General features: G+C 65.7%; 59 protein-coding genes and 2 pseudogenes (1 of these 61 running past the window's edge). 28 read left to right on the top strand and 33 right to left on the bottom strand.

Features of this window, described 5'->3' with window-relative positions; translation table 11 throughout:
* Together ABFX18_RS09775 and ABFX18_RS09770 are read right to left on the bottom strand one after the other, a co-directional pair.
* Positions 1-194, bottom strand: partial view of a hypothetical protein gene (locus tag ABFX18_RS09775; RefSeq protein WP_346058191.1) — the 5' portion only. 145 nt of this gene lie to the left of the window's left edge; the window shows 194 of its 339 coding nt (coding positions 1-194); it begins with the start codon at positions 192-194; its stop codon lies off the left edge, out of view.
* A 10-nt stretch (positions 195-204) separates the two neighbouring features.
* Positions 205-534: a DUF7882 family protein gene (locus ABFX18_RS09770; protein ID WP_090152662.1), complete on the bottom strand. Its 330-nt coding sequence runs from the start codon at positions 532-534 to the stop codon at positions 205-207.
* Positions 535-688: 154 nt separating this feature from the next.
* On the opposite strand from ABFX18_RS09770, the gene ABFX18_RS09765 reads away from it, so the two are divergent.
* Positions 689-1,048, top strand: coding sequence for a hypothetical protein (locus tag ABFX18_RS09765; protein ID WP_346058190.1), 360 nt, complete (start codon positions 689-691; stop codon positions 1,046-1,048).
* A 38-nt stretch (positions 1,049-1,086) separates the two neighbouring features.
* Here the strand turns inward: ABFX18_RS09765 and ABFX18_RS09760 are convergent, their stop codons facing one another.
* The 3 genes from ABFX18_RS09760 to ABFX18_RS09750 are packed head-to-tail and all read right to left on the bottom strand — an operon-like array spanning position 1,087 to position 4,716.
* Positions 1,087-1,965 carry an SMP-30/gluconolactonase/LRE family protein gene (locus ABFX18_RS09760; protein WP_346058189.1) on the bottom strand — a complete coding sequence of 293 codons (879 nt, stop codon included), beginning with the start codon at positions 1,963-1,965 and terminating at the stop codon, positions 1,087-1,089.
* Positions 1,965-2,861, bottom strand: coding sequence for an SDR family oxidoreductase (locus ABFX18_RS09755; RefSeq protein ID WP_090152673.1), 897 nt, complete (start codon positions 2,859-2,861; stop codon positions 1,965-1,967). The genes ABFX18_RS09760 and ABFX18_RS09755 overlap by 1 nt, the downstream gene beginning before the upstream one ends.
* A 55-nt stretch (positions 2,862-2,916) precedes the next feature.
* Positions 2,917-4,716, bottom strand: coding sequence for a glycoside hydrolase family 15 protein (locus tag ABFX18_RS09750; RefSeq protein WP_346058188.1), 1,800 nt, complete (start codon positions 4,714-4,716; stop codon positions 2,917-2,919).
* Between the two features lie 113 nt (positions 4,717-4,829).
* Here ABFX18_RS09750 and ABFX18_RS09745 point away from each other — a divergent pair, with 113 nt between their 5' ends.
* From ABFX18_RS09745 to ABFX18_RS09720, 6 genes are all read left to right on the top strand, one after another.
* Positions 4,830-5,336 (top strand): metallophosphoesterase family protein, encoded by a 507-nt coding sequence (locus tag ABFX18_RS09745; protein ID WP_346058187.1) that lies wholly within the window; start codon positions 4,830-4,832, stop codon positions 5,334-5,336.
* A gap of 125 nt (positions 5,337-5,461) precedes the next feature.
* A complete protein-coding gene (locus tag ABFX18_RS09740; RefSeq protein ID WP_176698413.1) occupies positions 5,462-6,313 on the top strand; it encodes a hypothetical protein in 852 nt (283 codons plus the stop codon).
* Positions 6,291-6,704 carry a phage holin family protein gene (locus tag ABFX18_RS09735; protein ID WP_346058186.1) on the top strand — a complete coding sequence of 138 codons (414 nt, stop codon included), beginning with the start codon at positions 6,291-6,293 and terminating at the stop codon, positions 6,702-6,704. The genes ABFX18_RS09740 and ABFX18_RS09735 overlap by 23 nt, the downstream gene beginning before the upstream one ends.
* A complete protein-coding gene (locus tag ABFX18_RS09730) occupies positions 6,701-7,276 on the top strand; it encodes a DUF3618 domain-containing protein (RefSeq protein ID WP_200332092.1) in 576 nt (191 codons plus the stop codon). Before ABFX18_RS09735 ends, ABFX18_RS09730 begins: the two co-directional genes overlap by 4 nt.
* Before the next feature lie 232 nt (positions 7,277-7,508).
* A complete protein-coding gene (locus ABFX18_RS09725) occupies positions 7,509-8,060 on the top strand; it encodes a tryptophan-rich sensory protein (RefSeq protein ID WP_090152696.1) in 552 nt (183 codons plus the stop codon).
* Between the two features lie 207 nt (positions 8,061-8,267).
* Positions 8,268-8,771: a CarD family transcriptional regulator gene (locus tag ABFX18_RS09720; protein ID WP_090152699.1), complete on the top strand. Its 504-nt coding sequence runs from the start codon at positions 8,268-8,270 to the stop codon at positions 8,769-8,771.
* Positions 8,772-8,907: 136 nt separating this feature from the next.
* On the opposite strand, the gene ABFX18_RS09715 is transcribed toward ABFX18_RS09720, so the two are convergent.
* Positions 8,908-9,777 (bottom strand): SDR family oxidoreductase, encoded by an 870-nt coding sequence (locus ABFX18_RS09715; protein WP_346058185.1) that lies wholly within the window; start codon positions 9,775-9,777, stop codon positions 8,908-8,910.
* 97 nt (positions 9,778-9,874) lie between these two features.
* Here ABFX18_RS09715 and ABFX18_RS09710 point away from each other — a divergent pair, with 97 nt between their 5' ends.
* Positions 9,875-10,255 (top strand): winged helix-turn-helix transcriptional regulator, encoded by a 381-nt coding sequence (locus tag ABFX18_RS09710; RefSeq protein WP_346058184.1) that lies wholly within the window; start codon positions 9,875-9,877, stop codon positions 10,253-10,255.
* Between the two features lie 38 nt (positions 10,256-10,293).
* Here the strand turns inward: ABFX18_RS09710 and ABFX18_RS09705 are convergent, their stop codons facing one another.
* The 4 genes from ABFX18_RS09705 to aztA all read right to left on the bottom strand — a co-directional run bounded on the left by ABFX18_RS09705 (position 10,294) and on the right by aztA (position 14,054).
* Positions 10,294-11,133 carry an aldo/keto reductase gene (locus ABFX18_RS09705; RefSeq protein WP_200332086.1) on the bottom strand — a complete coding sequence of 280 codons (840 nt, stop codon included), beginning with the start codon at positions 11,131-11,133 and terminating at the stop codon, positions 10,294-10,296.
* Positions 11,134-11,320: 187 nt separating this feature from the next.
* Positions 11,321-11,776 carry a DoxX family protein gene (locus ABFX18_RS09700; protein ID WP_346058183.1) on the bottom strand — a complete coding sequence of 152 codons (456 nt, stop codon included), beginning with the start codon at positions 11,774-11,776 and terminating at the stop codon, positions 11,321-11,323.
* Between the two features lie 397 nt (positions 11,777-12,173).
* A complete protein-coding gene (gene alr, locus ABFX18_RS09695; RefSeq protein WP_346058182.1) occupies positions 12,174-13,307 on the bottom strand; it encodes an alanine racemase in 1,134 nt (377 codons plus the stop codon).
* 87 nt (positions 13,308-13,394) lie between these two features.
* Entirely contained in the window at positions 13,395-14,054 is a 660-nt protein-coding gene (aztA, locus tag ABFX18_RS09690) for a zinc ABC transporter ATP-binding protein AztA (RefSeq protein WP_346058181.1), read from the bottom strand.
* A 55-nt stretch (positions 14,055-14,109) separates the two neighbouring features.
* Here aztA and aztB point away from each other — a divergent pair, with 55 nt between their 5' ends.
* The 4 genes from aztB to aztD are packed head-to-tail and all read left to right on the top strand — an operon-like array spanning position 14,110 to position 18,492.
* Entirely contained in the window at positions 14,110-14,964 is an 855-nt protein-coding gene (gene aztB / locus ABFX18_RS09685; RefSeq protein WP_336661886.1) for a zinc ABC transporter permease AztB, read from the top strand.
* An 8-nt stretch (positions 14,965-14,972) separates the two neighbouring features.
* Complete coding sequence (locus ABFX18_RS09680) at positions 14,973-16,250, top strand: ABC transporter (protein ID WP_346058180.1); 1,278 nt, start codon at positions 14,973-14,975, stop codon at positions 16,248-16,250.
* A complete protein-coding gene (gene aztC / locus ABFX18_RS09675; protein WP_428833659.1) occupies positions 16,247-17,236 on the top strand; it encodes a zinc ABC transporter substrate-binding protein AztC in 990 nt (329 codons plus the stop codon). Before ABFX18_RS09680 ends, aztC begins: the two co-directional genes overlap by 4 nt.
* Before the next feature lie 29 nt (positions 17,237-17,265).
* Positions 17,266-18,492: a zinc metallochaperone AztD gene (gene aztD / locus ABFX18_RS09670; protein ID WP_346058179.1), complete on the top strand. Its 1,227-nt coding sequence runs from the start codon at positions 17,266-17,268 to the stop codon at positions 18,490-18,492.
* A 76-nt stretch (positions 18,493-18,568) separates the two neighbouring features.
* On the opposite strand, the gene ABFX18_RS09665 is transcribed toward aztD, so the two are convergent.
* On the bottom strand, positions 18,569-19,207 hold the full coding sequence (locus ABFX18_RS09665; RefSeq protein WP_346058178.1) for a MarR family winged helix-turn-helix transcriptional regulator: 639 nt from the start codon (positions 19,205-19,207) through the stop codon (positions 18,569-18,571).
* 35 nt (positions 19,208-19,242) lie between these two features.
* Here ABFX18_RS09665 and ABFX18_RS09660 point away from each other — a divergent pair, with 35 nt between their 5' ends.
* The 8 genes from ABFX18_RS09660 to ABFX18_RS09625 all read left to right on the top strand — a co-directional run bounded on the left by ABFX18_RS09660 (position 19,243) and on the right by ABFX18_RS09625 (position 26,304).
* Positions 19,243-20,382 (top strand): polyprenyl synthetase family protein, encoded by a 1,140-nt coding sequence (locus tag ABFX18_RS09660; protein WP_346058177.1) that lies wholly within the window; start codon positions 19,243-19,245, stop codon positions 20,380-20,382.
* A gap of 38 nt (positions 20,383-20,420) precedes the next feature.
* On the top strand, positions 20,421-21,272 hold the full coding sequence (locus tag ABFX18_RS09655; RefSeq protein ID WP_090152821.1) for a phytoene/squalene synthase family protein: 852 nt from the start codon (positions 20,421-20,423) through the stop codon (positions 21,270-21,272).
* Positions 21,269-22,927, top strand: a complete 1,659-nt coding sequence (gene crtI, locus ABFX18_RS09650; RefSeq protein ID WP_346058176.1) for a phytoene desaturase family protein — start codon at positions 21,269-21,271, stop codon at positions 22,925-22,927. The genes ABFX18_RS09655 and crtI overlap by 4 nt, the downstream gene beginning before the upstream one ends.
* A 1-nt stretch (position 22,928) precedes the next feature.
* Positions 22,929-23,294 (top strand): lycopene cyclase domain-containing protein, encoded by a 366-nt coding sequence (locus ABFX18_RS09645; RefSeq protein ID WP_200332074.1) that lies wholly within the window; start codon positions 22,929-22,931, stop codon positions 23,292-23,294.
* Positions 23,291-23,635 (top strand): lycopene cyclase domain-containing protein, encoded by a 345-nt coding sequence (locus tag ABFX18_RS09640; RefSeq protein WP_090152735.1) that lies wholly within the window; start codon positions 23,291-23,293, stop codon positions 23,633-23,635. The genes ABFX18_RS09645 and ABFX18_RS09640 overlap by 4 nt, the downstream gene beginning before the upstream one ends.
* Positions 23,622-24,518, top strand: coding sequence for a prenyltransferase (locus ABFX18_RS09635; protein WP_346058175.1), 897 nt, complete (start codon positions 23,622-23,624; stop codon positions 24,516-24,518). Before ABFX18_RS09640 ends, ABFX18_RS09635 begins: the two co-directional genes overlap by 14 nt.
* 157 nt (positions 24,519-24,675) lie before the next feature.
* A complete protein-coding gene (locus ABFX18_RS09630) occupies positions 24,676-25,869 on the top strand; it encodes a carboxylate-amine ligase (RefSeq protein ID WP_346058174.1) in 1,194 nt (397 codons plus the stop codon).
* Positions 25,870-25,953: 84 nt separating this feature from the next.
* Entirely contained in the window at positions 25,954-26,304 is a 351-nt protein-coding gene (locus ABFX18_RS09625; RefSeq protein WP_200332068.1) for a hypothetical protein, read from the top strand.
* On the opposite strand, the gene ABFX18_RS09620 is transcribed toward ABFX18_RS09625, so the two are convergent.
* On the bottom strand, positions 26,269-26,940 hold the full coding sequence (locus ABFX18_RS09620; protein ID WP_346058173.1) for a GntR family transcriptional regulator: 672 nt from the start codon (positions 26,938-26,940) through the stop codon (positions 26,269-26,271). The genes ABFX18_RS09625 and ABFX18_RS09620 overlap by 36 nt on opposite strands.
* A gap of 57 nt (positions 26,941-26,997) precedes the next feature.
* Here ABFX18_RS09620 and ABFX18_RS09615 point away from each other — a divergent pair, with 57 nt between their 5' ends.
* The gene (locus tag ABFX18_RS09615) at positions 26,998-28,236 is read left to right on the top strand and encodes an MFS transporter (RefSeq protein ID WP_346058172.1); all 1,239 of its coding nucleotides are present in this window, start codon (positions 26,998-27,000) and stop codon (positions 28,234-28,236) included.
* A 138-nt stretch (positions 28,237-28,374) separates the two neighbouring features.
* A complete protein-coding gene (locus tag ABFX18_RS09610; RefSeq protein ID WP_346058171.1) occupies positions 28,375-28,710 on the top strand; it encodes a hypothetical protein in 336 nt (111 codons plus the stop codon).
* Here the strand turns inward: ABFX18_RS09610 and ABFX18_RS09605 are convergent, their stop codons facing one another.
* From ABFX18_RS09605 to ABFX18_RS09555, 11 genes and pseudogenes are all read right to left on the bottom strand, one after another.
* A complete protein-coding gene (locus tag ABFX18_RS09605; protein ID WP_346058170.1) occupies positions 28,711-29,220 on the bottom strand; it encodes a DUF6328 family protein in 510 nt (169 codons plus the stop codon).
* Positions 29,221-29,266: 46 nt separating this feature from the next.
* Positions 29,267-30,022: an alpha/beta fold hydrolase gene (locus ABFX18_RS09600; RefSeq protein ID WP_346058169.1), complete on the bottom strand. Its 756-nt coding sequence runs from the start codon at positions 30,020-30,022 to the stop codon at positions 29,267-29,269.
* The gene (locus ABFX18_RS09595; RefSeq protein WP_090152766.1) at positions 30,019-30,999 is read right to left on the bottom strand and encodes a diacylglycerol kinase family protein; all 981 of its coding nucleotides are present in this window, start codon (positions 30,997-30,999) and stop codon (positions 30,019-30,021) included. The genes ABFX18_RS09600 and ABFX18_RS09595 overlap by 4 nt, the downstream gene beginning before the upstream one ends.
* A 229-nt stretch (positions 31,000-31,228) precedes the next feature.
* A complete protein-coding gene (locus ABFX18_RS09590) occupies positions 31,229-31,882 on the bottom strand; it encodes a DUF2382 domain-containing protein (RefSeq protein WP_346058168.1) in 654 nt (217 codons plus the stop codon).
* A 45-nt stretch (positions 31,883-31,927) separates the two neighbouring features.
* A complete protein-coding gene (locus ABFX18_RS09585; protein WP_249290789.1) occupies positions 31,928-32,563 on the bottom strand; it encodes a hypothetical protein in 636 nt (211 codons plus the stop codon).
* Positions 32,564-32,773: 210 nt separating this feature from the next.
* Entirely contained in the window at positions 32,774-33,781 is a 1,008-nt protein-coding gene (locus tag ABFX18_RS09580; RefSeq protein WP_346058167.1) for a cation diffusion facilitator family transporter, read from the bottom strand.
* Positions 33,778-34,293, bottom strand: a complete 516-nt coding sequence (locus tag ABFX18_RS09575) for a hypothetical protein (RefSeq protein WP_346058166.1) — start codon at positions 34,291-34,293, stop codon at positions 33,778-33,780. Before ABFX18_RS09575 ends, ABFX18_RS09580 begins: the two co-directional genes overlap by 4 nt.
* A 96-nt stretch (positions 34,294-34,389) precedes the next feature.
* Positions 34,390-35,101: pseudogene (locus ABFX18_RS09570) on the bottom strand (SDR family NAD(P)-dependent oxidoreductase).
* Positions 35,102-35,138: 37 nt separating this feature from the next.
* The gene (locus ABFX18_RS09565) at positions 35,139-35,570 is read right to left on the bottom strand and encodes a GNAT family N-acetyltransferase (protein ID WP_346058165.1); all 432 of its coding nucleotides are present in this window, start codon (positions 35,568-35,570) and stop codon (positions 35,139-35,141) included.
* 80 nt (positions 35,571-35,650) lie between these two features.
* Entirely contained in the window at positions 35,651-36,349 is a 699-nt protein-coding gene (locus ABFX18_RS09560; RefSeq protein ID WP_346058164.1) for a hypothetical protein, read from the bottom strand.
* A 415-nt stretch (positions 36,350-36,764) separates the two neighbouring features.
* Complete coding sequence (locus tag ABFX18_RS09555) at positions 36,765-37,034, bottom strand: DUF7882 family protein (protein ID WP_487047056.1); 270 nt, start codon at positions 37,032-37,034, stop codon at positions 36,765-36,767.
* A gap of 144 nt (positions 37,035-37,178) precedes the next feature.
* Between ABFX18_RS09555 and ABFX18_RS09550 the strand changes: the two genes are divergently transcribed.
* The gene (locus ABFX18_RS09550; protein ID WP_346058162.1) at positions 37,179-40,892 is read left to right on the top strand and encodes a phosphodiester glycosidase family protein; all 3,714 of its coding nucleotides are present in this window, start codon (positions 37,179-37,181) and stop codon (positions 40,890-40,892) included.
* A gap of 130 nt (positions 40,893-41,022) precedes the next feature.
* On the opposite strand, the gene ABFX18_RS09545 is transcribed toward ABFX18_RS09550, so the two are convergent.
* The gene (locus tag ABFX18_RS09545) at positions 41,023-41,277 is read right to left on the bottom strand and encodes a hypothetical protein (protein ID WP_346058161.1); all 255 of its coding nucleotides are present in this window, start codon (positions 41,275-41,277) and stop codon (positions 41,023-41,025) included.
* Between the two features lie 122 nt (positions 41,278-41,399).
* Between ABFX18_RS09545 and ABFX18_RS09540 the strand changes: the two genes are divergently transcribed.
* Together ABFX18_RS09540 and ABFX18_RS09535 are read left to right on the top strand one after the other, a co-directional pair.
* A protein-coding gene (locus ABFX18_RS09540) for an IS3 family transposase (RefSeq protein ID WP_346058160.1) occupies positions 41,400-42,592 on the top strand; the annotation gives its coding sequence in 2 pieces (ribosomal slippage) (positions 41,400-41,684 and positions 41,687-42,592; 1,191 coding nt in all).
* 175 nt (positions 42,593-42,767) lie between these two features.
* Positions 42,768-43,247, top strand: coding sequence for a cupin domain-containing protein (locus ABFX18_RS09535; protein WP_346058159.1), 480 nt, complete (start codon positions 42,768-42,770; stop codon positions 43,245-43,247).
* A gap of 545 nt (positions 43,248-43,792) precedes the next feature.
* On the opposite strand, the gene ABFX18_RS09530 is transcribed toward ABFX18_RS09535, so the two are convergent.
* Together ABFX18_RS09530 and ABFX18_RS09525 are read right to left on the bottom strand one after the other, a co-directional pair.
* Complete coding sequence (locus tag ABFX18_RS09530; RefSeq protein WP_346058158.1) at positions 43,793-44,296, bottom strand: aminoacyl-tRNA deacylase; 504 nt, start codon at positions 44,294-44,296, stop codon at positions 43,793-43,795.
* A gap of 567 nt (positions 44,297-44,863) precedes the next feature.
* Positions 44,864-45,508, bottom strand: a complete 645-nt coding sequence (locus ABFX18_RS09525) for a DUF998 domain-containing protein (RefSeq protein WP_346058157.1) — start codon at positions 45,506-45,508, stop codon at positions 44,864-44,866.
* Between the two features lie 26 nt (positions 45,509-45,534).
* On the opposite strand from ABFX18_RS09525, the gene ABFX18_RS09520 reads away from it, so the two are divergent.
* Together ABFX18_RS09520 and ABFX18_RS09515 are read left to right on the top strand one after the other, a co-directional pair.
* Positions 45,535-46,164 (top strand): TetR/AcrR family transcriptional regulator, encoded by a 630-nt coding sequence (locus ABFX18_RS09520; RefSeq protein WP_346058156.1) that lies wholly within the window; start codon positions 45,535-45,537, stop codon positions 46,162-46,164.
* 142 nt (positions 46,165-46,306) lie between these two features.
* Positions 46,307-46,461, top strand: a pseudogene (locus ABFX18_RS09515) (isocitrate/isopropylmalate family dehydrogenase); the annotation flags it as partial.
* 521 nt (positions 46,462-46,982) lie between these two features.
* Here ABFX18_RS09515 and ABFX18_RS09510 read toward each other — a convergent pair.
* The 3 genes from ABFX18_RS09510 to ABFX18_RS09500 are packed head-to-tail and all read right to left on the bottom strand — an operon-like array spanning position 46,983 to position 49,737.
* Positions 46,983-47,594, bottom strand: a complete 612-nt coding sequence (locus ABFX18_RS09510; protein WP_346058155.1) for a response regulator — start codon at positions 47,592-47,594, stop codon at positions 46,983-46,985.
* A complete protein-coding gene (locus tag ABFX18_RS09505) occupies positions 47,591-48,493 on the bottom strand; it encodes an acetamidase/formamidase family protein (RefSeq protein ID WP_346058154.1) in 903 nt (300 codons plus the stop codon). Before ABFX18_RS09505 ends, ABFX18_RS09510 begins: the two co-directional genes overlap by 4 nt.
* Positions 48,493-49,737 carry an aromatic amino acid transport family protein gene (locus ABFX18_RS09500; RefSeq protein WP_346058153.1) on the bottom strand — a complete coding sequence of 415 codons (1,245 nt, stop codon included), beginning with the start codon at positions 49,735-49,737 and terminating at the stop codon, positions 48,493-48,495. Before ABFX18_RS09500 ends, ABFX18_RS09505 begins: the two co-directional genes overlap by 1 nt.
* A 238-nt stretch (positions 49,738-49,975) precedes the next feature.
* Here ABFX18_RS09500 and ABFX18_RS09495 point away from each other — a divergent pair, with 238 nt between their 5' ends.
* The gene (locus ABFX18_RS09495) at positions 49,976-51,331 is read left to right on the top strand and encodes a type III PLP-dependent enzyme domain-containing protein (protein ID WP_346058152.1); all 1,356 of its coding nucleotides are present in this window, start codon (positions 49,976-49,978) and stop codon (positions 51,329-51,331) included.
* 69 nt (positions 51,332-51,400) lie between these two features.
* Here the strand turns inward: ABFX18_RS09495 and ABFX18_RS09490 are convergent, their stop codons facing one another.
* The 4 genes from ABFX18_RS09490 to ABFX18_RS09475 all read right to left on the bottom strand — a co-directional run.
* On the bottom strand, positions 51,401-52,486 hold the full coding sequence (locus ABFX18_RS09490) for a P1 family peptidase (protein WP_346058151.1): 1,086 nt from the start codon (positions 52,484-52,486) through the stop codon (positions 51,401-51,403).
* Positions 52,483-53,247, bottom strand: coding sequence for an amino acid ABC transporter ATP-binding protein (locus ABFX18_RS09485; protein WP_346058150.1), 765 nt, complete (start codon positions 53,245-53,247; stop codon positions 52,483-52,485). Before ABFX18_RS09485 ends, ABFX18_RS09490 begins: the two co-directional genes overlap by 4 nt.
* Positions 53,244-54,221 (bottom strand): amino acid ABC transporter permease, encoded by a 978-nt coding sequence (locus ABFX18_RS09480; RefSeq protein ID WP_346058149.1) that lies wholly within the window; start codon positions 54,219-54,221, stop codon positions 53,244-53,246. Before ABFX18_RS09480 ends, ABFX18_RS09485 begins: the two co-directional genes overlap by 4 nt.
* Before the next feature lie 25 nt (positions 54,222-54,246).
* Positions 54,247-54,701, bottom strand: a 455-nt coding sequence (locus ABFX18_RS09475; protein ID WP_346058148.1) for a type 2 periplasmic-binding domain-containing protein, incomplete at its 5' end; no start/stop codon positions are given.

The raw sequence follows: 54,701 nt of genomic DNA, 5'->3' as shown, positions 1-54,701 counted from the left end.
AGAGCGGCGCCTCGAGCACCGTGCTCTGGGAACGACGTCGCCGCGGCGATCGCGGTGAGCGCGAGCGCGACGAGGAAGACGCGACCGTGCCATGAGCGCGGCACACGGCGGCCGCGCAGGCTCGCCGTGCCAATGCAGACGTTGCCGGAATACGCGAGACATGCGAGCAGCGTCCACGGCACCTCCGCAACCATCAGCGTGCGGTCACATCAGGTCGGGATTCTTCTTCGCGTAGGCCTCCGCCTCTTCCTCACTGATGACGATCAGCCCACGCGGGGTGTTGGAGAGCGCGTTCAGCGCCTTCAACCAGGTCATGTTGAGTTCGGGGCGCTTGCTGCCGGAGAAGCGGAAGGCGACCGTGACGTACGGCGAGAGCCACACCGATACGCGTCCGCTGCCCTGGTCCGGAGTGCGCGACCAACTGAGGAAGAAGCTCTCCTGCTTCACCAGTTTCTGCCCGATGACCGTCTTCAAATGCGTGAGGAGACGATCCTCGAACTCGTAATCATTGCCGCCATGAATCAGAAAACCCATGCAAGCAGCATGGCACATCCGGACGGATTCGGGCAGGCTCGATTTCGTTTTGCCCGCAGTGCTGCGGCCTCCGCTCGACTCCCGCGTATACCCGCCCCTCCCCCGAGAACACAACCGTCTAATCAACACCGCGAATGCATGCGAGAGTCTCACCATGAGAACGATCACCTACGCTGGAGAAACCGTCACCACCACTGACGACGTCGCCGAGGCGCTGGTCAAACTCACGGCCGCCGTCGCGAAGAACGGACGTGCCGAGGCGGTGAGGATCCCGATCGTGACCGACGATCACGATCGGGTGGGCACCGCCGACCTCGTCATCGGAGTCGGCAACGACGTGCTCTCGCTCCCCGCCAGGTGGGAGGGAGAGGAGCAGCCGGACTTCTCAGAGCACGCCGAAGAACTGCGCACGCATCCCAGCTTCCCGCAGCTGGTGACCGGAGGCCCGCTCCTCGATGAAGAGATGCGAGCCCCCGACTGGGATTACGAGTTCGACGGCTTCGATCGATCCTGACGCGCCGGTCACGCGGTGGGCTCTCCCCGCGAGAGCGCTTATACCGAGCCGAACGCGTGCACCGGCCTTCCATGCGCTCCCCCGTTGAACATGTAGATGGCTCCTGAACCCGGAGCGGCCCGCAACTGCGCTTCGGTGAGGTTCTCGCGCGCAGTGCCGACGAGGGCCCGACCGAGACCCGGTCCGGCGAAGGCGACCGAGGTGACATTCGGCACAGGAATCGCGACCTCCTCGATCAGTTCTCCCGCTTCCGACCACCGCGCCACCACGCCCTCGCCGTAGAGCGCATTCCAGAACGTTCCATCCGCGGCGAGCGCGAGGCCGTCGCTCGGACGGCCCGACACGAATGGCTCGAGCTCCCCGAGGAGGCCATCCGGGCCGTACGGGCCGCGGTAGACCGTCTGGGTCGAGGTATCCGTCACGTACATGGTGCGCCCGTCGTCCGACCATTCCATGCCGTTCGTGATGCCGAAACCGCCCCGGAGTACCGTGACCGCGCCATCCGGCGCGACAGACCAGAGATCCGCATCCGGGGTCTCACCGATGACGCTCATCCCGCCGACCACGAAACGTCCGAACGGATCGACCTTTCCCTCGTTCAGACGCATCCCGTCGCGGCGGTGCCGCAGCCGCGCCAACTCGCGAACCACTGCTCCGTCGGCGTCGAGCAGCACGACGGAGTCCCGGAGCGATGCGACATACCCCTCGTCGGGGCCGGGTTGCACCGCCGAGAGCGGTGGGGGCAGGTGGACCACGCGATCCTCACTGCCATCCACCGCCCCGTCGAGGCGTCCACGATGCAGCAGTCCAGCCACGATGTCGACCCACACGACCTCCTCGGTGCGGGCATCCCACCAGATGCTCTCGACGAGAATTCCGGGCGTCGAGCGGAACACCTGCATCTCGCGCTCGCTCATCACGGAGTCGGCATGCCGCCGTTGACGTTGAGCGTCTCCCCCGCGACATAGCTCGACTCCGCCGAAGCGAGGAAGACGTATGCGGGCGCGAGCTCTGCAGGCTGGCCCATCCTGCCGAACGGGGTCTCTGCGCCGAACTCCTCGATCTTCTCCTGCGGCTGGCCGTCGCTCGGCTGCAGCGGCGTCCAGATCGGCCCCGGCGCGACCGCGTTGACGCGAATGCCCTTGGGGGCGAGCTGAGCCGCGAGCCCCTTCGTGAATGCGTTGATCGTCGCCTTCGTCGACGCGTAGTCGACGAGGATCGCAGCCGGCGAGTACGCCTGGATCGACGTGGTGTTGATGATGGTCGACCCGGGAGCAAGGTGAGGCAGGGCCGCCTTCGTGATCCAGAACATCGCGTACACATTCGTCTTGAACGTGTCGTCGAACTGCTCATCGCTGAGGTCGGCGAGTGATTCCTGGAACACCTGCTTGCCGCCGTTGTTCACCAGGATGTCGAGCCCGCCGAGCTGGGACACCGCATCGGCGACGAGCGTGCGGCAGTACTCGGCATCGCGCAGGTCTCCGGGCAGCGTCGCCACTGTGACTCCGGCGTCGCGGAGGATGCCTGCGATGCGCTGCGCATCGGTCTCCTCCTCCGGCAAGTAGGAGATCGCGACGTCGGCGCCCTCGCGCGCGAAGGCGATGGCGGTCGCCGCACCGATTCCCGAATCACCACCGGTGATGAGGGCTTTGCGGCCCTGCAGGCGGCCGGTTCCGCGGTAGCTCTCCTCGCCGAGATCGGCCTTCGGGGTGAGGTCGGCGTCGAGGCCCGGTTCGGGCATGTGCTGCTTCTGCGGCTTGATATCCGCGTACAGTTCGGCAGGGTTGACGAAGGTGTACTGGTCACGTGACATGGTGTTTCCTTTCACTCGTGTTTCCTGTTGGGGGTGCGTGCGCCCGGTGCGACCGTCAGCGGCCGTCGAGCATGTCTGGTGGCACGACATCATGAATCGTCATCGCCGCTCCGAGAAAGGCGAGGTGGCTGAGCGCCTGCGGCGTATTGCCCCACGCGGCCCCCGTCTCGGCATCGATCATCTCTGCGTAAATGCCCACGTCGTTGGCATGCTCGACGAGGGCATCCATCAGCTCGAGGGCTTCGGCGTGGCGGCCGACGCAGGCGAGTGCCTCGACGCGCCAGAAGGCGCACGCCACGAACGTGTGCTCCTCGCGCTCGGCGCCGCTGTAGCGGTAGAGCAGTGGGCCGGCCCCGAGTTCGTCGGCCAACGCATCGATGGTCGACGACATGCGCTCGCCGCGGTCGAAGCCGGTCGGGGCGTGCAGCAGCACGGATGCATCCAATTCGTTCCCTCCCGCGTAGAAGAGATACGAGCCGCGCTCCTCAGACCAGCCGTGGGCATCGATCCAGGCGCGGATGCGGTCTCGCTCCGCCCGCCATCGGCTGGCGTTCCCCGGGATAGCCGCAGCCTCGACGAGCGCGACAGCGTCGTCGAGCGCCTTCCAGCAGCCCATCTTCGAGGAGATGTAGTGCCGCTCCACTGCGAGCTCCCACATTCCCGCATCCGGATTGCGCCACAGATCGCAGGTGCGGTCGGCGACGCCAGCGAGCATGCGAGCCGTCGCCACGTCGAGTACGTTCCCGGCATCGACGTAGGTTCGGCAGATCGCGATGAGGTCACCGTACACGCCGAGCTGCAGTTGCTCGCTGGCGGGATTGCCCGAGACGACCGGACCGATTCCTCGCCATCCGGCCACATGATGCTCCTGAGGGCCCGCCACGAGATCACCGTCGAGCGTGTACATCACCTGCAGCTCGGGGCCGTGCTTGCGAATGGTCTGCAGCATCCAGGAGAGCGCAGCCTGGGTCTCCTCTCGAAGCCCGAACCGCACCAGCGAGTGGGCCGTGTACGCGAGATCTCGCACCCAGGCGAAGCGATAGTCCCAGTTCTTGCCACCCTCGGGGTTCTCGGGCAGCGATGTCGTCGCTGCCGCAGCGATGGCTCCTGTCGGACTGTAGATCAGGAGTTTCAGCGCAAGCGCGTTCCGCTGCATCAGCTCGGCGTAGGGGCCGTCGTAGGAGAACACGTGCGACCAATGCCGCCAGTTCTCGATGGTCCGATCGATCCCAGCGTCGACATTCTCAGGTTTCGGAAAGTGCAACGGCTCGTCATGCGTCGCGGCGATCGCGATGAGATGCCGCGACCCCGCCCGTGCGGTGAACCCGCCTTCGAGCTCCGGCCCCCGAGCACCGTCGGAGTCGGGCTCGCCCGGGCCATGCTCGAGACCGACGACGGTGAAGGCGGTCGCGCCGCTGCGCACCACATGCCCATGAGCGGTCGCCTCGATCCACGGCGCCGCGGTCTGCAACGACGTGCCAGGGTGCACGGCCCAGCGCACGGGCACTTCTCCCTCGATACCCGTCACCCGACGCGCGAGCTCCGCCCACGGGAGACGGCCCGAGACGCCGACGAGCAGGGCATCGGTGACGCGCACGCTTCCCGACTCGGCGACGAACGTCGTCTCGAGCACGTTGGTGCCGGGCACGTATCGACGCTCGGTCCGGTACTCCGTCTCGGGGAGGTCTGGCGCAACCTCGAAGTACCCGCCCGTGTCGGCGTCGAGAAGGTGCGCGAACACCGGAACATTCGTGAGGTTCGGCAGGGGAAGCCAGTCGATCCGCCCGTTCGAGCCGACCAGGGCGACCGTGCGGCCGTCGCCGATCGGTGCATATGACTCAATCGGGCGCGCCATGTGAGCCCGCCGAGGCGATCGCGATCCGGAATGCCATGCGCCCATCGTCGAATGCGGTGCGGGATCACGGCAGAGCCTTGCGTCCGGCCCGTCTCCCGCGATAAGAGTGTGGCATGCCCACCCGTCTGCTCATCATCGCCGATACCCACCTGCCGAAACGGGCGAAGCGAATGCCAGGGGCGGTGCTCGCGGCTGCGGCGACGGCCGACCTTGTGCTGCACGCGGGCGACTGGGTGGATGCCGCGACCCTCGACCTGCTGCAGGCCTCCTCTCGTTCGCTCGTCGGCGTATGGGGCAACAACGACGGCCCGGAGTTGCGCGCGCGGCTTCCCGAGGTCGCGCACATCCGCGTCGAAGAGCTCGACATCGCAATGGTGCACGAGACCGGTGCCGCAGCGGGGCGCGAGCAACGGGCGGACACCGCATTCCCCGACGCCGACGTGCTGGTCTTCGGCCATTCGCACATTCCTTGGGACACGGTCTCACCCGGCGGCATGCGCCTGCTCAACCCGGGTTCCCCGACCGATCGTCGCCGCCAGCCGCAGTGCACCATGATGCTCGCCGACGTCGACGGCGCGGATCTCTCCGTCGAGCTCATCCCCGTGGATCGCGACGCCTGACTCACTCCCCCTGATTACGCGCGGATGGCACATGATCGGCACTCGTGCAAGGCCCGTCCCCTCTCGAATACCTTCGACTACAAACGGTGTCACACCGGCAACGATCCGGCGTGGAAGGAGAGAACATGTCCCATGAGAATGAGCTCCTCGGGAGCGGAAACGCGAATCCGAATCGCACACCATCATCCGGCACGGTCGACACCGCGAAGGAGGAGGCCGGCGAACTCGCCCACACGGTGCAGGAGGGTGCGAGCAACGTCGCCCACACCGCGAAGGACGAAATCGGCAACGTCGCTGAGGAAGCATCGATGCAGTTGCACGAGCTCGTCGCGCAGACGACTCGCGAGCTGAACGACGAAGCCTCCAAGCAGCAGTCGCGGCTCGCCTCCGGCCTGCAGCGCGCCGGCGACGATCTCGAAGCAATGGCTTCGAGCGCTTCGGGCGGTGGTGTCGCACCCGATCTCGTGCGCCAGACCTCTGAGAAGGTCGCGCGCATCGGCGACTGGCTCGACAGCCACGAACCGCGCGAAGTCGTCAGCGAGGTCAAGGCGTTCGCGCGTCGGCGGCCGGGCGCCTTCATCGGTATCGCCGCGGTCGCAGGCGTCGTCGCGGGGCGCCTCACCCGCGCTCTCGCTGCGAATGCGCACGAGCAGTCCTCGTCCGAGTCGAGCGCTCCCGCGGGCGGGACGACCCCGGCGCGCCCCGTAACCAGTCCCAGCACCAGCACGTCCGCTCCGGGTTCGAGCCCGGCTGCACCCGTATCGCGCCCCGTCGCTCCCGCTGCACCTCCGGCAGCGCCCCCGGCCCCGGTCGCGCCGGCATCTGGTCAGCCGGCACCCCCTGCTCCGGTCGCGCCGGAATCTCCCCTTCCAGGAGTGGGCCCAGGCGCCCCGGGAACCGCGCCCGGTGCGCCGGGAGCCTCGCGCCACGGCGACATCACGGGAGGAGGCGCAGATGGTCGACCCAACCCCCTCTGAAGAACAGGCAGCGAACGAATCGCTCGGTGACCTGCTGAGCGAGGTGACCGGAGACCTCTCGACGCTCATGCGCCAGGAGCTCGCCCTCGCGAAAGCCGAGCTCCGCGAATCGGCGAAGAACACCGGCCGCGGAGCAGGCATGCTGGGCGGCGCGGCGTACGCCGGGAGCATGGTGGTGCTCTTCCTCTCGATCGCGCTCTGGGCAGCGCTCGCGACCCTGGTCGGCGGCGGGTGGTCGGGCGTCATCGTGGCCGCGATCTGGGCGGTGATCGCCGCCGTACTGTTCGTCATCGGCAAGGCGCAGCTCAAGAAGGTCAAGGGCGCGCCGCAGACGATGGAAACCCTGCAGGAATTCATTCCGACACTCAAGAGAAATGAGGAGAACTTATGAACGAGTCACCGGATGCCATCCGAGCCGATATCGAGCGCACGCGCCGTTCCCTGGGCCAAGACACCGACGCGCTGGTCGACAAGGTCACTCCCGGCAAGATCGTGGACCGCCAGAAGGACAAGGTGCGCACGAAATTCGGATCCATCAAGGAGCGCGTGATGGGCGCCGCGGACGATGCGAGCGGCACCGCATCGGGAGTCGCAGGGCGAGCCGGGGATGCCGCGCACGACGCCGCGCACACGGTCAAGGCGAAGGCCGAGGGGAACCCTCTCGCCGTCGGGCTCATCGCCTTCGGCGTCGGGCTGGTCGCGGCGTCGCTGATCCCGAGCACTGACAAGGAGAAGGAACTATCGCAGACGCTCCGCGAAGAGGCGCAGCCCCTCGTCGACGAGGCCACGGCTGCGGCGAAGTCGGTCGCATCGAACCTGCAGGACCCCGCCACGGAGGCCGCTGAGGCCGTGAAGTCGACGGCGACGGAGGCTGCCGAGCACGTGAAGAGCGAAGCCACCTCGGCGACCGGAGACGTGCAGTCGCGCGCGGGCGAGGCGCGCGAGAACCTCTCCAACCAGTAGGGGCCGGTGCCGGCGAGTCGTCCGGCGTCGACGGATCGCCCGCTTCGGCGGGCGCCTCGTCGGCGCCGGACACTGGCGTGCACGGCCCGGTGCCCGCCCCCGTCGCCGCAGGGCCTCCGTTCGGCGACGCCCGCTCCGACCGCAACCCCCTGGCGCTCCTCGGTCTGGATGGGCAGAGTGGAGCGCACGTGGCCGAAGCGGCCATGCGATCAGCGAAGGGGGCGCCGCTCATATGGATGCGCAGGTAGACGAAGATGTCATCGCCCGGGCGAAGGGACCGACGACGTTGCGCCAGGTGCTCGTCGCCGTCATCTTCCTGGTCATCGTGGCCGCGGTGGCCTTCGGCGGTTCCATCGCTTCCACTGGCAACGTCGACGGGTGGTACGCCGATGCGGAGAAGGTGCCGTGGGATCCGCCGAACGCCGTATTCGGGCCCGTGTGGACGGCGCTGTACGCCCTCATCGCACTCGCGGGCTTCCTGATCTGGCGCCCGGGTTTCCGCATGGGCGGGCCGAACGCCGCCCGTTCCACCCTCTCGCTCTTCGTTCTGCAGCTGGTGCTCAATGCCCTGTGGACCCCGGTGTTCTTCGCCGGATATCCCGTTTTCGGCGAAGCAGCCTGGTGGATCGCCGCCGTCATCATCATCGCTCTGATCGTCGTGGTCATCGCACTCGCCGTGTCTTCTGCGAAGTGGTCGCGGGTCGCCAGCCTCATCATGGTGCCCTACCTCCTGTGGCTGTGCTTCGCGAGCACGCTGAACATCGGCATCATCGTCCTCAACTGAAGCGGGGGCGTCGTCTCCCTGAGAAGATCGGGGCATCATACTGCCTCCGATTGGGCAAATCCGCCGGAATCGGCTAAAATTAGTAGGAAGTGCAAGTTCGGGGGAACAGCGGACCGCATATCGCGGCGTCCAGTCCCTTCGCACTCGTCGAGACCGTGAGGCATCCAGCCCGCGCGTCCGCACACGACATTGCCTGAGGAGATCACTATGCAGCAGTCTCACGTCGTGGGACATACCCTCGTGTACCCGCACCACGGTGCGGTTACGATCACTGCGATCGAGGTGAAGAAGATCGGCGGCGTCGAGCGCACCTGGCTGACGCTGCAGCCCCTGCTCAACGAGCTCTCCATCCAGATCCCCGCGGATCAGCTGAACGAGATCGGCGTGCGCGAACTCATCGATCGCGATGGCATCGAGTCGCTCATCCAGATCCTTCAGGAGGAGTTCACCGAGGAGCCAGGCAACTGGTCGCGGCGCTTCAAGGCCAATGGCGAGAAGCTCGCCTCCGGCAGTGTGCACCGCGTCGGCGAGGTCGTACGCGACCTGTGGCGCCGCAGCCAGGGCGCAAAGCTCTCCACGGGCGAGAAGGCGATGTACCAGCGGGCAAGCGGCATCCTCGTCACGGAGTTCGCGCTCGCCCGGGGCATCTCGGAGACTGACGCATACGAAGAGGTCGAGAAGATTCTCGCCGGCGAGAAGATCGCCGTCTGAGTTCCCTCTCCCGCAGAACGGGCCGCGCACGATGACTCGTGCGCGGCCCGTTCTGCGTAGTGAGGAGCTTCGGCCGCGGCTGACGCCGAGTGGCGCCTTCGGCGCACCAGCGGCTGCCGCCGGAAGACGGTGACGGTCAGGAGGCGGCGTTCGCGACTCGCGCTGCGCGAAGCACTTCGACGAGCGAGGTAGTCGGGCGGCCGATCAACTCGGTGAGCGTCGGATCCTCGACATCGAGATCCCCCGCCGCGATGCCAGCGTCGAGTCCCTCGAGGAAGCCGATCGTCCCCGCATCCAGTCCGGCGCGTTCGAGCGCCGCACGGAATTCGGCAGCTGACACGTCGTGGTGCACGACCTCGCGACCCACCGCTTCGCCGATCGCCGCAGCGATCTCGTCGTACGTGACGGGTTCGCCCGCGAGCTCGTACACCTTGCCGACGTGCGCGTCATCGGCGAGCACGACCGCTGCCGCTGCCGCGTAGTCAGCACGAGCAGCCGCTGAGACGCGACCCCCGTGCGTGGCGGAGAGCAGCACGCCCGTCGCCTCGGCCTGGTCGAGGTTCGCCACGTAGTTCTCCGCATACCAGTCGTTGCGGAGAATCGTGGCGGGGAGACCCGACTCCGCGATGGCGCGCTCCGTAGCGAGGTGCTCCGGCGCCAGCGCCAGGGAACTGCGCTCGACGTTCGCGAGGCTCGTGTACACGAGATGCTTGACGCCCGCGCGGGCCGCCGCCTCGATGACGGCGAGGTGCTGAGCCGTGCGCTTGCCGACCTCGCTCCCCGAGATGAGCAGTACGCGGTCGACGCCGGCGAACGCTCCCTCGACGGACGAGGCGTCGTCGTAGTCGAGCGGCACGACTGTGACGCCGCGCTCCGCGAGGTCAGCGGCCTTCGCGGGCGTGCGCGCACCGGCGACGATCTGCGCAGGGGCGATGCCGCGAGCGAGCAGTGCATCGATGACGAGGTGGCCGAGGGCGCCGGTGGCGCCGGTGACGAGAATGGTCATGGGGTTCCTTTCAGGAGGGGTTCGAGGAGTGCAGCGGTCTTCGACGGCCGCACATTCCCGAACGCGGGTACCCACTTTCCGGTAAGGTACTCCCCAAATGGTAAGTTATGCGGAATTGCGCGAAACCGGAGCCTTCGCTCCGGCGTGCTCGACGCGCGTGGTCCTCGATCACGTCATGAGTCGCTGGGGCGTGCTCGTGCTCTGCACGCTCTCAGACGGCACTCATCGCTGGGGAGAGCTGCGCCGTGAGGTCGAGGGCATCAGCGAGAAGATGCTCGCTTCGACCCTGCGCCAACTCGTCGCGGATGGCATCGTCCACCGGGAGTCACTGCCGACGGTGCCGCCGCACGTCGAGTACTGCCTCACCGAGCGCGGCCGCGACCTGATGGACCGCATGCTCCCGCTCATCGAATGGATCGCGGTGCGAGCCGATGACATCGTCGGCGTCGGATCGCGTGCCACGCCGAACGCCCGCTGATCCTGCACTCAGAGACCACCGGGTGGGCGACGGAATGGCTACATCTCTTCGTGAGTTCGGGGATCCGCACCGAACAATCGGCCGTCGGAGCGCCCGAGCGCGGTGATGGCCGACACCTCGGCCTCGTCCAGCACCACGTCGACAGCCGCGAGATTCTCCCGCTGCCGCTCCAGGTGCTGCGACCGCGGGATTGAGACGACGCCCCTCGCCGCATGCCACGCCAACACGACCTGCACCGGGGTGCACTCATGCGACTGCGCCAGCTCACGGATGACGGGTTCGCTGAGGATCGCCCCCGCGCGCCCGATCGGGCTCCACGCCTCCGTGATGATTCCGAGCTCGCGATGCGCTTCGACCGCTTCCACCTGCGGGAAGTACGGGTGCACCTCCAGCTGGTTCACGACGGGACGCACGCCGGTCTCCCCCTCGATGCGTTCGAGGTGTTCGAGGAGGAAGTTCGACACGCCGATCTGATCGACCACACCCCGCTCGCGAGCGTCGATGAGACCCTGCCAGGCGTCGACGTACTGCGCCTGCGACGGATTCGGCCAGTGGATGAGATGCAGACCGATCGCATCGACGCCGATACGGGAGCGACTCTCCTCGATGCTCGTCCGATTCGCGGGCGCCTCATGATGCCGGCCGGGGAGCTTGGACGTGACGATCACCCCGGCACCGGAGTCACCGGCGAGGCGCACACCGCGGCCGACGGAGCCCTCGTTCTCGTAGTTGACGGCGGTGTCGAGCAGACGGTAGCCGGCACGCACCGCTGCCGCGACCGATTCAGCCCCAGCGTCGCCGTTCAGTCGATAGGTTCCGAGCCCGATGGGCGGGAGGACGAATCCGTTGTGCGCGGTGAACGGTGCGTACTCTGCCATGTTGCTCCTCCATTGGTCGCCGACTCGCGTACCTCCTGTCTAGCACGCCGCGCTCGGCGCGGCCTGCCTCTCCCCGCCCCAATCTGCGAGCGGGGTGGGTGGGTGGGTGGGTGGAGGTGGTGGGTGGGTGGGTGGAGGTGGTGGGTGGGTGGGGTGACGGTGGTGGGGGGTGCGGTGCCGCGTCGCGTCAGGCGAGCCAGGCCGGTGCGCGACCGCGCAGGAGCGGGCGGTCGAGGGAGAGCGATCCGGCGCCCGTGAGTGCAATCCCGAGCGCCGCCGCACCGAGCACCGCGACGAATTCATAACCACCCTCGGCGACCCAGAATCCGGCCGCCGCGTGCACGAGCACGAGCGCCACGACCATGTCGACGGCGAGCAACAGGGCGACGAGCCGAGTCAGCAGCCCCAGAATCAGCAGGATCCCGCCGGCGAATTCGAGCACGGCGACCAGCGGCGCGGTGATCTCGGGAAGCGGAGCGCCCATCGCGCCGAACGATTCGACCGTGCCCGGGATCGTGAATTCGAAGAGCTTCTGCGCGCCGTGCATCAGGAAGACCGCGCCGAGCGCGAGGCGGATGATCAGCAGGCCCCACGCTGTCGAGGCGGTCGGGGTGGAGGCGTGTGGCGAACGGGTGCGGGGCATGTGTGTCTCGCTTTCATGGCATCGGTTCATTCGGCCGTTGAGGCCGGGCGCCAGGTTAGGAGATGCGGAGAGTATGAATCTGAGGAGTTGCGAACTCTGCGGTTTCGAGACGTCCGCATCTGGCATTCGTACCGGCGGGCCGGGTCAGCGCCGCCCAGCCTTCCGCGCCTCCCGGGCAGGCCGGGTCAGCGCCGTCCGGCCTGCCGCGCCGCCCGGCCCGCCGCGCCACCCGGGCTCCCGCGCCACCGGGCCCGCCGCGAGCCGGGTCAATTGCGGAGGGTGTCGCGAAGCGAAACCGGCCGACACACGCCGAAAGTGACCCCGCTCGCATAGGGACGGCAGCGCAGCATCGCAGCGCAGCGCAGGGACGGCAGCAGCGCAGCAGCGCAGCGGCTGGTCAGGCCGAGTGGATGTAGCTGCGCGGCACGCGCGAACCGATGCTGGTGAGGATCTCCCACGGGATCGTCTGAGCGGCGTGCGCCCATTCCCGCGCGTTCGGGCGCCACCCCTCCGCCGGGCCGAAGAGCACGACCTCGTCTCCCTCGGCGACGCCCGAAGCATCCGGCCCGAGATCGACGACGAACTGGTCCATGCAGACGCGTCCCACGCTCGGGAATCGGCGCTCTCCGATGGCGACGTCGAACTTGCCCGACATGATGCGCGGCACTCCGTCGGCGTAGCCGAGCGGCACGAGCCCGAGCGTGGTGTCTCGCTCGGCGGTCCAGGTGTGGCCGTACGAGACGCCGTCGCCGGCGTGCACGCGCTTCATCAGCGCGAGCGGAGCCTTCAACGTCATCGCGGGCGTCAGCGACGTGTCGGGGTTCTCGAACGGGGTGTACCCGTACATCGCGAGTCCCGGGCGCAGAGCATCCAGGTGCAGGTCTGGACGGGCGAGTGCGGTGCCAGAATTGCCGAGGTGCATCTGCTCGACGGGAATGCCGTGCCGGTCGAACGACGCCCGGGCGGCCAGCAGTCGCTCGAGTTGCGCGCTGTTCTGCGGATGATCGGGGACATCGGCGTGCGAGAGGTGGCTGAAGAGGCCGTGCACGCGCACGGCGCCTTCCGCCCGAAGGCGCCCCAGCTGACGCAGCACCTCCGGCAGCTCGGCCTCGGTCACGCCGTTGCGGCTGAGCCCGGTGTCGACCTTGACGTGGACCTCCACGGGCCGGCCGATCTCGCGGGCGGCGGCGGCGATCGCGTCGAGCTGGCTGCGCGAGTTCACACCGAGACGCACGTCTTGCGCGATGGCTTCGGCGTACCCGCTCGTCGACAACCAGCTCAGTATCGGGGCGGTGACCCCACCGGCGCGGAGCGCCAGGGCCTCGGAGATCGTGGCCACGCCCAGCGACCCTGCGCCGGCCGCGATGGCGGCGTGCGCCACCGGAAGTGCCCCGTGCCCGTATCCGTCGGCTTTGACGACTGCCATCAGCTCGGCGGAGGGCGCGAGCGCGGCGAGCACCCGGATATTCGACGCGATCGCGTCGAGGTCGACTTCGGCTACGGGTTCGGTGATCATCTGAGCGGCAACCACCCTTCCTTGGTTCGCCGCCACGTACGGAACGCAGCGTACCCACCAGTCTAGGCCGCGCGCGCAGTGCAACCTGCGCGCACCCCTCGGCTATGCCACGCGCACCCCGTGATCGAGTCGCACGATACGGTCGGCATTTGCGATCGCCGCGTCGTTGTGGGTCACGCACGCGACGGTGGCCCCGCGATTCGCTTCTTCGACGAGAATCGTCTGCGTGCGTGCGCGGCTCGCGGCGTCGAGGCCGGATGCCGGCTCGTCGAGGAGGAAGATCCGAGCCCGGCGTGCGATGCCCTGGGCGAGGAGCACCCGTTGGCGCTGCCCGCCGGAGAGCGCGGTGAACGGGCGCTCGGCGAGGTCGGCGAGGGCGACTCGCTCGAGCGCATCGACGACCCGGTCCCGCCGCTCGCTGCGGGCGAGTCGCCGCCGCTCCCAGGTGCCCATGGCGACCACCTCGCGAACGGTGACGGGGAGCGCGTCGGGTGCGGCGATGCGCTGCACGACGAGCGCGACGGATCCGGATCGCTCGACGCGGCCGCTCGACGGGGTGCGCACGCCCGCCAGCACTTCGAGCAGCGTGGATTTGCCCGCGCCGTTCGCTCCAGCGATGACGGTGACGCTGCCGGGTTCGAGCTCGATGTCGATGCCTCGGAGCACCGGGGTGGTGTCGAACGAGAAGTGGATGCCGGTGGCGCGGAGGACGGCCGGCGGAGCGGCCGTGCGGGAGGTGCGCGGGTCCGTGAGAAGTGACATGCCTCAAGCCTAACTGATTTTGATAATGATTCTCGTTTATGAATATGATGAACGCGTGCTGCCACTTCTCGAACCCTTCACCGCCGACTTCGTGCTCCGCGCGCTCGTCGGCGGCGCCCTCGTCGCAGTCGTCTGCGGCGTCGTCGGCACCTGGGTCGTGATTCGCGGCATGGCCTTTCTCGGCGAAGCGCTCGGACACGGGATGCTGCCGGGCGTCGCCCTCGCGACCGTGCTCGGTCTGCCGACCCTGGCCGGGGCCGCTGTGAGCGCCGTCGCGATGAGCGTGCTCATCGGATGGGTGCAACGCCGCGGGCGCCTCTCGTACGACACCAGCATCGGCCTGCTCTTCGTCGCCATGCTCTCTCTCGGCATCATCATCGTGTCGCACTCCCGCAGTTTCGCCACGGATGCGACGGTGATGCTCTTCGGCGACATTCTCGCCATCACCCCCGCCGATCTCTGGCTGCTCGTCGGAGCCGCCGCGATCACGATCGCGGTCGCCGCCGGGTTCCACCGCCGGTTCGTCGCCGCGGCGTTCGATCAGCGCATCGCTGCAACGCTGCATCTGCGGCCGCAGCTCGCCCAGGTCGTCCTGGTCGGCCTCGTCACGCTCGCAGTCGTCAGCTCCTATCAGGCCGTCGGCTCGTTGCTGGTCGTCGGCCTCCTGCTCGCCCCCGCGGTCGCAGCAGCGCCATGGACCAGCAGCATCGCCACCCGCATGGCGCTCGCCACCGCGATCGGCGTGCTCGCGGTCTTCGCAGGCCTGCTCGCATCGTGGCATCTCGGCACCGCCGCGGGCGCATCGATCGCGGCGGCCGCCATCGCTCTCGCAGCCCTCTCCGGGGTCGGCGTCCGCATGGTCGATGTCGTCCGTCGCGCCCCGCTTCCCCAGATCACCGCACTCTCGTGAAAGGCACGATGTCTCCTCACCCCCTCCGCCCGTCCCGCGCCACTCCTCTGGCCGGAGCCGCCATCCTCGGCCTGCTGCTCGCCGGATGCAGCGCTTCCCCCTCCGATTCGAGTGCGCCAGCAGACGCAGCGTCGTCTGCTGAAACTCCGAGCGACGACACGGGCTCCGGCCACGGCGAGATCGAAGGAGCCGCCGAAGCCTCCGAGCCGCCGCTGCATCTCGTCTCCATCGATGCTTCCGGATCGGTCTCGCTGCTCGACCTGCTCGACGGCACCGAGACCGAACTCGACGGCGTCCGCGCTCCGCGCTCGGTCGCCTCTGATGGGCGGTACGCCTTCGTCGCTGACGAGCACGGCGTTGACGTCGTCGACAGCGGCGCCTGGACGTGGGATCACGTCGACCACTTCCACTACTACCGGGCCGACCCGGCTTCGCCCGGAACCGTCGAGGGCTCCGGCGTCGCGTCGATCGCCACCGGCATGCTCTCGACCGCCGGCGGCACCGGCGTCTTCTTCCCCGACTCGGGTGAGGCGGTGCTGCTCGACAACGGAGCCCTCTCGAAGGGTGAGATCAACGAGACGCTGCGCCTCGAGGTCGCGCCGCACGACGGACTCATCGCCCCGCTCGGCGAGGGAGCCCTCGTCACCGAGGCTGACGGCAATGGGCGGATCGAGCGCGTGCGCGCCGTCGATGCCGCGGGTGACGAGATCGACTCCATCGCGTGCACCGAGGCCTCTGGCACGATCACCACGCGGCTCGCGCTCGTGGTGGGTTGCGCCGACGGGGCTGTGCTCGCGACTTCCGTGGCAGGCGAGACCGCATTGACGAAGGTGGCGTACCCCGCTGACGCGAGCGGTGACGCCCCTCCCGCGACGGAGTTCTCCGCCCGAAAGGGCCGCCCCACCGTCGCGGGCCTCGGAGATGGGAGCGGTGTCTGGCTCCTCGATACCCGCGAGCAGTCATGGCGCTGGATCGCGATGCCCGAGCGTCCCGTCGCCGCGTCCGCCGTCGATGATGAGGCGGGTCACGTCGTGACGCTGACTCCCGACGGCAGGGTGCGCGTCTTCGACGCAGATGGGGCGGAGCGCGCGGCGACCGATCCGATCGTCACCGATGCAGTGGGCGGCGGCGGCCAGGTTTCGCTCACCGTCGACGCGCAGCGCGCCTATGTGAACGACCCCGCTACGGGAGCGGTCTTCGAGATCGACTACGCCGACGGCGCACGCGTCGCTCGCACGCTCGCGACCGAGGTCCCGGCTCATTTCGTCGCGGAGGTCGGCCGATGACCCGGGCGTTCGAGGCGTCCGCATCTCGACGCCGCGCTCGGCGGGGAGATCATCGCACGCGGCGGCCGATCCGGCACGCGACTCTCGCGGCTCTCGCGATCGCGGTATTCGCCCTCACGGGCTGCTCAGCAGCGGCCGGATCCGGCGGCCCCGATCAGCCCCAGATCGTGGTCACCACCAACATCCTCGGCGACGTGGTCGGCGAGGTCGTAGGCGATCAGGCCGAGGTGACGACGCTCATGCGCGCGAACGCCGACCCGCATTCCTTCGAGATCTCAGCGCAGGAGGCCGCCATGCTGGGCGACGCCGACCTGATCGTGTCGAGCGGGCTCGGCCTCGAAGAGGGGTTGCAGCAGCACCTCGATCGCGCGGCCGGGGCGGGCGCCCCCCTGCTCGTGGCCGGCGACGCCGTCGAAGCGCTGCCCTACACGAGCGGTGACGCCGCGGGCGCCCCCGATCCGCATTTCTGGACCGACCCCGGCACCATGCTCGACGTCGTCGATGCCATCGAGGTCTCCGCGTCGGAGATCGACGGCATCGACCGGACAAAGCTCGCCGAGCACGCGGATGCGTACCGGGAGGAACTGCGCACGCTCGACGCGGAGATGACATCCGCCTTCGAGGCCATTCCGCAGGAGCGCCGCGCTCTCGTGACGAACCATCACGTGTTCGGATACCTCGCCGAACGCTACGGCTTCCTCGTGGTCGGTGCGGCGATTCCCGGCGGCACGACGCTCGCCGCCCCGAGCGCCGCCGACCTGCGGGAGCTCAGCGATGCCATCACCCGGGCGGGGGTCTCCACGATTTTCGCGGAATCCTCCCAACCCGACCGCTTGGTGCAGGTGCTCGCCAGCGAGGCCGACATCGATGTGCGCGTCGAGGAGCTCTACACGGAGTCGCTCACGGGCCCCGGCGAGGGCGCAGAGACCTACCTCGAGATGATGCGCGCGAACACCGCTCGCATCTCCGAGGGACTGACGAAGTAACACCCACCGAAAGAAAGCAGGACACCACTATGACCCGCCGACACCTTCGATACGCCGCTCCCGCGGCGCTGCTCGGGCTCGCGCTGCTCGCAACCGGCTGCTCCTCGAGCACCGCGAACGATTCGGCGGCGGAAGAGTCGCCAGCGAACGCGTCGAGCGAGGATCACGCCCACTCCGACGAGCAGCGCGTCGCCGTCTCGTACGAGGGAGGCATCGCCGTGCTCGACGCCGAGACGCTCGAGCTCGTCGACGAATTCGAGAGCGAGGAGTTCACCCGCCTGAACGCTGCTGGCGATGGCCGCCACGTCTTCGTGACGACGTCGAAGGGGTTCGAGCTGCTCGATACCGCGAAGCCGGCGCTCACCGGTCTGACCGTGGACGCCTCGGCCGCCGGGCACGTCGTGCGCCATGCCGGCAAGACCGTGCTCTTCGACGACGGCACGGGCGAGACGACGATCTTCGACTCCCACGACCTCGCCCACGTGGAGGATGCGCTGCCCGAATCGGTGACGCACACCGCCGAGCACCCGCACCACGGCGTGTCGATCGAGCTCGAGGACGGCACGCTCGTGACGACCCTCGGCGATGAGACCTCTCGTTCGGGGGCCGTCGCCCTGCACGCGCACGACGACCACTGGGACGAGGTCGCTTCGAACGACCAGTGCCCCGGCATCCACGGCGAGGGGACTGCTGCTGACGAGGCGGTCGTCTTCGGATGCGAGAACGGCGCGCTGCTCTACCAGGACGGCGCGTTCACCAAGCTCGATGCCCCCGATGCCTACGGCCGCATGGGCAACGCATTCGTCTCCGAGACGAGCCCCATCGTCGTGGGCGACTACAAGTCCGACCCCGACGCGGAGGGCTACCTGCTCGGCTCGGTCGCACTCATCGACACCGCCACGCAGGAGCTGCAGGTCGTCGATCTGCCGGAGAACGTGCGCTACACCTTCCGCGATGTCACTCGCGGCACCGACGATCTCGCGTACATCCTCTCGACCGACGGCTCCATCCACGTGCTGGATCCGGAGACCGGCGAACTGGTCGACGAGTTCCCCGTGATCGACGCCTGGGAGGGTCCGGCCGAATGGCAGGATGCGCACCCGGCGATCATCGGCACCGGAGGCGACACGGCGTACGTGACGGAATCGGCTGCGAATTCGGTGCACGCGGTCGACCTGCGCACCGGTGAGATCACCGCCACAGCGGAGCTCGAGCACACGCCGAACGAGTTCGCGGTCGCGCTCGGCGAGCACTGACTCGCACCGACCGCAGCGATGCCGCGGTCGGCGGGAGTGCGCTGAGCAGCGCGCACTCACCCCTGAGGGCGTCGCATCACTCCGATGCGGCGCCCTCAGCCGTCTCTGCGAGCGCTCCGGCTTCGGCCGCCTCCGCCCAGGCGATGCCGCTGACGTCGATCTCCGCGGTCATGTCGCGCAGGAAGCGCTCGACGACCTCGCGCTCGTCGGGAGTGAGGCGCGCGGCGGCGTTGAAGCGGTTCGCCTGCTGCTGACCGACCGTGCGCTTCGCGGCTTCATGGGTCTCGGGCGTGATGCGGATGACGAGTGCTCGCCGATCATCTGGATGCCGCTCTCGCGAGATGTGACCGCCTCGCTCGAGACGATCGAGCAGTTTCGTCGTGGAGGCGCTCGATATCCCCAGGTGGGCGGCGATGGCTCCGGGTGTCGGCAGCACCTCGGTGTTGCCTGCGACGATCAAGAAGTGCAGCGCCCGCATGTCGACGCTGCTGAGGCGCATGTACTTGAGCGAAGCGGCCGAGAGTCGTTCCTCCGCCTCTCGCAGTGTTCTGAGCGCCTCCATGAGCCGCGCGATCTGCTGCAGGTCGTCGTGGCTGAGACCGGTCCGATCGACGAGTTCTGACTTCGGGTCGGAATGATCCATCCGGTAGAGGGCGGAGGCGTCGCCGCCATCGCCCGACACGTCGGTCTCAGCGCTCCGCTTGTTTTTCGTCACACGAGAATATTATCCTGAAGTTGATCACTTTCTAGGTGAGTAATCAAGATTTCTACATGAGCGGGGGCAACGTGGACGAGTTGCGAGAACACCGCGCGGTGCCGGGCACCGCAGCGCCGCTCGACAACGCGGGCCTGGTCTCCCGTTCGATCTCCGAAGTCATCGCCACCCGCGGGCGCTCGGCTGAGGCCTATCACCCCGCGTTCGCGCAGCTCTGGAAGATCTGCGGGGAACGCATCTCCGGCGGCAAGCGCATCCGCCCACGCCTGATGCTCGACATGTTCGCAGCGCTGAGCGACGACGATCTGCCTCCCGCGGCGATCGAGATCGCAGCGGCGATCGAGCTGCTGCACGCCTCGTTCCTGCTGCACGACGACGTGTTCGACGGGGACCTGACCCGCCGTGGCTCCCTGAACCTCGTCGGCCTGCTCGCGCACGATGAACGGCTGTCCCACGAGCGACCCTCCCCGCAGCGCCTGCACTGGGCGCGCAGCTGCGGCATTCTCATGGGCGACCTCCTGCTCGCCGAAGTGCATCAGATCTTCGCCAGGGTCGACGTCGAGCCCGCCATGCGCACGCGCCTCCTCGACCTCCTCGCTCACGCGATCACCGAATCCGTGGTCGGAGAGCAGCTCGATATCGGGCTCGAAGACGGCACCGTCGTCGCCGACACCGCGACCGTCCTCGAGATGTGCCGCCTCAAGACGGCGACCTACACCTTCGAACTGCCACTGCGAGCGGCCGCCATCCTGGCGGGGGCCGACTCCCCCGCAACCGACGCCGCGCTCGCTGCGGCAGGCGCTCACCTCGGGCTCGCGTTCCAGTTGCAGGACGACGTGCTCTCGACCTTCGGCGATCCCGCCGCGCACGGCAAGGATGCGTTCTCGGATCTGCGCGAGGGCAAGGAGACCGCTGTCATCTCGGCGGCGCGGATGACGAGCGCGTGGCCCGAGATCGAGCCGTCGTTCGGCACCGGATCCCTCACGAACGCCGAGGGCGAACGCCTGAGAGGCCTGCTGCGGGAGTGCGGGGCCGAAGCGTTCGTGCGCGGCCTCATCGACGATCAGATGCGCGCACTGCACGAAACGCTCGCCGATCCCGCATCCGGCCTCCCCGACAGCGCGCGGCAGCCTCTCGCGGCGCTGGCCGGTCGACTCGACGGGCGACGCTCGTGAGGGCCGACACCCCCCTCGACCGGTACACCCGTTCGGCGATGCGCGCCTCCGCCGTCGTGATCCGCAGCTACTCCACCTCGTTCGGCGCCGCGACCCGACTGCTCGGGCGACGGCACCGCGCGCACGTGCGCAATGTCTATGCACTGGTGCGCGTCGCCGATGAACTCGTCGACGGCGTCACCGAAGGGGCCGGGCTCACGCCCGGCGAGCAGGCGGACGCGCTGCAGCGACTCGAAAGCGAGGTCGGGAGAGCGATCGGCTCTGGCTACTCGAGCGACCTCATCGTGCACGCCTTCGCGCGCACCGCGCGGGCCGCTGGGATCGACGCGGCGCTCACCGCCCCGTTCTTCGCCTCGATGCGCGCCGACCTGCCCGCGCCGACCGACACGGCGGAGCTGCGCGGGTTCGATGCCGAGCAGCACGGCGCCTACGTCTACGGCTCGGCCGAAGTCGTCGGTCTCATGTGCCTGCGCATCTTCACCCGGCATCGCTCGCTCGACGCGCTCGAGCAGCACCGCCTCGAACGCGGGGCCCGCAGCCTCGGGGCCGCATTTCAGAACGTCAACTTCTTGCGCGATCTCGCAGATGACACCGACCGCCTCGGCCGCAACTATCTCGGCACGCAGGAGCGTCTCACCGACGCCGATCGGATCGATTGGGTGCGTCGAATCGAAGCGGAGCTCGCCGACGCGCGAGCGGTGCTGCCGCTCCTGCCCAAGGACGCGCGGGCCGCGGTGCGCTCCGCACTGAACCTCTTCGCAGCCCTGAGCCGCCGGATCTCGCGCACGACGATCGATGAGCTGTACGCTCGCAGGGTGCGCGTGCCCGACTGGCAGAAGACCGCGATCATCGTGCGATCCATCGCCCGCACTGCGGGGGAGACTCGATGAGCGCGGCATCCGCACGCCGTCGCGGCTTCGACGCAGCTCCGCGCACCGTCGTCATCGGCGGCGGCATCGCCGGTCTCGCTACGGCGGCGCTCCTGGCCAAGGAGGGCCATGCCGTGACGGTGCTCGAGCGCGGAAACCGCGTCGGCGGCCGTGCTGGCACCGTCTCACGAGACGGCTTCCGGTTCGACACCGGACCCTCCTGGTATCTGATGCCGAGCGTGTTCGATCACTACTTCGAGATGCTCGGCACGACGACACGGGAGCAGCTCGACCTCCGCCTGCTCGACCCCGGCTACCGCGTCTTCAGTGAGCCGGGCGCCGACGGCAGCGCGCCGGAGCCGATCACGATCCCCGCGGGCCGCGGCGCCGCGCGAGCCGTGTTCGAGCGCCTCGAGCCTGAGAGCGGGCAGGCGTTCGATGCATACCTCGATTCCGCGGCCGAAACCACGGTGATGGCCGAGCGATACTTCCTCTACAACCCATTCACCCGGCTGCGCTCGCTCGGCGTCCCGCCCGTGCTGCGCGCACTGCCCCGGCTGGCACGGCTGCTCGGCAGCTCGCTGCGATCCTTCGTGGCGCAGCGCTTCGAGCACCCGGTGCTGCGCCAGGTGCTCGGGTATCCGGCGGTCTTTCTCGGCACGAACCCGAAAGACGCCCCCGCCATGTACCACCTCATGAGCGCCCTCGATCTCGACGAGGGCGTGCGTTACCCGATGGGCGGTTTCCACTTCCTGGTCGAGCGCCTCGCCGCGCTCGCGGAGGAGGCGGGTGCGCGCATCGTGCTCGGCGCCGACGTGACCGAGATCGAGGTGGGCGCCGGATCCCCTCAGGCCGATCACCCGGCGGCCGGCCGCAGCACCGGCTTCTCGACGTCCGCGCGGGCCGTGCGCTGGCGGGGTGCCGACGGCGACGAGCACCGCCTTCCCGCGGACGTCGTGGTCTCCACCGCCGACCTGCACCACACCGAGACGCAGCTGCTGCCGGAGGCCGCTCGCACCTACCCCGAAGCCTGGTGGTCGAAGCAGATCAGCGGCCCCGGCGCCGTGCTCGTACTGCTCGGGGTGCGCGGGGCGCTGCCGGAACTCCCCCATCATTCGCTCTTCTTCGCCCACGACTGGGAGCGGAACTTCGGCGACATCTTCGACGAGCCGCGGCGCATCCCGGCGCCCGCCTCGTCGTACGTGTGCAAGCCGAGCGAGACCGATCCGAGCGTGGCGCCCGCCGGCCACGAGAACCTCTTCGTGCTCGTGCCCGTGCCGGCCGATCCTGAGATCGGCAGCGGGGGCAGCGACGGCGCAGGTGACGGCGTCGTCGAACGAGTCGCCGATGCTGCGATCGATCAGATCAGTGCGTGGGCGGGTATTCCCGACCTGCGCGAGCGCATCGTCGTGCGCGAGACGATCGGCCCGCGCGATTTCGTCGACGACTACCACTCGTGGAGCGGCGGCATGCTGGGACCGGCGCACGTGCTGCGCCAGAGCGCGCTGTTCCGCGCCCAGAACCAGTCGAAGCGCGTCGACAACCTCTACTACGCCGGGGCGACGACCGCTCCGGGCGTCGGCATCCCGATGTGCCTGATCAGCGCCGAACTCGTGCTCAAGCGCATCCGAGGCGATCACTCAGCCGGCCCGCTGCCGACCCCGGAGCGATCCTGACGTGGGAATCATCTACCTCGCATCCCTGCTCGGAGCGAGTGGCTGCATGCTGCTGCTCGATGCGCGCTTCCGGCTCTTCTTCTGGCGCGACTGGCGCGCCGCGACCATCGTCACCGCCGTCGGCGTGCTGTTCCTGCTCGCCTGGGATCTCGTCGGCATTGTGACGGGCGTCTTCCAGATGGGCGCGAGCCCGGGCATGACGGGCATGCTCATCGCGCACGAGCTTCCGATCGAGGAGCCCGTCTTCCTGGCCTTCCTCGTGCTGTGCACCATGGTGACGTTCACCGGCGCCGTTCGCATCATCGAACGGCGAACGAGCCGGGCGGGCCGCGCGGGCCAGGGCGAAACCATCGGGGAGGATCGATGACCTACCTCCTCATCAGCATCCCGTTTCTCGCCGCAGCGCTCCTCGGAGCGCTCGCGCTGACGCCCTGGCGCGAACCGGCCGTCGCGCGACGCCAATGGGCGGCGACCGGCATCGCGATCGTCGTGCTCGCGATCCTCACCGCCGTCTTCGACTCACTCATGATCGCCGCCGACCTCTTCTCGTACGGCCACGGGCGCACGCTCGGCCCGACCGTCGGCCTCGTCCCCGTGGAAGACTTCAGCTACCCGGTGACCGTGGCGCTGCTCGCCCCGGCGCTCTGGACCCGGCTCACCACGCGGAAACGCGTCGCAGGAGAGGACCCGACCGATGCACGCGCGTGAGCACTCCGGCTGGAACGCACAGCTGCTGAGGCAGGCATTCGTCGCATCTCGACCTGTGAGCTGGATCAACACGGCGTACCCCTTCGCGGCCGCGATGCTGCTCACCACCCGCGAGGTCGACTGGGTGCTCATCGTGGGAGCGATCTACTACCTGATTCCGTACAACCTCGCCATGTACGGCATCAATGACGTCTTCGATTACGCCTCCGACATCAACAACCCCAGAAAGGGCGGGATCGAGGGCGCTCTGCTCGCTCCGAAGTACCACCGGCCGATGCTGTGGCTCGCCGCTCTGACGAATATCCCGTTCCTCTTGGTGCTCGCCATCGCCGGCGGGCCCGGATCATGGCCCGCCCTCGCGGTGAGCACATTCGCGGTCCTCGCCTACTCCGCGCCGGTGCTGCGATTCAAAGAACGACCGTTCATCGACTCCGCGACATCGAGCACCCACTTCGTGAGCCCCGCGATCGTCGGGCTCACGGCGGCCGGCGCGCACTTCACCCCGGAGCTCTGGCTGATCCTGCTCGCCTTCTTCTGCTGGGGCATGGCCGCACACGCCTTCGGCGCCGTGCAAGACGTCGTGCCCGACCGGGAGGCTGATATCGGGTCGATCGCTACCGTGCTCGGCGCGGCAGCGACCGTGCGAGTCGCGCTCGCACTGTGGGCGCTCGCGGGAGTGCTGATGCTCTTCACACCGTTCCCCGGACCGCTCGCCGTAATCGTCGCGATTCCGTATCTCGCGAACTGCGCGCCGTACGCCCGCATCAGCGACGCCGACTCCGGGCGCACCAATCGTGCCTGGCGCCGCTTCATCTGGCTGAACTACGCCTCGGGGGCGCTCGTCACGATGATTCTCATCGTCTGGTGGTTGCGCACCGCGTAGCACTCGGTCTCACCGCTGCTCCCGTTCGCAACATTTCGTGCCCTAAGAACCTCGGTACGTCAAGGGCTTATCGGGAAAGGGCGCGCACTCCTACGCTGATGCATGCAGGAGCCGCACTGCGGGGTCCCCTGCCGCGGCAGTTCAGAAGGAGTTTGGCATGCGCTTCCCATCGGATCACAGCCGCGAACCGGAAGCCCTCCGCACCGTCGGCGTCGAGGAGGAGTTGCTGCTCGTCGACCCGCGCACCGGCCGGCCGGCCCCGGCGATCGAACTCGTTCTCGCCGCCGCCGCTTCTGACGACGTCGCCGCCCTCGTTCCCGAGGCGGCGGGCGTCACGCATCTCGAGCGCGAGAGCAAGCGCGAGCAGATCGAAGTCATCTCGGTGCCGCATACCTCGCTCTCCGACCTCGCACGGAGCGTCATGGCGGGGCGCACGCTCGCCGACGCGGCCGCTCAACAGCTCGGCTTGCGCGCGGCGGCGATGGCGACCAGCGCGACGGCGGGGCCGACGCAGCTCACCGTCTCCGGTCGCTACAGCGCGATGGAAGAGCGATTCCAGGGCATGATGCGCGAGCAGCTGACCTGCGGCCTGCACGTGCATGTCGGAGTGAGCGACGACTCCGAGGGCGTCGCCGTGCTCGATCGCATTCGGCCCTGGCTGCCGCTCGTCCTCGCGCTGAGCGCGAACTCCCCCATGTGGAACGGCGCGGACAGCGGCTACGCGAGCCAGCGGTACCAGGTGTGGAGCCGATGGCCGACGGCGGGGCCGTACGACACCTTCGGGTCTCCCGCGGACTACCGCCGCACGGTCGACGAGCTGCTCGCCACCGACGTGCTCGTCGACGAGGGAATGATCTACTTCGACGCGCGCCTCAGCCCGCGCTACCCGACCGTCGAGATCCGCGTCGCCGATGTCTGCCTGGAGGCCACGCATTCCGTTGCGATCGCCGGGATCATCCGCGCCCTCGTCACGACCGCCGCGCACGAGTGGCGCTCGGGCTTCTCGCCCGACCCGTTGCCGACCCCCGTGCTGCGCCTCGCAATGTGGTCGGCGAGCCGGCACGGTGTCACGGGTCCGCTCCTGAACCCGATCCTCGGCAAGCCGAGCGCCCCCGACGTCGCGATCGACGCGCTCCTCGCGCACATCGCTCCGGCCCTCTCGGCGTCCGGAGATCTCGATCGCGTGTCGCGCATGGTCGCCGACGTCTTCGCGAACGGGACCGGTGCGGAGCGGCAGCTTCGCGCACTGCACGCCCGTCGCAGCGCCCGGGCGCTCGTGGAGGAGGCGATCGAGCAGACGCACCGCTCGATCGGCCCCTCATCATCGGTGCTCGATCCACTGCCCATCTGAGCCGATCGACGATGTCGCTGCGTGCACCGGCATCGATCCGTCCGACCGCGTCTCGCACCGCATCCATCTCCAAAGGAGTTCACCGTGATAGAGCCGCATCGCGCTCGGCCGACCCAGCCCTCGGCGGGACCCGTCGCAGCAGCCACGGCGGTTTCACTGTCGTCGACGGCTCGTTCGCAACCCGTGATTCCGGTGCACGCGGACGCGGAGCCGCCGCAGCAGCACCCGCTGCGGCTCGCGAGTCTCGCCGCGCTCTTCGGTCTGAGCCGCCGCCGGTCGGTTCCCGCGAATTCGGCACTCCCCGATGATGACCCGTACATCGCCTACCTGCGGTGGGCGTCGAAGAGTGCCGCGGCAACCGCGGACCGCTCGATCCCCCGCGACCGCCTCGGCCGGAGTTCAGCTCTCGACGATAGCGAAACCGCGGCCGCGTAGCCGGGAGCGCTCCTCGGCGAGATAGTCCACGAGCCGGACTCGTGTGGCCTGCGTGTGAGCGGCGATGAGCGTCGCCGCCCGGTCGGCGTCTCGTGCCTGCACGGCGCCCAGAATCTCACGATGGCCCTCGCGCACCTGGGCTCGGGACGCCGCGGTGCGCACGACGAGCCATCGCGGGCGAGCAAGCCGCGTGAGCGTCGACGTGACGGCGTCGAGCAAGAAGGGGTTGCCGCTCAGCTGGGCGAGCGATTGGTGGAATCCGCTCCCCTCACGCAGGCTCGTCGCCTGGTCGTCGAGTTCTCCCGGCGCGATGAGCGACTCCTCCAGTGCGCGCAGTTCGGCGTCGCTCGCACGCTCCACCACCAGGCGCACGACGCCGACCTCGAGGAGCTCCCGGTACTCCATGACCGCGCGCACCTCGGTCACGTCGATCGGGGCGACGCGCCAGCCACGACCCTCGCGCCCGGTGAGCCCTTCCGCTTCCAGCCTGACCAGCGCGGCGCGAATCGGGGTGCGCGATGCGCCGAGAGCCTGCTCGAGCCCCCGCTCCGAGAGCCGTTCGCCGGGCATGACATCGAATTCGAGGATCGCCGTTCGCAGAGCTTCGTACGCCCCGGATTCAGAGCTCGTCACCATGCCGCCAGTATGACATACCGAATTGGTATACCATTCGGGTACACCAGAGGGGGCAGAATGGGTCACGAGTCGGCGAGATCGAGCGACGCAGTACCCGCGCGGGCCTGGGCCGTGCTCGTGCTCGGTCTCCTCGCGCAGGCTGCCGGCACCATGCTGGTCAGCGCACCCGTCTACCTCATCCCGCTGCTGCACCTCGAGTTGGGGTTGCCTCTCGCCGCGGTCGGGATGCTCACCGCTGCTCCGACGCTCGGCATGGTGCTCACCCTCGTGCTCTGGGGCGCAGCGGCGGATCGCTTCGGCGAGCGCTGGGTGATCGCAGGCGGGCTCGGACTCACGGCGGCGGCGGCGGGCGCTGCGGCCGTGACTGCCGCGCTGACCAGCGACCTCATCCCGCTCGGCATCGCGCTCTTCTGCGGAGGCGCGGCCGCCGCGAGCACCAACGCGGCAAGCGGCAGAGTCGTCGTCGGTTGGTTTCCGCGTCACCGGCGCGGACTCGCCATGGGCGTGCGTCAGATGTCTCAGCCCCTCGGTGTCGCAGCTGCCGCGGTCGCCGTGCCTCCCATCGCGTCGGCGCTGCAGACCGCAGGCGTCTTCCTCGTGCTCAGCGCACTGCTCGCCGTCATCACCGTCGCGTGCACCATCGGCATCCGCAACCCGCCGAGACCGAGCCTCACCGGCGCCGCCAGGAGCGAGCCGGTCCGCCATTCGAATCCGTACCGAGCGAGCGGGTTCCTCGCGCGAATCCATGGAGTCTCCGTACTGCTCGTCGTGCCTCAGTTCGCCCTCGCGACCTTCGGCATGGTGTGGCTGATCTCGGGGCTCGGGTGGAACGCCGCTGCTGCAGGTCTCCTCATGGGCGGCGCCCAGTTCATCGGCGCCCTCGGCCGCATCGTGATCGGCGGCCTGAGCGACCGCGTCGGCGATCGCGTGCGCGTACTGCGCTGGGTCGCCATCGGCGGCGTGATCGTCATGGTGCTCCTCGCCCTCATCGGCTTCACCCACGAAGCGATCCCGGGAGGGTTCGCCATCGGCGGCATCGTGCTCGTGCTCGCCACCGTGGTGAGCGTGGCCGACAACGGCCTGGCGTACACCTCCGTCGCCGAGGCGGCGGGCAGCGCTTGGGCCGGACGCGCCCTGGGTGTGCAGAACACCGGTCAGTTCATCGCCGCATCGGCCGTGGGTCCAGGTATCGGAGCGGCGATCGCATTGCTCGGCTACCCGCTCGTGTTCGGCATCATCGCGCTCGCCCCGCTGATCGCCATCCCACTGATCCCGCAAGAGGATCGGCACGGGTAAGGCGATCCTCCGCGCACCGCGCGCAGCTTCGGCGCGGCGACGCCGCGATCCTCGCGCGTTACCAGTCACATCTGCCGACAACAACCCCGCTCCGCGAAGCGGCGGCCTCCCGTAGCGTCGAGAACCAAGGAGGTCATCATGACATCGAAAGACGCATCACACCCGACCGCAGCATCGCCCGACTCCGTCGAGGAATCGGTGCCGGAGGCCATGGACCGGGTCGGCCAGACCGGCCCCGACGCTGCAGACCCACCCCGCGCCGGCGCAGACGATCCACTCGACAGCACGAACGGCAAGCCCAGCAGCGACGCGCAGCTCGACGGCAAGACCTCGAACCCGGCGTCCGATGAGGAACTCGACGACGACGAGGGCGCCGATGCCTTCGAGACCCAGCAAGAAGCGGATCGCAACAGCCGAGACGAGGGCGGCGAGCGAGACGACCTGGATCACATCACGGTCGACACCCCCGACTGATCACCCATCATCGCCCGGCCCGCGAGGGTCGGGCGTGCTGCCGCGCCGGAACGCGAGGCGCGGCAGCACGGCCCACACGCCGACGACGACGACACCGCCGATCGCCAGCGTGATGAGCCCCGCGGAGCGCCCGACGGCGAAGTCGAACACCAGCGCCGTGACGCCCGCTGCGAGCAGTGCGAGTACGACGAGGTCGGCTGAGAGCAGACGCCCGCCGAGCCGCACGATGTCTGGCTTGCGCCCTTTCCCGAAGAACGTGCGGTGCAACGTGACCGGAGCGAGACCCAGCACGGCGGCGATGCCGGCGAGCGCCACGAGCACCAGGTACAGGGTGAGCTGAAACCGATCGAGATCCTGAAACCTCGGCTGGAACGCGAGCGCCAGCAGAAAGCCGCCGAGGATCTGCGTGCCCGTCTGCGCGACGCGCAACTCCTGGAGTATCTCGTTCCAGTTTCGGTCGGCGCGCTCGTTCGTCGACTCGGAGCGGCCGTCGCCGTTCAGATCGGTCATACGCCGACTGTACGGCCTCGCGGGGCTCGGCAGCCAGCCCTCCGGTTCACGCGAGTTCCCGGATCGCGGCAGCCACCTCACGAGGAGCGGTGTGCTGCACCGCGTAACGATGACGGGCGAAGGTCACGAGACGCGATCGGTTCGCACGGTCGCGGAGCAGCCGGGACCATCGCGCACCCGCCACGACGTCGCGGCCGCCTCGGACGACGAGTGCCGGGACGCGCACTTCAGCAATCCGTTCCTCGAGGCGGTACCGCACCATGTACCGCGCCTGTCGCAAGAAGTAGCGGGGCCCGCAACGGAGGTACGCCATGAGGACGAGCCCGTTCACCGACGGCGTCTCCCTCAGGGCGTCCACCACCAAGGCCCGGAATTGCGCCAGCACCGATCGATGCTCCCGATCCACCACCGGCCCGATGAGCACCAACGCGCGCACCAGATCGGGTCGCAGCCGCGCGAGCTCCGTGACCCACTGGGCGCCCATGGAATGACCGATCATCACGAACGGCGGCCCGCCCACTCCCTCCAGGACCCGGCCGAGCGCATTCGCCATCTCACCGACGTCGGGCGCCGACGCAGGCTTCGGAGCGCTGCCGAACCCCGGAAGGTCGATCGACCACACGTCAGCGCTTCGCGCGAGTTCGCGATGCAACCGCGAGAGGTAGTGATGCGAGGTGCCGATGCCATGTACGAGAACGTACCGGGATTCGGGGGAAGCGGCGGAAGCATGAGGTGCTCGCGTCGCGAACACGCCGAAGCTCAGGCCGCCAACGCGAATGCGGCTCCCTCGCGATGCGTTCACTGGGCGTCGGCAGGAACTCGGATCTGCAGCGCCCCCGGTTCGATCCACGCGTTGAACGCTGCGGCTTTGCCGAAGCCGTCGCCATCGAGCTCGATCTCCTCCGGGCGGGAGAGGCGAGCGACGAAGCGCTTGCCCGTGCGGTAGCTGAGGTCGCCGTCGTCCTTCTGCTTCCCGGTGAGCGCTCTGCCCGAACGAGTGCGGCGGAGGACGCCGTTCACCCACGCCACTTTCGCCCATACCCGGATCCAACCGAGCAGCCCGCCGGGGCGAATGAGGAGGATATCGAACTGACCGTCGTCCACGACCGCGTCCGGCAGGAGAAGGATATTCGCCGGCAGAGACCCGCAGTTTCCGATGATCACCGTATGCGCGACGGCCCGTTTCGTCCGCCCGTCATCGAGACGGAAGCGGAAGTGCAGCTCGTTCGGGTCCCTGAGCGACTTGACGATCGCACCGAGATACGCCAGCCAGCCGGCCTTCGCCTTGAGGTCGTCATCCGTGTTCTTGATCATCTTCGCGTCGATGCCCATACCTGCCATCACGACGAAGACGTGCTGGTCTCTCGACGCATCCGGCCGCTCGATGTCGATCACGCCCAGATCGATGGGCCGATCCCTCCCGGTGAACGCCGAGGTGACGGATCCCGGCATGTCGTTGAGCGTCAGCTTGAGGTTGCGCGCGAGCAGGTTGCCCGTGCCGGAGGGGAGCAGGGCGAGCGGGATCGCCGATCCGCGAAGGCCCTCCGCGACCGCGCGCACCGTCCCATCGCCACCGGCGGCGATCACGAGGTCGACATCAGCTCGCCTCGCTTCTTCGACCATGCCCTGGCCGGCATCGTCCGCCGTGGTCTCCAACCAGACCGGCTCGTTCCAGCCGGCATCTGCAGCCGCTCGCTGCACTTCATCCCGAAGCACGTCGAGGTCGACCTTGATCGGGTTGTAGATGACGGCAGCAGTCTTCAGATGGGTATCGACCATTTGCTCATCGTACGATCTCGGGGCGCTGATGCGTCAACCTCATCGTGGGGTTGACAGGCCGATCGACGCCGCTGACGCCCGCAGACGGTGTCGCGCTCGAGGACGGGAGTGCATCCCGCGACATCAGTAGCTGATATCAGCACGAGCGCGGGCAGCGGACGAACTGCAATGTGGATCTCTCCCGACGACGGGCCTGATCGTGACGCCGAGAGAACGGCAGGGAGAAGAGCTAGTGATTCCTCCCGGGTGACTCGTGTCGGTCGTCCGTTCCGGTTTCTTCCTGCGCACTCTCCTCGGAGACGCCCGTACGCTCTGAGCCGGTTTCCGCTCCCAGCGAGTCCGCCGCGGGCACACGCTCCACTCGGATCTCCTCGTGACGCACCGGAATAGTGATGGTCTGCTGCTCGGTGATCACATATTTGCGCAACCGAACGCGGCTCCTGGAAACGTCATTCTCAGACCGGTTCCGGTGCGCTTCCCGCCGCGCCACCGCATCCTCGTCACTCCCCGGCACCTGACCCCCACCGGGAGCCTGGGCGTCGTCTGCTGCAGTGCGATCGTGCTCGTTCCCCGTCTTCCCGTGGTAGTAGTCCCACAGTCGATCGTGCTCGCCGTCGGAGAGCGCGCCGTCCGCGTCGATCCTGGGCGCGTCCTTCACCGTGGCCTTGTCATACGCCACGCGCAGGGAGTCTCCGTCGAAACTCGCGTCGCGCAGTGGAACGAAAGACTCGGATGTTCCGAAGAGGCCGGTCGCGACGCTCACGAACAGTGGCTGCTGATCGTCTTGGTCGACGAACACCTGCTTCACGGTGCCGATCTTGTCTCCGTCGACGTCGAAGACGTTCGCGTCGAACATGCCGTTGATGGAGGTGGAATCGATCATGGGTGCATTCCTCTCAGTCTGTGGTGCATCGGTGACGTGCTGAACTCATCGTCCGAGACCGATATGGTCGACCTTCCGGTGGTATCGCATCCCCGAGACGCCGCCGAGGATTGCTCCGCCCAGACTGACGACGACGAGCACAACCGCGGTGATGATGCCGGTGGCCGTCAGAGTGCCCTCATCGATCGGAATGCGGGGAAACCCGTTGAGATTTCCGAGGACGTTGAACTGGGAACCGGCGATCGCCGTGAGTATTGCGACGAGGATCGCGATGACGATGGCCCACACCCACACGGCGACGCCCTGTTTCGCGCCGGAGAATCGGGCCATGCGTCCGGCGACGTACCCGCCGCAGAAGTAGGCCACGAAGAGGATCACGGCGAGCACAATCGCTCCGATGATCCCGACCGTATCAGCGTTCGAGGTGAGATCCTCGGCAGCCGCCTGCGCATCCCCGTCCGCAGCACCGAGCCCGACTCCTGCGCCGACAGCGCTGAGAATCGCGGTCAGCAGAACTGCTGTTCCCATCGCGGTGAGCCAGCCGAAGAAGGCGGAACCCCACTTGATTCCCCCGAACTGCTGCTTCTCCCGATCGAGAACCTCTTCTCTGCGGGTCGGGCCTCGCTCCGCCGCAACAGCAGCGTGGTCTCCCGAAGATTCAGAATTGTGCTCAGTGTTCATTTCCGTGCTCCTGCCCTCGTCGTCAGTGCGGGATCGAGCCTCTCCATGTGGGGGCCTGGCACCAGGCTCCCCCGACTTTCCTCTCCGCGCGCGGGGGTTGACCTCTGGAAATGCGGTGAGAAAATGCCCCTTGCTGACGAGGGCGCAAGGCTTCCAGCCAGGGCAGGCGCGCGACCGATCACACCCATGTCACGCAGGACGAGCGGGAATCTACGGTCGCTGTTCTCCTGATGCTCTCGCGGACGGGCGGTCGAGATGGCTGGGCAGCTGCGCTGTTGCCGCTACAACGACATCCTGGACCTTCCAGTCGAGTTCATGCAGAGCGTTTTTCACTTCATCAGCACGGTCAGCAGTAAGCGCCTCTCCGTCAGGGACGAGGAACACTTCGACATGGAACACCTGTCCCTCGTCGCGCATGCGAATGCCAAACTGCGTCACCCAAGTCAGGCTGGCGAGGTAGCCATGTATTCCGTCAGCGAGCGGGTGACGTCTCTTGTCATCGAAAGTTCGTGCGCGCTGATCCATGAGATCTGATATCGCTGCTCTGGTATTGCGCAAACCATCTCGGATGATGCCGAGCGAGATGAACACTGCTGCGGCCCCATCGAGCCACCACCAGCCCACACCGACCCCGAGTACACCGATGATCGATGCCACGTTCGTTTGCCAGTCGGCTTTTGCCATGTCGGCGTCTGCGAAGAGAAGCTTGTTGTGGAGCACGGGCGCGAGTTTCGCTTTCGCTGGACCGTACAGAAACACGGGACCTATAACGATGATCGCCATGACGACGACCATCAGCCATCCCAGCCAGATCGTGTTGCCAAACAGATTCACGGTCCCGATCGTGGGATGTTCAGCTCTGACAAGGCCAGTGACGGATTCTGCGGCAAGGCTTCCACCGACAGCCAGGAGAGCGACGCCAGCGACGAGGTGTCCGATGCTCATTGCGCGATGCTGCCCGTAGGGGTGCCTCTGGGTGGGCCTGCGGTTGATGAAGATTAAAGCGATGAGAAATGAGAGTTGGGGGAGCAGGGAGAGCATGTCTTCGATCCATGCGGTTTTCATGGCCTGCGAGTTGCCGAGCACGAACGCGACGGCAGTGATGGTGATCGCTGTGTAACACACTGTGAAGATCTGCCACTTAACCGCTTTTCGGAGAGCTCTTGCTTGCTCAGCGGGAAGACCGTCGGTGAGACTGCGTCGTTTAAGCTTGCTCATTGCGCCCTCTCCGTGCTGTCGATGAACGTCTCAAAATTCGACAACATCGCGTTCTCTCCGAGCGGCATGAGCGCAACAAGCTCTGCCGGGTCGGCGCCGTCGACGGTAAACGGGCGGGACAGGGCGGCTCGCTCCGACCATGGCGAGTCGGGCGAGAAGTTGCCGAGCGCGACATCGAGCTTCTCCTGCTCGAGCATCTCGACAAGCGTTTCTTCGCTACCGATACTCCACACCGGAGACGCATCAAGTGTTTCGGCGTACTCGATTGCGAGCTCTGGGAGGGGGCCCCGGGGAGGATCTCCATCCTCGCTGAGTGGTGGTTCGACGGCGATCCCGATACGAAGCTCCGCGCCAATCGCGTGGCCCAACGTGTCATCGGGATCCGAAGGGATCGTGATGCCGCAACCGGTGAGTGCGACGAGTAGAGCTGCAACGACGCCTGCCTGTACGGGCAGAACGGAATCACTCGTTCGAATCGCTCGAACGGAGCGGTGAGACTTTCTGTTCCGCATATCTCGCATGATGCCATGAACGCGAGAAAGGTTGCACACCTAGCATCGCTTCAACTCGTCGCTGGACGATACACAATACGTGCGGTCCGAGGTAGGTCATAGCCCGCCGGAAAGGCGCAGCGTGGCTCCCGTGGTGTATCCGGCTTCTTCCGACAGCAGCCACGCGACCGCCCCGGCAACTTCGACGGGCTCACCGGCCCGACCCCACGGAATCGAAGCAGCGACTTTCGCCGGCCGTTGAGGGTCGTGGTGAAAGTCCGTCCAGATGGTTCCGGGCTCGACGCAGTTGACTCGGATGCCTTGGGCAGCGAGCTCTTTCGAGAGCCCTACCGCGAGGGCAGCAGTACCCGCTTGCCGCCGCGTAATGCACGTAGGTACCGGGGCTGCCGAGTGTGGCCGCCGCTAAGCCGATGAGAACGATTGGGCCTCGCGTGCGCGTCAGTCTCGAAATAGCCGCGCGCGCCGTCAGAACTGCGCCGAGGAGGTTGATTTCCAGGTCTTTCTTGAGGTCTGCGGGGTCGAGATCAACGAGAGCTCCGACGGCCTGGACCTCGCCTGCGGCGGCGACAAGGCCCGTGAGCGGACCGAGCTCCTGGCCGGCATCAAGAAATTCTTCGATGGACTTCGGGTCCGTAATGTCGACGCGAGCCGTTGCCGCCTCGCACCCTAAGCTGCGGATGCGCTCGGCGACCTTCGAAGCTGCGTCCTCGTTGCTTCGATACCCGATGAGGACAGCGTGCCCGTCGACGGCGACGCGTTCCGCGATGGCCGCACCGATGCCGCGCGACCCGCCCGTTACTGCGATCATTGCACCCCTCCGGAGCTGTGGCTCGGCCCGCTTCGACTCACGATGCGGACAGATCCTTACTGAACGTCAGGGCGGTAGTGGTCCACCCGAGCTTTTGGTAAGCGGCGTGAGCGTCTTCGCGGCTCATCCGAGAACTCAAACCGGCCTGTGCGGCACCGTTCTCCCGCGCCCAGTCTTCGAAGTCTGACACAAGCCGCCGCGCGATGCCCTGACCACGCGCGCGTTCGTCGACCACGAGCGCTGAGAGGCGCGCTACGAACCCGTCTCGATCAATGCGCCGACTGAGATCTCCAACCAACAAGCCCACCGTTCTTGCGTCGCCCTCCGCGATCCAGCATCCGACACGCGAATCCGAGAGGAGAGACGCGACGCGCTGACGGATCGCTTCTTCAGTGGACGGATAACCGAGCTGATCGAGCAGCGGAACGAGAGCCGCGGAGTCGTCGATCTGGAGCCGGCGAACATTCATCCACCGAGCTCAGTAGACCTCTAGTCCGCATTCGTGAGGAGCGATCATCGATGCATCCGTGACCGCCCGCTTGAACGACGCTATTCCATGCCTTCGAGCAATTCGGAGAGGTTGTTCGGCGTCGCGCCGGAAGCCTCGGCGAGTTCGCCGAAGCGCGCATCAGAGGCCGTGTTCGCTGCGTCGCCCGCGTCCGTGAAGAGCGAAAGGTACTCCGCGTCGCCCCCGGTCTCCTCGACCGACTGCACGCGGATGAGCCAACACGTTGCGTCCGGCGTGAAGCCCTCATGAACGTCCCACGCGATTGCAAGCGCGCCGATGCAGACGGTATTGGCATCGAGGAGTTCGTTGACCGTAGCGTCCTCGTGCACCAGCGCCAACTCGAAGAGATCGGCCATCGTGTGCGTGGGTGAGATGCTCGCGTCGTTGGAGAGGAACTCGTCCGCGACCTCGCGGTGCTCTTCGCAGAGGAACCGTGCGGCGAGCCAGGTGATGGCCGGATCCTCGAGTTCCGATGCGGCAGCCGCGTCGTCCGCCCGCTTGCAGGCGTCGAGCCCCATGCCCACCACGGTCTCTCGCATCGTCGGGTCGGCATCGTCCCACGCCGTCGGCTCGACAGAAGCCCAGGAGGACGAGGGATCGAGGCTTGCGACCATCGGGGCCATCAGCATGACATTGTCGAAGAACTGCTGCTGGGCTGCAGCGTCACCACGCTTGTCTGGAGCACTGGACTCAGCGGGAGCGCCTGGAGCACTGCCGTCGGTCGTGAAACTCGGGAGCAATCCGCATCCGCTCAGCACCAAGGATCCAGCAATCGCTGCACTGGCAGCCAGCGCTGACCATGTCCGCTGTGATCGTGAATTCGACACTGCGACGTTCCTCACTCTTCGGCGATCCGCGGCCTCGAGAACCTCGGACATGCTCTGGCCTGATGCCTGCACTCTATCGCGGCCGGGATCGCCGGTCGCGATAGTCACGGGACGCGGTGATCGAATCAGTCATTCCTGGCGCTGAAATGCGAAACGACCCCACGCGCGAATAGCTGAGTCCTTCGGGAGAGGTCAAGCCCCTTCGTGGACTGCGTCCACCGTTTCAAGATGTTCGCGTCGTCCCGGATCTCGGTGTACCCCATACCTGTGACTGGGAACGACACAGCCGCCCCTCTCAGAACCACGGGAGGGGCGGCTTTCTTCGACGTCAGATCACGTCGGGGTTTTGCTTGGCGAAGCGCTCTGCTTCCTCCTCGGAGATCGCGATCTGGCCGCGCGGGGTGTACGCGAGCGCGTTGAGCGCGCGTATCCACACCTTGCTGAGCTCTGCCTCCTTGCTCCCCGAGAAGTGGAACGCCACAGTGCCGTAGGGAGACATCCAGAGAGACACTCGTCCGCCTCCTTGATCATGCGGCTTGTGCCAGCTGAGAAAGAAGGCGAACGCAACGCCGATGAGCCGTGCAATCCTCCCGTCCACCCGAACGAAACCTTCGCGCTACTTTGCTTCCCTACGCTGACCTGAGCGTCCGGCGGCCATGCAATAAAGTCTGTGTGGCCGCACGTGCATTCCAAACTCAAGAAAGGTCTGCGGCAACTCGTGTCTTTATTTAGACGAACACCCATGAAAACAGCGCTCGCAGCCGGGCTCTGTCTCGGCATCGCTGTGAGTGGCATCGCTCTCGCACCCCAGTCCACACTGACAGCCAGCTACGCGTCACCCGACACGGGTGGCCTCGACCTCACCGGCCGCGATTCGAGCCTGCTTCGCGCTGACACGAGGCAGCTCGCCCCGGGCCTGAAAGCCACAAGCTTCGACCGGCTGCAGGACGAGGGGTGGGTGACTGGCGACGTGCTCGTCGCAGACCTCTCCACCCCGACGCTGTCGATGGACGTGCGCGACTCGGGCAGCCTCACGAAGCCTGCCCCCGTCACCGAGCACACCCTCGGCGATCACGCTGTGGCCGCGGTCAACGGCTCGTTCTTCGACATCAACAACTCGGGTGTCGCTCAGGGCACCAACGTCTCATCGAGCGAGGGTGTGAAGACCACGAGCGGATCACCCGTCGAGAGCTTTACCATCAGCGAGGGCATCGCCGCGATCCAAGCGCTTGCCTCGGCCGCCACTCTCGATATTTCGGGCACCACACACAAGGTGAGCACCGTCAACAACATCGGTATTCCTGCTGACGGTATTGGGTACTTCACTCCGTTGTGGGGCGAGTACCCGATGGCGCGCGCCATCGGCGGGCCTTCGACCATCGACCCGAAGTTCCTGCGGGTGGAGGTGACCGACGGCGTCGTGACACGCGCGTCGGCCGACCTCGCTGAGATCACGGGGCCGACCGCCATCGCTGCAGGAACAGGTGTCGTGCTCGCGCGCGGATCAGCCGTCGACCTCTTCGCAGGCGTGAAGCCCGGCGACGCGCTGCCCGTTACGGTCGCCGCGAGCGCCGACGTGGATCTCGCGATCAGCGGCAACCAGCGCCTCGTCGCTGACGGAGCAGTCGTTGGTGCGCCTGACAAGGGCGAGCCCCGCACCGCCGTCGGCGTGAGCGAAGATGGCAGCGAAGTCATCGTGGTCTCCCTCGACGGCCGCCAGAGCCATTCCCGCGGCATGGCTCTCGACGAGCTCGGGGAATTCATGGTCGAGCTCGGCGCGCACAATGCCGTGAACCTCGACGGTGGCGGATCCAGTACCCTGCTCATGCGCGAGCCGGGAACCAGCGAGCTGAGCGTTGGCAACGCGCCCTCCGACGGGCACCTCCGCAGCGTACCCAACAGCCTCGTGTTCTCGTCGACCGCGCCGGATGCCGGGCTCACCGACGTTATGGTCGCTCCCGAGTCGAAACTCGACGACGCAGACGCTGTGTTCCCCGGCTTCTCACGTACAGTCTCAGGCATCGGCCTTGACGCGAACCGCGGTGCGCGCGCTACGGCAGGCGAATTCTCGGTAGCGGGAGGAAACGCGACGCTCACGACAGTTGACGGAGACACCGCCAAGGTCACCGGAGCCACCCCGGGCACTGCGCTCGTCACGTTCACTGCTGAAGGAAAGTTAGCGACGAGCGAGCTGCGCGTGCTCGGCGAGCTCGACAGGCTCCGTGCGAGCCAGAGCGTCATCGCGCTCGTTGACGAGAACGGCAGCGAAACGGTGACTATCACCGGCCTCGACAAGGACGGCTTCGGCGCACCCATCGAGGCCGCAGATCTTACGGTCTCGGCAGGTGCAGATGTCGCTGTTGAGTCGCTCGACGGCAACACGTTCACGATCACCCCGCGTGCGGCATCGGGGGCAGCGACCGTGTCGTTCTCTGCGGGAGACCGCCGCGTCGACGTTGCAGTGACGATCGGCCTGGAAGAGGAGCCGGTGTCAGACCTCGCAAACGCGAAGGGCTGGACCTTCCACTCAGACCGGGCGACCGGTGAGATCGCTGAAGCAACCGGACCGAACGGCGAGGCAGGGCTGAAGCTCACTTACGACTTCGCTTCGTCCACGGGCACGCGCGGCGCATACGCCGTCGCGCCGGAGCCCATCGAAATCGCGGGGCAGCCGAAGGCGATCAAGATGTGGGTGCACGGAGATGGCAATAGCACCTGGCCGCGCCTCCAAATGAAGACCGGTGCTGGCACGACCATGAACATCGACGGCCCGCACACAAGCTGGACGGGCTGGCAGGAGCTCACGTTCAACGTGCCGGTTGGCACCGCCTACCCGCTGAAGCTCGAGCGAGTGCGCATGATGGAAACCTCGGCAGTGAAGCAGTACCAGGGCGAAACCATGTTCGCTGGCATCCGCGCCGTCGTGGCACCCGAGGTAGCACAGCCGCAGGCGCCGGTCGTGCACGATCCGCTCGTCGTCACAAACGGCACCGTCGACCAGCGCGCGCAGCGCATCGCCGTGATGAGCGACGCACAGTTCGTTGCCCGCAACCCCGAGGGGCCGAACGTACAAGGGGCTCGCCAGACGCTGCGCGAGATCCTCGCCGCGAAGCCCGAGATGTTTGTGATCACCGGCGACTTCGTCGATGAGGCTGCTCCCGAGGACTTCGCGCTCGCGCGGAGAATCCTCGACGAGGAAATCGGCGACAAGCTGCCCTGGGTCTACGTGCCGGGTAACCACGAGGTGATGGGCGGCCCGATCGAGAACTTCATCGCTGAGTTCGGGCCGACGAAGACGAAGCAGCAGGTGGGCAGCACGCTCGTCATCACTCTGAACACCGCGAACGGCTCGTTCAATGGCTCTGACAAGCAACAGATGCGCTTCCTCGAAGACGCGCTTGCCGAGGCCGAGAAAGACTCGACGATCACGGGCGTGCTCGTGTTCGCGCATCACCCGGTCGACGACCCGAAGAGCAGCAAGGACAGCCAGATCTCTGACCGCATCGAAGCGAAGCGGTACCAGGATCGGCTCGCGGAGTTCCGCGCTGACACTGGCAAGTCGATCGCCACGATCAACGGCCACGCCGGGGTTTTCCACGCGACGAGCCACGAGGGCGTCTCGACGTTCCTCAGCGGCAACAGTGGCAAGGGGCCGTCGAGCTCGCCTGACAAGGGCGGTTTCACCGGCTGGGCGATGCTCGGCATCAACCCGAACTCGGGTGTCGTAGGTCAAGACCCGGCCCCCGTGACGAGCCGCACGAACTGGCTCCGGGCCGAAGTGAAGCCCCGTGTCGACGAGCTCACGCTCGGCGCGACGGCGGCAGTTCCGGCGGCGATGACCGTTGGCGACGCGGTAACAGTCGACGCCACCATCTCGCAGGACGGCGGGCGCATCGTGCCCGTGCAGTGGCCGATGAGCGCGGTCTGGGGTGGCGACGGTGTCGTCGTCGACGACGGATCAGTCGAGACCGATAAGCGTGGCCGTGCAGTGAGCGCGAGTGCGAGCGAGGCAGCCGATGAAAGCATGCTCCGATTCAACCCGTCGACCGGAGCACTGACCGCGACCGGGGCGGGGGAGGCAACGCTCACGGTGACCGTGAACGGTGTGACCAGCGAGCGCACGATCACGGTCGCGGATGACGCGGCCGGCCCTGTGGATCCGGGTGGCCCGGGCGAGCCAGGAGACCCGGGTGAGCCCGGAGACCCAGGTGAGCCAGGAGACCCAGGTGAGCCAGGAGACGGCGGAGACATCGGAACCGGCGATGGGGGCGGGACCGGCCCTGGTACCGATACCGGTACCGGTACCGGAAGCGAAACTGGGATCGGCTCCGACGGAAAGCGGGACCTTGCCGACACCGGTGGCCCCGAGCTTCAGTGGCCGCTAGCGATCGCGCTCATGAGCGCTCTCTTCGCCGCGGGCAGTCTGCTCGTGTTCTGGCGTCGCCGCTCGTCCTAGACCGCCGGGCACAGACCAGTACACAGCTAGAGATGGCTGTCGCCGCGGGTACCAGCAGAGCGCTGGGACCCGCGGCGACACGTTGTGCGGGGCGCCGGACCCGCGCGCGAGGGTGATAGCGGGTCCCGGTTCACCCGCGCCTACTGCAGCGCAACGCCGAGGAACACCACCCCGCCACAGCGGCAAGTGCCCCGACAGCGACGAGCAAGGTTCCGTTCACGCGCAGCTGGAATGGCTGAGAAGTGGCGGGACTGTAGGCGTCATAAGCCACGAGGCAGTTCTGGCGTTGCCGTTCGACCCCGGCCTCCGCGCCCGTTCGATCCTCGGAGATGCGCAGATAGACGACCACCTGATCCATGCTGTCGTTGATACTCGTGCCGCTCATGACGACCTCCATTCACTAGGTAGGAATGTCGGTCAAACCCGACACGTTGTAACGGGTCTGCTGCACGTGTAGGTGACATCTGATCTGGCTTGCCCGAGGGGTGGGTCTGGAAGGATGTTGTTGTGCCAAAGCCATACCCGAGTGAGTTCCGTGACGATGTTGTGCGCGTCGCGAGGAGCCGCGAGCCTGGAGTGACGATCGAGCAGATCGCGAAAGACTTCGGCGTTCACCCGATGACGTTGCAGAAGTGGATGCGTCGCGCCGACATCGACGACGGCGCCAAGCCTGGCCAATCGCGGATTGAGGCGGCCGAGATCCGTGAGCTGCGCAAGCGGAACCGTCTTCTGGAGCAGGAGAACGAGGTTCTGCGTCGGGCGGCGGCGTATCTGTCGCAGGCGAACCTGCCGGGAAAAGGCTCTACCCGCTCGTGACGGAGCTCGCTGATGCAGGAATCCCTGTGACGGTGACGTGTCGGGTACTCAAGCTCTCCCGCCAGCCTTACTACCGATGGTTAACTAACCCCATCACCGATAGCGAGGTGGTGGAGGCGTATCGTGCGAACGCGCTGTTCGACGCTCACCGTGACGACCCCGAGTTCGGGCACCGGCTCCTCGCCGACGAAGCGCGTGACGCCGGTGAGGCAATGTCGGACCGGACCGCGTGGCGTATCGCCTCCGCGAACGGCTGGTTCAGTGCGTTCGGCAAGCCCAAGCGCGGCAAGGGACGCCGTCCCGGACCGCCGGTTCACGACGATCTGTGCGCCGTAATTGACGGGGACGGCAGGACCCGGCATGTGTTCGCGGCCGACGCACCGAACGAGCTGTGGCTCGTGGACATCACGGAGCACAAAACCGTCGAAGGCAAGCTCTACTGCTGCGCGATCAAAGACGTGTTCTCCGGTCGGATCGTGGGGTACTCGATCAATTCCAGGATGAAGTCTCGCTTGGCCGTGCAGGCGCTCGAGAACGCCGCCTTGATGCGCGGCGATGTCGCCGGTTGCATCGTCCATAGCGACAGGGGATCTCAATTCCGAAGCAGGAAGTTCCTGCGCGCGCTGAACCGTCACCGCATGGTTGGGAGCATGGGAAGAGTGGGCTCGAGCGGGGACAACGCGGCTATGGAGAGTTTCTTCGCTCTTCTACAGAAGAACGTCCTCGACCGCCGGTCCTGGACCACCCGCGAGCAACTGCGCATAGCGATCGTCACCTGGATCGAGCGAACCTACCACCGCCGACGTCGCCCGGCCCGTCTGGGGCGCTTGACGCCCATCGAGTTCGAGACCATCATGAACACGACCGTCGCACTGGCGGCGTGACTAGGAACTGTCACCTATCCGTGCAGCAGTCCCATACTCTGAGTTTCTCACTTGGCATTTAGGTACCTGAAGATTGCCCGAAGTGTGGCGTCGAACCTAGGCCCCAGGATCCGCACAAGGGGATCTATTGGCGCGTCCCCTTAGACTCGAAGTCCGAGCACGAAAGGAGAACACAATGACCATCAACGACATCGGGCCCCGCCCGAACGCGTTCGACATCGAAGAGGCCACCCGGCGGAACGAGAACTACCGCAGCGTGGCGTGGACCGGGAAGTATTTGCAGGTCACGCTGATGTCTATCCCGGTCGGGGAGTCCATCGGCCTGGAGGTCCACCAGGACACCGATCAGTTCCTGCGCCTCGATGCCGGACAGGGCAGGGCCGTCATGGGCCCGGCCAAGGACCGGCTCGACTTCGAGCAAAACGTCTCGGATGGGTGGTCTGTCCAGGTCCCCGCCGGCACCTGGCATGACGTGATCAACACTGGCGACGAACCGCTGCGCCTCTACGCGATTTATGCCCCGGTGCACCACGCACCTGGCATCACCCAGAGAACCAGCGACAAGGCAGAACAAGACGAAGCGACCGGTAAGGACGAGCCTCCCGCATGGACCGTCCAGCCCAAGGACAGCGCGCCGGACGAGCACGCCAACTGACGTCTACTTGTGTCACCGCTCCGTAAGGATGTTGCGGACGAGGATCGTCTTGGTCCACCCCGGGCAGCGCGCCCCGCCGCCGCGTGAAGACATCGGCCGGTCTCGACCGGCCGATGTCTTCACGCTCCCGCCCCTCACGCTGGTAGGTCTGACGATCACGGATGTCGAGGACCTCGACTGGGCCTCGTGTCAGAGTGTCGGCAAGGCCGCATGGTTCCTCGGGCAGGCCAACACTGTGCCCTGTCTGCGACACCGTGCGATCACAGAACGCCGCCACAAAGCGTCAAACTCCACAGCTCGGAAGCGCGTTATCGATGCCTCATAAACGACCGTATACGGCCGATGTCCATTCGGCTCGTTTGCACTAGGACATCAGCCTGGCCGCGGCGGTCTTGACGATCTTCGCAAAAGGAAGACCAACAGGATCCAACTCGTCTACCGCGATCTGATTCCTGGTGCCCGAGGGTTGGACAGTGTATGGGACATCGACGAAATTTGCCACTGGGACAGCTGCCACTGTGAAGGAATGAGCTGCTCTGCTTACCTCATCCGAGTTGAATCCGTGCTGTAGTCGCACCCGTGAGTGCGACAAGGTGGGCAGACGCAACCTCGACCTCGAGGCCGCGTCGACCAGCGCTGACGAGCACTGTCTCGTGGTCCGAAGCGCGCTCGTCCAGCACGGTGGGAAGACGCTTGCGCTGAGCGAAGGGAGAGATCCCTCCGGTGACGTAACCAGTCACTCGTTCAGCCAGGTCCGGTTCGACAAACGAAGCGCGGCGGCCCCCCACTGCTGCAGCCAGCGCCTTGAGATCGAGCCACTTAGACACCGCCAGAATCGCGACGACAAGTGCGCTGTCGACATCGGTCAGGAGGGTTTTGTAGATCCGTGCCGGATCCAGTCCCAACGCCGCGGCCGCCTCCAACCCGAAGGACAGCTCGGTACCCGGGTTGTGCTCGTAAGAGCGCAAAATGTGAGGGATGGCTGCCTGTTGCAGCAGACGCAACGCAGGGGTAGCGCCGACACGTCGCGCCGACTTGGCTGTTCTCATAGGTCTATCTTGCCTCTCACATGGCGGTCGATTGAGGACGTTCTCGGATGAGCTCGCACCTCATGAGCCCAAACCGACCTATATGTGGACGATTCGGAATCGACCTCGCCTGAAACCTCACGCAATGGTTCCCACTCGTGCCTGCTCAGCATCATCGCGAGCCACGCACATGCACATGCACATACACATGCACATGCTTGCCCCCATGCGGGTATGTTCAACTGCAACGAGCTGGGATTACGCATCCATCGGAACAGCAGCTCAGCAGTAAGCACCAACACCCAGCCACCAAACATCACAGAAGTGAAGGTAACCAACCAACGAGGCTTGCTCATTGGACCACCGCCTTCTTGCGGATCATCAGCCCAAAAGGCGGCTACAGAATGGTAGCCGCGTTTAAGTTTGGGTTACTGGTCGCAGCCTCCGCCTATTGCGATCTGGCCGCGTTTCATCAGCTCGGATCGCACTTCGCTCAGCTCCGCGCCGATGCGCTACCACGCCTCGTCCGCGGTCGCCGCTGCGACTTTTGCTTCGAGCCTGCGCAGCTCACGCCCTAGTTCCACTCCTTCAGGGGCGGCTACTGCGGTGAGACTTCAGAAGCGCAACCCCAGTGAGCGCGGTCCAGACAGTCAGCGAATCGAACGAGAGTCGTTCGACCCCTCCCACTCCAAGCCAAGGCACTTCGTACCCCTCGAGTGCTACCATGAAAATCACAAAGCTTGCGGCGGAAACAACTACCACAAAGGTCGTCACCTTTCGGAAGTTGCCTGGACCAGCCGCGATGGCGAGCAGAATCATAGCGATCCACTGGGACACGGCCTGCATCAAAGCAAAGCTGTCATGGATCTCGGGAGCTACATCCCATGGGGAGATCCCGACTACGAGGACAGACATACCGGCCACGATCATGAAAATGGTCCCCGCTCTTCCGGTAGCTCGACCCCAGCGTCCGTATAGGAGAACCGCGCCAATCAGGATGAGAGCACCGGAGGCGAACATGCTTATGTTGAAGATCGCGTGCCCCGGTGAGCATACTTCGCGTACCTGTTGGCCGAGCTCTGAGTATTCACCGCAAGCGGTCACGCCAAGATCGCTGATGGTGTTGCTAGCTACCGAGTATCCGCTTGGCCATCCCAGAGCGACAATGACCTGGGCAGGAATCACTAGTGCGCTGAGTATCCAGGCTATAGCTCCGACGCGGTATCGCTTCACGGGTTTCTCCTCTAAAATACAGTTGTATGGTTGATATTACAGCTCAACGTCGCCGCGTGCGCCGGAGTAGGGCTGGTGGCGCGCGTCTAGTTGTCGATGCTGCGGTACGAGTGCTTGTGCGAGATGGCCTGGACGGACTGTCTGTCCGTAAGGTCGCATTGGAAGCTCACGTCTCAGTTGGTGCGATTCAGCATCATTACGCGACGAAGGATGCGCTACTGGTCGCCTCAGCCGAGCACATCACTTCGCAGTTCATGAGACGTGCTGAAGAGGTGTCGCAACAAGCCTTCGCCAGAGAAGGTGGGTTCGCGGCATTCGCCGCGTTCTGCGAGCTTTTGGCAAATGCATCACCGACGGAAAGTAGCAGCGGCGATGATGTGACGCCGTCGATTGTCTGGCTTTGGTACGCCGCGAAAGCGACTCAACCAGGGTTTGTAGCTGACACTTTCGCACGGTTCTGGTCAGGGACTGAGGAGTATCTTATGGGCGCGATCATTGAGCTCTTCCCGAGCCTTGACGCTGCGGACGAGGCGGCTCATCTATTGGCAGTACTCGACGGCATCGCCATCGCGCGGGCAGCAGAGCCTGGGCGCATGTCACTCAGCCGTGCGCAGATGCTGGTGCGGCGGCATCTGGACTGCTTGTCTCGACGATGAGACGGTGATGCGCCAGGTTCAGCTTTTGTGGTGGCTCGAAAGCTTAATATCTGCGGTCACCTCTCTGAGTGGCAGCCCAAACAACCTCTTCCAGCCAGAAAAGAGAATCTTCCTATCAAAGGTACATATCTGCGGCAACGTGGTGGTGCTCTGCTCGAACCTCTTCGGTGACATCCTCTCCGATCTCGCCTCGGCGACGGTCGGCTTGCTCGGGCTCGCCGCGTCGGGCTATATCAATGCGGATCGCAGCGACCGTTCATGTTTGTGTCCGTGCGCGGTTCGGCCCCGGACATCGCGGAAGGCCAGGAAATACGTGACGAATCAGAACGCTTCAGGGTGGATGCCTCACCCCGGCGCTTGCATTCTCAGCACCTTGCATCATGGTGCGAGGAGAAAACGCGGCTGCGGAGGGACAAGACCTGGACGACGGCGACAACAACGATCCTGCCAATGTCGGACCAGCTATCAAACCACACGCTTCAGTCCTGCTCCATCCGCTGGTGTGCTCTGCTCAATGCCATCACCGTGCAGCGCCAGACCAGCGCTGCACTGAGCGATGACCTCCTCGAGCAAATTCCGGATCCCGCGGGTGGGATTGCGCGTAGGTTCGCGGTGACTGAGCACGGCGCAACTCGCCTTGACGAGGTGCGCGACCGCTCCATCCGCGCTCTCGACCGAATACTCGCAGACTGGAACGACGAGGATGTAAACCGCTTCGCCGAGCTACTGCACCGATTCAACGCCGATATCGAAAGCTATAGCTCCTCACGCGGTCAGTAGCCACGGCGAGTAGCGCGCAGCGGCGGGCAGAATGCCTCTTACTCGAAGAGATCCTTCCGGCTCTCGATACCGAGCTTTTGGAGAACATTCGAGACGTGCGTCTTCACCGTCGGGATGCTCACAAACAGTTCTCGCGCGATCTCGGAATTCGAGTACCGCTGCAGCATGAAGCCGAGTACTTCCTGCTCGCGGAGCGTGAGCGACGATTCGTGCACTCGCTCTTCGAGTTTGCGCGCGCTCTCGCCCGTGTCTGAGTTGAGATCCCATACGCGGTTTCCCTGTGCTGTTGCGCGAACGGTCTCGAGGAGTCGCCCCTCCGGGTGATCCTTGGTCAGAAAGCTGTCTGCGCCTGAGAGGAACGCGAGCGATGCATCCGTCTTACCGGTGTACGACGTGTACATCATCACCTTCGGCCCATCGTCCAGCGACTTGATCTCGCGGCACAATTCGAGACCATTGCGGACACCGCCGAGCCGAAGCGGCAGAATGACGAGATCCGGATGGAAGATGGCGATCGCCGCCATCGCATCTGCGGCAGACGCGGCCTCTGCAACGATCTCGAAGTCGTCCTGAGCGCCCAAGACCGTTGCGAGCCCGAGACGCACGATGGGATGATCCTCCACGAGCAAGATGGAGCGTCTGTCGCTCACTTCGGCATCTCTCCGTATAGGTCTGCCGGGCACCATTCGCGCGGAATGGTAATGCGCGCGGTCGCGAGCGGGTTCACCATCTGACTCACTTCACTTCGCACAATGACGCTCGTCGTACGGTAGGCGTCTTCCCAGGACAGTCCACGCCACAACTGCATGAGTGACACGGCTTCGGAAAACCCCAGGCGAACGGCCTCATCAAGCGTTTCTGCGCTCGCAAGCACGCTCAGCCCCTCCGCATGCCTCACGGCGGGCAACCGGCCCGCATATGAAACACGCTCGACGCTCAGCCGAACACTTCCGGCGATCTCGACCCCGGTACCGCCGAGTTCACCATCGCCCTGCACCGCGTGAAGGTCACCGACCGCGAGCAGGGCACCGTCGTGCGCGACGCGCAGCAGGAGCGACGAGCCCGCGCGCAGCAAGCGCGTGTCCAGATTGCCCCCGTGCACCCCTGGCCACGATGACCCGACGGACTCGCTCTCGGGCGCAATGCCCAAGACGCCGATCATCGGTGCGACGGGCACCGGCGTATCCGGTGTGATCCAAACGTTCCCGCCAGTGACCGGCACGATGCGCGTGTCTGCCTGAACAATGCGTTCACCAAGCACGCCGAGACCAGGTGAGAGCGCCATCACACCGCTATCCGCGATCTCAATCGCGTGCACGTCAATGCGGATCGTATCCCCGGGCTGGACGCCCGCGACACGCACGGGCCCGGTCGCGCGGTTGAACTGCGCCATGTTGATGTGCGGCCGAAGCACTGCTTCTGAGCTGATTTGCCCGTCGTAGCAGTCGGCAGTCTCGCACTCGAAAACTTCGCCGAGCGCGACCTCCGCCACCGGCGCATGCTCTGATGAGAAAGTGGTGATCGCGGAGGCCGCAGGTACGCGAATCATTACGCCCAGCCGTCAGGTACGAGCCCAAAGGCGGATACGAGCGAGTAGATGAAAGCGAGTCCGAACACGATAATGAGGAGGGCTTGGATGACCGGATGCGCGATCCACCCCGCCTTCCACGCGGGCTCTTGATCACCGAACTTGCGTGCCTTATGGAGCATGAGCACCGGGATCACCGACATGATCGCGCCAGCGAAGCCACCCGCGTACCCGAGCGCCGAGACAAACCCTGCAAGCTTGAACACACCGATGAGTAACGGCGGGACAGCGACGAGCAGGATCGCAGCAACCCTGTATCCGGGCGCCTTCTCCGAGGGCCAGTTGAAGCGGTCGAACACATTCGACATGAGCGTGAGCGCAATCGCCCAGAAGGACGTCAACATTGCCAGCACCGCGAAGATGTTCGCCATATAGTAAGCGACCGCGCCGAGCTCGCGGCCCCACGCGACAGTGACCACCTCAGTGATACCGTCAGGGCCCATCATGCCGAGCGCCGCAAGAGGAACGAGCGCGAGCAGAAAACCAGTCGCGCACATGCCGACCACGATCGATCGAGGGAGCGCTCGCGGGTTGTGCTCCGCGAGACCGCGCGCGAGCTCAGGAACCGTGTACTGCGCAATGAACGCGAACACCGCGAGGTTCACAATCGGGATGATGAAGTACGGCTCCACATAGGAAAGGTTGCTGAACTGAATGCCAGGGCCAATGAAGGTCCACGCGCAGAGCACGAGGATGAGGACGAGCATCGCAATCGTGATTGCCTGCTCCGAGCGGCCCGTTGCTTTGAGCCCGAACCACACGACGAGCACGCCCGGTATGAAGAACACGAAGCTTCCGAGCGCCTCAGGAATGCCGAACATCTCAGAGAGAATGCTGCCGCTACCCGAGGCGTATGCGATGAGCGCTCCGAGGCCGTTCACGACGACACCGGCGAAGACGAGCCATGATCCGGTGTTGCCGAGGTACTTCCTCGCCAAACCGGCGAGCTGCAATGGCTCCTTCGTGCGCAGCGCGACCTCTGCGATGTACAGCATTGATGCCGTCGTGAGTACGCCAGCGATAGCGAGTGCGATGAGTAGCGCGGGAAAGCCGCCTGTTCTCGCGCCATAGGGAAGAGCGAGAATGCCGGCGCCGATGTTCGCACCGAAAATGATCGCGACGCCCTGCCAGAACGTGATGGTTGTGCCGTGCGGCTTGGTTTTCGCTGTCTGGGCAGCTGTGCCCGTTACGGAAGCGCTAGTCATGTCATTTCTTTCTTCGTCAATAGATAGACCCCACGCGCACTGCAGCTCACTGTGTCCGTTGTGATGTGACCACGCGTGCGGGTGCCTGTCCGATGCAGCTCTGCCAGGACACGTTTCACCATATGGTCTCGTGCGTGGCAGGTTCTCATCCTCTCGGTATGAATTCGAGGGAGAAGTCATCCTGGTGGGGGGATTTGCCGGGTTCCCAAGAATCTTAACCTTTCAAGGGAATCGGGCCATGGTGACACCAAGCCCTCGCGAATATCGAGACGAAAGCGCATCAGTGAAAACTACGAGTGATACCGGGCGAAGGTCACGCATTCTGCGGGCAGCAATCGACGACGGACTACTCCATCCCGAACACGCTCCACTCGCCGCCTTCGTCGATTGGGGGCGGTTGAACTTGAACGTTCAGCACCTCATGCACGCATTTCCGGCACACATTTCGACGCTGCATGCATTCGCGGTAAAAGCGAACTCGCTCGTGCCAGTACTCACAAAGCTTCGAGAGTTCGGAATGGGTGCCGAAGTTGCGAGCAACGGCGAACTCGCGGCAGCGCTCGAGGCCGGGTTTGCGCCTGAACGCATCGTTTTTGACTCACCTGCGAAGTCGTGGCAGGAACTTCGCCGTGCGCTCGCGCTCGGCGTTTCGCTGAACATCGACAACTTTCAAGAGCTCGAGCGAGTGCAGCAGATCCTGAGCGAGGCACCCTCGACCTCGGAGATCGGTATCCGACTGAATCCGCAGGTTGGTGCAGGCGATATCGCCGCGATGAGCACCGCGGGCGTGCACTCAAAATTTGGTATACCTCTTGAAGACCCCGGTATGCGTGAGAAACTCATCGAGACCTACATTGCGAATCCATGGTTGAGAAGGGCGCACACGCACGTCGGTTCGCAAGGCTGCCCCTTGCCGCTCATCGCGCGCGGCGTGAACCAACTCGTGAGGTTTGCCGACGAGGTAAACATACGGGCAGGATTTGCGCAGATCCGGACCCTCGACATCGGCGGGGGGCTCCCGGTTGACTTCGAGACCGATACCCCCACCTCGGCGTTCGATGAGTACGTTGCAGTCCTCGGCGAGGGAGCCCCCCGTCTGTTCTCTGGTGATTATGCGCTCGTCACTGAGTTTGGACGAAGCATCCTTGCGAAGCACGGCTTTATCGCTGCATACGTCGAGTACACCAAGCAGGTCGGTGGACGAGATGTTGCCATCACGCATGCCGGTGCGCAGATTGCCACACGTACGGTGTTCATGCCTGAGGCATGGCCGCTACGTATCGAAGGATTCACACACAGCGGTCATGCGAAGAGCATGGGACACACCGTGGTGCAGGACGTTGCCGGTCCATGCTGCTTTGCCGGCGACCTGGTCGCACGCGGTCGTGAGCTGCCACCGCTTACCCCGGGAGACATCGTGGCTCTACTCGACACCGGCGCGTACTACGCGAGCAACCCGTTCGCCTACAACTCGCTGCCAGTGCCCGGAGTGTATGGCGTCTCGATGATCGGCGACTCCGCAGACACCGTCCCAGAGTTCTCGATCGTGCGTAAAGCCCAGATGGAAACCGAGCTCGTAATCGCCGCGGAATAGTCACTCCCGCACGCTGCAGCTCCACCCGGACAGCTTTCGTGACAGTGTGCCCAGCGGTGAGCGTCGGCTTTAGCGTGCTCCGATAGCACCCTCGTTCTGGGTCGCGTTCTGGGGTGGCTGATTGTGGAGACTCACTCCCGCACGCTGGAGACCTACTCGGACTCGTTCAATTGGTATCGCGCGTGCAGTGCGTCCCTCAAAACCTGTGCGGGTCTCAGCGCGCAGAATGGAATTGATGAGAGCCTCCTCCACGGCTTCCATAGTGGCAAGAAACGCGGGTGAGAGGTACTGATCGGCGGGTGGAGTTCCTGTGACGACGGAGAAAGAGATTGCGTAGTCGCCGCTCCCTTGTGCGTAGTCAGCGCCCGTCCCCCGCATCGCGAAGACGGCTCGATTGGCGATGCGGTTCAGCTGACGCGCGTCTAAGGGGGCGTCCGTCGCCACGACAATCATGCACGAATTGCCGATGGTCTCTGCTGGCTGCTCACCAAGGATTTCTGCTGCAGGGAACGGGACGCCGGCCAGTTGCAAGGTTCCCGTGTAATTGCTTTGTACGAGCGCGCCGATTGTGAACTCTGCGGTGTCGATCGTAAAGATTCGAGACGCAGTTCCAATGCCTCCTTTGTATCCGAGGGCGACGGTGCCGGTTCCGGCTCCAACGCCTCCCTCAGCGATGTGACCGCCCGCCGCCGTCGCGAGCGCCTCACGAACGAGATCTTCACCGACCGGCCGGCTCCGAATGTCGGACAGGAAGCCATCGTTTGTCTCCCCCACCACCGGGTTGAGGGTGGTCGTTTGTTCGTGGCCGGGTTGCTCCAACATGTACGCGACCAGGGCATCTGCGACACGAAATGCAGACAATGTGCTCGTGAGTAACACCGGGGTCTCGATTGATCCCAGCTCTCGAAGCTGCGTCGCGCCGACCAATTTTCCGTACCCATTACCCACCGAAAGCCCTGCAGGGATCGCGGGTCGTTCTGCACAAAGCACCTTCGGAACAATTGCGGTCACGCCCGTGCTCAGTCTTTCGTTTCGCACCGTGGCATGTCCGACTAGTACGCCTGGGACGTCGGTAATGGCATTCAGTGGCCCCCGAGAAAAGGCGCCGGAGGAGATGCCCAAGTCGGCTGCTCGTGGCCGTGTTGTAGCGCTCATCGGACTCGTTCGAGGAAGGCGCGCGTGCGCACGGAGTTGGGGTCCGAGATCACCGCGTCGGGTGTGCCTTGTTCAAGTACCGTCCCTCGATCAAAGAATGACAGCGTGTCTCCCACTTCACGAGCGAAACCAATCTCATGGGTCACAACGATCATCGTCATACCCCCTTGAGCGAGGGAACGCATCGTCTCGAGCACCTCGTCGACGAGCTCGGGATCGAGTGCACTCGTCGGCTCATCAAACAGCATGAGCTTCGGATCCATGGCCAGTGCACGAGCGATCGCTACGCGCTGTTGTTGCCCGCCCGAAAGCTGGTGCGGCTTCTTATACATGTGCTCGCCAAGTCCAACTCGGTCAAGTTCTTCCTGCGCGCGCTCATGCGCTTTCGTGCGAGACATTCGTTTCACATGGATCAGGCTGGCAGCAACATTCTCTATCGCGTCCATATGGCCGTAGAGGTTGAATCGCTGGAAAACCATGCCGATACCCGAACGGAATTGCGCCCATTCTCGGTCGTTCCATGCGTGGTATCGGTCGCCCTGTAACCGGTACCCCACCTGTTCCCCGTCGACGACAAGGCTCCCACCGTCAGCCGTTTCAAGCCCGTTAATCGTGCGGAGGAATGTTGATTTGCCTGAACCTGAGGGTCCGATAATGCAGCTCACCTCACCGCGGCACACCGTGAAGTTTACTCCAGTGAGCACATGGTTCGATCCGAATGACTTTTCGACTCCGATGGCTTCGACGAGCAGTTCACTCATGCCCGCCCCTCCTTCTCTGTAATCCGTCTCCGTCCCGGCAAACTGATGGCACCAGTCGCAACTCGGACAAACTGTTGGGCGAATGTTTCTCCACGGATGAGACGCACACGGTCTTGTCCGAAACGCTTCTCAAGCAGTGTTTGCAGGTAGGTGGCGATGGCTGTCATCAGCATGTACCAGAGGCTCGCCACGATGAGGAGCTCGATAATGAGGTTGTTCTGCTTATATATCTGGCTGGCCCGCGTCATGAGGTCGTTGCCTGCGACAACCACGATCAACGATGTGGTTTTGAGCATGGAGATGAACTCATTTCCGGTGGGCGGAATGATGATTCTGAGTGCTTGCGGCAGCACGATCAACCGCATCAGTTGGAAACGAGTCATGCCGCCAGCGAGTGCGGCTTCCGTCTGACCTCGGTCGACGGCCTGGATTCCTGCACGCACCGTCTCGGCGAAGTAGGCGGCCAGATTGAGGCCGAGACCGAGCAATGCTGCTACAGATCCACTGATTACGCTGTTCGTGTCCCACTGAACGCCGATATTTGTGAATGGAACTTTCAACGTCAGATACGGAAGGAGGAATGCGAGATTGAACCAGAAGATGAGCTGTACCAGCACGGGCGTTCCTCGGAAGAACCAGATGTAACCTTCCGCGATCCAGCGCAACACGGGGTTCTGAGACAGCTTCATGATGGCGAGGATCACCCCGAGAACAAGGCCTACGACTGTAGCGGCGATGCTCACCCAGATCGTGACCACGACACCTTCAAGGATGCGGGGTGAGAAGAGATACTCCCAGATCCGATCCCAATGGATACGTTCATTCAAGATCACGATCGAGGCTGCCCACAACACGACCAATAGGGCGATCGCGCCTGTGATCCACCGCTGAATATGCAGCGGACGCGCAATGGGAACTCTCACCCCGTTGACGTGTTCGATGGGAGCGGAACGAGTCTGCACCTTCGTACTCATACGCGTGTTCCTCCGTGGGCCGCTGTTATTCGCCGCCGTTGATCGTTGCCTCGGTAATCGCCATTTCTTGAAGGCCCCAAGCATCGAGGATCTCCCCGTACGTGCCGTCGTCCATGAGCGACTGCAGCGCCTGCTGGACGCTGTCTACCAACTCTTCGTCCGCCTTATCGATGCCAATGCCCCAGATGCTCTCATTGCCTTCGATACGGATCGCTTCCATCTCCGATTCCGGATCGGATGCGCGCTCGACAGCAACGGGGTAATCAGTGATGGTTGCCGTTGCACGGCCGCTTTGAACGCTGAGATTCGCTTCACTGTCACCGGCGAGCATGAGAATGTCATATGCAGTTTGTCCTGCGTCTTCGCAGTCTGCCGAGAACTCCTCAGCAAGGACAGCGGAGTAGCCGGATTCAAGGGTCTGCTGCACGGATAGGTGACAGGTTCTAGTCACGCAGCCAGTGCGGCTGGCGTGTTCATGAT

This window comes from Leucobacter alluvii (assembly GCF_039530485.1).
GTDB classification, from domain to species: Bacteria; Actinomycetota; Actinomycetes; order Actinomycetales; family Microbacteriaceae; genus Leucobacter; species Leucobacter alluvii.
This window is presented reverse-complemented; position numbering and strand designations above follow the sequence as displayed.

What these genes read in the sequence shown, in the direction of transcription:
- ABFX18_RS09575 (WP_346058166.1), bottom strand. Translation starts at nt 34,293, where the DNA reads ATGCGGAACAGAAAGTCTCACCGCTCCGTTCGAGCGATTCGAACGAGT.
- ABFX18_RS09630 (WP_346058174.1), top strand. Translation starts at nt 24,676, where the DNA reads ATGCGCTTCCCATCGGATCACAGCCGCGAACCGGAAGCCCTCCGCACC.
- ABFX18_RS09565 (WP_346058165.1), bottom strand. Translation starts at nt 35,570, where the DNA reads ATGAATGTTCGCCGGCTCCAGATCGACGACTCCGCGGCTCTCGTTCCG.
- ABFX18_RS09530 (WP_346058158.1), bottom strand. Translation starts at nt 44,296, where the DNA reads ATGAGAACAGCCAAGTCGGCGCGACGTGTCGGCGCTACCCCTGCGTTG.
- ABFX18_RS09535 (WP_346058159.1), top strand. Translation starts at nt 42,768, where the DNA reads ATGACCATCAACGACATCGGGCCCCGCCCGAACGCGTTCGACATCGAA.
- ABFX18_RS09520 (WP_346058156.1), top strand. Translation starts at nt 45,535, where the DNA reads ATGGTTGATATTACAGCTCAACGTCGCCGCGTGCGCCGGAGTAGGGCT.
- aztC (WP_428833659.1), top strand. Translation starts at nt 16,247, where the DNA reads ATGACCCGGGCGTTCGAGGCGTCCGCATCTCGACGCCGCGCTCGGCGG.
- ABFX18_RS09580 (WP_346058167.1), bottom strand. Translation starts at nt 33,781, where the DNA reads ATGAGCAAGCTTAAACGACGCAGTCTCACCGACGGTCTTCCCGCTGAG.
- crtI (WP_346058176.1), top strand. Translation starts at nt 21,269, where the DNA reads ATGAGCGCGGCATCCGCACGCCGTCGCGGCTTCGACGCAGCTCCGCGC.
- ABFX18_RS09590 (WP_346058168.1), bottom strand. Translation starts at nt 31,882, where the DNA reads ATGATCGATTCCACCTCCATCAACGGCATGTTCGACGCGAACGTCTTC.
- ABFX18_RS09620 (WP_346058173.1), bottom strand. Translation starts at nt 26,940, where the DNA reads ATGGTGACGAGCTCTGAATCCGGGGCGTACGAAGCTCTGCGAACGGCG.
- ABFX18_RS09485 (WP_346058150.1), bottom strand. Translation starts at nt 53,247, where the DNA reads ATGAGTGAACTGCTCGTCGAAGCCATCGGAGTCGAAAAGTCATTCGGA.
- ABFX18_RS09680 (WP_346058180.1), top strand. Translation starts at nt 14,973, where the DNA reads ATGTCTCCTCACCCCCTCCGCCCGTCCCGCGCCACTCCTCTGGCCGGA.
- ABFX18_RS09715 (WP_346058185.1), bottom strand. Translation starts at nt 9,777, where the DNA reads ATGACCATTCTCGTCACCGGCGCCACCGGCGCCCTCGGCCACCTCGTC.
- ABFX18_RS09545 (WP_346058161.1), bottom strand. Translation starts at nt 41,277, where the DNA reads ATGAGCGGCACGAGTATCAACGACAGCATGGATCAGGTGGTCGTCTAT.
- ABFX18_RS09750 (WP_346058188.1), bottom strand. Translation starts at nt 4,716, where the DNA reads ATGGCGCGCCCGATTGAGTCATATGCACCGATCGGCGACGGCCGCACG.
- aztD (WP_346058179.1), top strand. Translation starts at nt 17,266, where the DNA reads ATGACCCGCCGACACCTTCGATACGCCGCTCCCGCGGCGCTGCTCGGG.
- ABFX18_RS09605 (WP_346058170.1), bottom strand. Translation starts at nt 29,220, where the DNA reads ATGACCGATCTGAACGGCGACGGCCGCTCCGAGTCGACGAACGAGCGC.
- ABFX18_RS09500 (WP_346058153.1), bottom strand. Translation starts at nt 49,737, where the DNA reads ATGACTAGCGCTTCCGTAACGGGCACAGCTGCCCAGACAGCGAAAACC.
- ABFX18_RS09490 (WP_346058151.1), bottom strand. Translation starts at nt 52,486, where the DNA reads ATGAGCGCTACAACACGGCCACGAGCAGCCGACTTGGGCATCTCCTCC.
- ABFX18_RS09725 (WP_090152696.1), top strand. Translation starts at nt 7,509, where the DNA reads ATGGATGCGCAGGTAGACGAAGATGTCATCGCCCGGGCGAAGGGACCG.
- ABFX18_RS09760 (WP_346058189.1), bottom strand. Translation starts at nt 1,965, where the DNA reads ATGAGCGAGCGCGAGATGCAGGTGTTCCGCTCGACGCCCGGAATTCTC.
- ABFX18_RS09635 (WP_346058175.1), top strand. Translation starts at nt 23,622, where the DNA reads ATGCACGCGCGTGAGCACTCCGGCTGGAACGCACAGCTGCTGAGGCAG.
- ABFX18_RS09745 (WP_346058187.1), top strand. Translation starts at nt 4,830, where the DNA reads ATGCCCACCCGTCTGCTCATCATCGCCGATACCCACCTGCCGAAACGG.
- ABFX18_RS09700 (WP_346058183.1), bottom strand. Translation starts at nt 11,776, where the DNA reads ATGCCCCGCACCCGTTCGCCACACGCCTCCACCCCGACCGCCTCGACA.
- ABFX18_RS09550 (WP_346058162.1), top strand. Translation starts at nt 37,179, where the DNA reads ATGAAAACAGCGCTCGCAGCCGGGCTCTGTCTCGGCATCGCTGTGAGT.
- ABFX18_RS09765 (WP_346058190.1), top strand. Translation starts at nt 689, where the DNA reads ATGAGAACGATCACCTACGCTGGAGAAACCGTCACCACCACTGACGAC.
- ABFX18_RS09730 (WP_200332092.1), top strand. Translation starts at nt 6,701, where the DNA reads ATGAACGAGTCACCGGATGCCATCCGAGCCGATATCGAGCGCACGCGC.
- ABFX18_RS09655 (WP_090152821.1), top strand. Translation starts at nt 20,421, where the DNA reads ATGCGCGCCTCCGCCGTCGTGATCCGCAGCTACTCCACCTCGTTCGGC.
- ABFX18_RS09710 (WP_346058184.1), top strand. Translation starts at nt 9,875, where the DNA reads ATGGTAAGTTATGCGGAATTGCGCGAAACCGGAGCCTTCGCTCCGGCG.
- ABFX18_RS09735 (WP_346058186.1), top strand. Translation starts at nt 6,291, where the DNA reads ATGGTCGACCCAACCCCCTCTGAAGAACAGGCAGCGAACGAATCGCTC.
- ABFX18_RS09740 (WP_176698413.1), top strand. Translation starts at nt 5,462, where the DNA reads ATGTCCCATGAGAATGAGCTCCTCGGGAGCGGAAACGCGAATCCGAAT.
- ABFX18_RS09495 (WP_346058152.1), top strand. Translation starts at nt 49,976, where the DNA reads ATGGTGACACCAAGCCCTCGCGAATATCGAGACGAAAGCGCATCAGTG.
- ABFX18_RS09770 (WP_090152662.1), bottom strand. Translation starts at nt 534, where the DNA reads ATGGGTTTTCTGATTCATGGCGGCAATGATTACGAGTTCGAGGATCGT.
- ABFX18_RS09595 (WP_090152766.1), bottom strand. Translation starts at nt 30,999, where the DNA reads ATGGTCGATACCCATCTGAAGACTGCTGCCGTCATCTACAACCCGATC.
- ABFX18_RS09615 (WP_346058172.1), top strand. Translation starts at nt 26,998, where the DNA reads ATGGGTCACGAGTCGGCGAGATCGAGCGACGCAGTACCCGCGCGGGCC.
- ABFX18_RS09585 (WP_249290789.1), bottom strand. Translation starts at nt 32,563, where the DNA reads ATGAACACTGAGCACAATTCTGAATCTTCGGGAGACCACGCTGCTGTT.
- ABFX18_RS09505 (WP_346058154.1), bottom strand. Translation starts at nt 48,493, where the DNA reads ATGATTCGCGTACCTGCGGCCTCCGCGATCACCACTTTCTCATCAGAG.
- ABFX18_RS09755 (WP_090152673.1), bottom strand. Translation starts at nt 2,861, where the DNA reads ATGTCACGTGACCAGTACACCTTCGTCAACCCTGCCGAACTGTACGCG.
- ABFX18_RS09705 (WP_200332086.1), bottom strand. Translation starts at nt 11,133, where the DNA reads ATGGCAGAGTACGCACCGTTCACCGCGCACAACGGATTCGTCCTCCCG.
- ABFX18_RS09610 (WP_346058171.1), top strand. Translation starts at nt 28,375, where the DNA reads ATGACATCGAAAGACGCATCACACCCGACCGCAGCATCGCCCGACTCC.
- ABFX18_RS09720 (WP_090152699.1), top strand. Translation starts at nt 8,268, where the DNA reads ATGCAGCAGTCTCACGTCGTGGGACATACCCTCGTGTACCCGCACCAC.
- ABFX18_RS09640 (WP_090152735.1), top strand. Translation starts at nt 23,291, where the DNA reads ATGACCTACCTCCTCATCAGCATCCCGTTTCTCGCCGCAGCGCTCCTC.
- ABFX18_RS09480 (WP_346058149.1), bottom strand. Translation starts at nt 54,221, where the DNA reads ATGAGTACGAAGGTGCAGACTCGTTCCGCTCCCATCGAACACGTCAAC.
- aztA (WP_346058181.1), bottom strand. Translation starts at nt 14,054, where the DNA reads ATGTCACTTCTCACGGACCCGCGCACCTCCCGCACGGCCGCTCCGCCG.